53 protein-coding genes (1 of these 53 cut by a window edge) are annotated in these 57671 nt (G+C 46.8%); 27 read left to right on the top strand and 26 right to left on the bottom strand.

Annotated features, from left to right (window positions below; all coding sequences use genetic code 11):
• Positions 1–41 precede the first annotated feature (41 nt).
• Together ACJJIQ_RS11510 and ACJJIQ_RS11505 are read right to left on the bottom strand one after the other, a co-directional pair.
• Entirely contained in the window at positions 42–1148 is a 1107-nt protein-coding gene (locus ACJJIQ_RS11510) for an L-dopachrome tautomerase-related protein (RefSeq protein WP_413665258.1), read from the bottom strand.
• Between the two features lie 27 nt (positions 1149–1175).
• Positions 1176–1910, bottom strand: a complete 735-nt coding sequence (locus tag ACJJIQ_RS11505; protein WP_445364672.1) for a glycine betaine ABC transporter substrate-binding protein — start codon at positions 1908–1910, stop codon at positions 1176–1178.
• Positions 1911–2033: 123 nt separating this feature from the next.
• Between ACJJIQ_RS11505 and ACJJIQ_RS11500 the strand changes: the two genes are divergently transcribed.
• Positions 2034–2945 (top strand): LysR family transcriptional regulator, encoded by a 912-nt coding sequence (locus ACJJIQ_RS11500; RefSeq protein WP_444957318.1) that lies wholly within the window; start codon positions 2034–2036, stop codon positions 2943–2945.
• A 152-nt stretch (positions 2946–3097) separates the two neighbouring features.
• The gene (locus tag ACJJIQ_RS11495) at positions 3098–3685 is read left to right on the top strand and encodes an SRPBCC family protein (RefSeq protein ID WP_445364671.1); all 588 of its coding nucleotides are present in this window, start codon (positions 3098–3100) and stop codon (positions 3683–3685) included.
• Between the two features lie 92 nt (positions 3686–3777).
• Here the strand turns inward: ACJJIQ_RS11495 and ACJJIQ_RS11490 are convergent, their stop codons facing one another.
• Positions 3778–5949, bottom strand: coding sequence for a TonB-dependent hemoglobin/transferrin/lactoferrin family receptor (locus ACJJIQ_RS11490; protein ID WP_445364670.1), 2172 nt, complete (start codon positions 5947–5949; stop codon positions 3778–3780).
• A 229-nt stretch (positions 5950–6178) separates the two neighbouring features.
• On the opposite strand from ACJJIQ_RS11490, the gene ACJJIQ_RS11485 reads away from it, so the two are divergent.
• From ACJJIQ_RS11485 to ACJJIQ_RS11460, 6 genes are all read left to right on the top strand, one after another.
• Positions 6179–6709 carry a MotA/TolQ/ExbB proton channel family protein gene (locus ACJJIQ_RS11485; protein ID WP_445364669.1) on the top strand — a complete coding sequence of 177 codons (531 nt, stop codon included), beginning with the start codon at positions 6179–6181 and terminating at the stop codon, positions 6707–6709.
• Positions 6709–7062 carry a DUF2149 domain-containing protein gene (locus ACJJIQ_RS11480; protein ID WP_444912704.1) on the top strand — a complete coding sequence of 118 codons (354 nt, stop codon included), beginning with the start codon at positions 6709–6711 and terminating at the stop codon, positions 7060–7062. Before ACJJIQ_RS11485 ends, ACJJIQ_RS11480 begins: the two co-directional genes overlap by 1 nt.
• 2 nt (positions 7063–7064) lie before the next feature.
• Positions 7065–11006, top strand: coding sequence for a cobaltochelatase subunit CobN (gene cobN / locus ACJJIQ_RS11475; protein ID WP_445364668.1), 3942 nt, complete (start codon positions 7065–7067; stop codon positions 11004–11006).
• A 284-nt stretch (positions 11007–11290) separates the two neighbouring features.
• A complete protein-coding gene (locus tag ACJJIQ_RS11470; protein WP_444905683.1) occupies positions 11291–12238 on the top strand; it encodes a hypothetical protein in 948 nt (315 codons plus the stop codon).
• Between the two features lie 612 nt (positions 12239–12850).
• The gene (locus tag ACJJIQ_RS11465; protein WP_444905682.1) at positions 12851–13528 is read left to right on the top strand and encodes a protease inhibitor BamI-like protein; all 678 of its coding nucleotides are present in this window, start codon (positions 12851–12853) and stop codon (positions 13526–13528) included.
• Positions 13529–13760: 232 nt separating this feature from the next.
• Positions 13761–14531, top strand: a complete 771-nt coding sequence (locus tag ACJJIQ_RS11460) for a zinc-dependent metalloprotease family protein (protein ID WP_444905681.1) — start codon at positions 13761–13763, stop codon at positions 14529–14531.
• A gap of 104 nt (positions 14532–14635) precedes the next feature.
• Here ACJJIQ_RS11460 and ACJJIQ_RS11455 read toward each other — a convergent pair whose 3' ends face one another.
• From ACJJIQ_RS11455 to ACJJIQ_RS11445, 3 genes are all read right to left on the bottom strand, one after another.
• Positions 14636–14992, bottom strand: coding sequence for a DUF4870 domain-containing protein (locus tag ACJJIQ_RS11455; RefSeq protein ID WP_413665269.1), 357 nt, complete (start codon positions 14990–14992; stop codon positions 14636–14638).
• Between the two features lie 46 nt (positions 14993–15038).
• Complete coding sequence (locus ACJJIQ_RS11450) at positions 15039–15785, bottom strand: metallophosphoesterase family protein (RefSeq protein WP_444927449.1); 747 nt, start codon at positions 15783–15785, stop codon at positions 15039–15041.
• 86 nt (positions 15786–15871) lie between these two features.
• On the bottom strand, positions 15872–16504 hold the full coding sequence (locus ACJJIQ_RS11445; RefSeq protein ID WP_444927450.1) for a LysE family translocator: 633 nt from the start codon (positions 16502–16504) through the stop codon (positions 15872–15874).
• Between the two features lie 126 nt (positions 16505–16630).
• On the opposite strand from ACJJIQ_RS11445, the gene ACJJIQ_RS11440 reads away from it, so the two are divergent.
• Positions 16631–17707: an FAD-dependent oxidoreductase gene (locus ACJJIQ_RS11440; RefSeq protein WP_445364667.1), complete on the top strand. Its 1077-nt coding sequence runs from the start codon at positions 16631–16633 to the stop codon at positions 17705–17707.
• Between the two features lie 8 nt (positions 17708–17715).
• On the opposite strand, the gene ACJJIQ_RS11435 is transcribed toward ACJJIQ_RS11440, so the two are convergent.
• From ACJJIQ_RS11435 to ACJJIQ_RS11405, 7 genes are all read right to left on the bottom strand, one after another.
• Entirely contained in the window at positions 17716–18549 is an 834-nt protein-coding gene (locus ACJJIQ_RS11435; RefSeq protein WP_445364666.1) for a phytanoyl-CoA dioxygenase family protein, read from the bottom strand.
• Positions 18459–18932, bottom strand: coding sequence for a hypothetical protein (locus ACJJIQ_RS11430; protein WP_445364665.1), 474 nt, complete (start codon positions 18930–18932; stop codon positions 18459–18461). Before ACJJIQ_RS11430 ends, ACJJIQ_RS11435 begins: the two co-directional genes overlap by 91 nt.
• A gap of 270 nt (positions 18933–19202) precedes the next feature.
• The gene (locus ACJJIQ_RS11425) at positions 19203–19427 is read right to left on the bottom strand and encodes a hypothetical protein (protein ID WP_445364664.1); all 225 of its coding nucleotides are present in this window, start codon (positions 19425–19427) and stop codon (positions 19203–19205) included.
• Between the two features lie 212 nt (positions 19428–19639).
• A complete protein-coding gene (locus tag ACJJIQ_RS11420) occupies positions 19640–21073 on the bottom strand; it encodes a hypothetical protein (RefSeq protein WP_445364663.1) in 1434 nt (477 codons plus the stop codon).
• A 285-nt stretch (positions 21074–21358) separates the two neighbouring features.
• The gene (locus ACJJIQ_RS11415) at positions 21359–21703 is read right to left on the bottom strand and encodes an ArsR/SmtB family transcription factor (RefSeq protein ID WP_413665278.1); all 345 of its coding nucleotides are present in this window, start codon (positions 21701–21703) and stop codon (positions 21359–21361) included.
• A gap of 182 nt (positions 21704–21885) precedes the next feature.
• Positions 21886–22248 (bottom strand): phytanoyl-CoA dioxygenase family protein, encoded by a 363-nt coding sequence (locus ACJJIQ_RS11410; RefSeq protein WP_444957329.1) that lies wholly within the window; start codon positions 22246–22248, stop codon positions 21886–21888.
• Between the two features lie 367 nt (positions 22249–22615).
• Positions 22616–22972 (bottom strand): hypothetical protein, encoded by a 357-nt coding sequence (locus tag ACJJIQ_RS11405; protein WP_413665280.1) that lies wholly within the window; start codon positions 22970–22972, stop codon positions 22616–22618.
• Positions 22973–23358: 386 nt separating this feature from the next.
• Between ACJJIQ_RS11405 and ACJJIQ_RS11400 the strand changes: the two genes are divergently transcribed.
• The 4 genes from ACJJIQ_RS11400 (at position 23359) to ACJJIQ_RS11385 (ending at position 29220) form a co-directional block, all read left to right on the top strand.
• A complete protein-coding gene (locus ACJJIQ_RS11400) occupies positions 23359–25641 on the top strand; it encodes a TonB-dependent receptor (RefSeq protein ID WP_445364662.1) in 2283 nt (760 codons plus the stop codon).
• A 468-nt stretch (positions 25642–26109) separates the two neighbouring features.
• Positions 26110–26721 (top strand): CHAP domain-containing protein, encoded by a 612-nt coding sequence (locus tag ACJJIQ_RS11395; RefSeq protein WP_444912716.1) that lies wholly within the window; start codon positions 26110–26112, stop codon positions 26719–26721.
• Positions 26722–27227: 506 nt separating this feature from the next.
• Complete coding sequence (locus tag ACJJIQ_RS11390) at positions 27228–28151, top strand: haloalkane dehalogenase (protein ID WP_445364661.1); 924 nt, start codon at positions 27228–27230, stop codon at positions 28149–28151.
• 145 nt (positions 28152–28296) lie between these two features.
• Entirely contained in the window at positions 28297–29220 is a 924-nt protein-coding gene (locus tag ACJJIQ_RS11385) for a DMT family transporter (protein WP_445364660.1), read from the top strand.
• A gap of 130 nt (positions 29221–29350) precedes the next feature.
• Here ACJJIQ_RS11385 and ACJJIQ_RS11380 read toward each other — a convergent pair whose 3' ends face one another.
• Entirely contained in the window at positions 29351–30274 is a 924-nt protein-coding gene (locus ACJJIQ_RS11380; protein WP_445364659.1) for an alpha/beta fold hydrolase, read from the bottom strand.
• A gap of 104 nt (positions 30275–30378) precedes the next feature.
• Here ACJJIQ_RS11380 and ACJJIQ_RS11375 point away from each other — a divergent pair, with 104 nt between their 5' ends.
• From ACJJIQ_RS11375 to ACJJIQ_RS11350, 6 genes are all read left to right on the top strand, one after another.
• A complete protein-coding gene (locus ACJJIQ_RS11375) occupies positions 30379–30807 on the top strand; it encodes a winged helix-turn-helix transcriptional regulator (RefSeq protein WP_445364658.1) in 429 nt (142 codons plus the stop codon).
• Between the two features lie 271 nt (positions 30808–31078).
• Positions 31079–31852, top strand: coding sequence for a class I SAM-dependent methyltransferase (locus tag ACJJIQ_RS11370; protein WP_444917609.1), 774 nt, complete (start codon positions 31079–31081; stop codon positions 31850–31852).
• Between the two features lie 284 nt (positions 31853–32136).
• The gene (locus tag ACJJIQ_RS11365; RefSeq protein ID WP_445364657.1) at positions 32137–32973 is read left to right on the top strand and encodes a right-handed parallel beta-helix repeat-containing protein; all 837 of its coding nucleotides are present in this window, start codon (positions 32137–32139) and stop codon (positions 32971–32973) included.
• A gap of 170 nt (positions 32974–33143) precedes the next feature.
• Entirely contained in the window at positions 33144–33602 is a 459-nt protein-coding gene (locus ACJJIQ_RS11360) for a cupin domain-containing protein (RefSeq protein ID WP_445364656.1), read from the top strand.
• Between the two features lie 660 nt (positions 33603–34262).
• The gene (locus ACJJIQ_RS11355; RefSeq protein WP_445364655.1) at positions 34263–34685 is read left to right on the top strand and encodes a hypothetical protein; all 423 of its coding nucleotides are present in this window, start codon (positions 34263–34265) and stop codon (positions 34683–34685) included.
• Complete coding sequence (locus tag ACJJIQ_RS11350; protein ID WP_445359894.1) at positions 34652–35119, top strand: NosD domain-containing protein; 468 nt, start codon at positions 34652–34654, stop codon at positions 35117–35119. Before ACJJIQ_RS11355 ends, ACJJIQ_RS11350 begins: the two co-directional genes overlap by 34 nt.
• Before the next feature lie 179 nt (positions 35120–35298).
• Here ACJJIQ_RS11350 and pgmB read toward each other — a convergent pair whose 3' ends face one another.
• On the bottom strand, positions 35299–35997 hold the full coding sequence (gene pgmB, locus ACJJIQ_RS11345; RefSeq protein WP_445364654.1) for a beta-phosphoglucomutase: 699 nt from the start codon (positions 35995–35997) through the stop codon (positions 35299–35301).
• Complete coding sequence (locus ACJJIQ_RS11340; protein ID WP_445364653.1) at positions 35997–38414, bottom strand: glycoside hydrolase family 65 protein; 2418 nt, start codon at positions 38412–38414, stop codon at positions 35997–35999. Before ACJJIQ_RS11340 ends, pgmB begins: the two co-directional genes overlap by 1 nt.
• Before the next feature lie 362 nt (positions 38415–38776).
• Here ACJJIQ_RS11340 and ACJJIQ_RS11335 point away from each other — a divergent pair, with 362 nt between their 5' ends.
• The 3 genes from ACJJIQ_RS11335 to ACJJIQ_RS11325 all read left to right on the top strand — a co-directional run bounded on the left by ACJJIQ_RS11335 (position 38777) and on the right by ACJJIQ_RS11325 (position 42695).
• Positions 38777–40036: an MFS transporter gene (locus ACJJIQ_RS11335; protein WP_413665293.1), complete on the top strand. Its 1260-nt coding sequence runs from the start codon at positions 38777–38779 to the stop codon at positions 40034–40036.
• A gap of 71 nt (positions 40037–40107) precedes the next feature.
• Complete coding sequence (locus ACJJIQ_RS11330; protein ID WP_444896809.1) at positions 40108–41187, top strand: LacI family DNA-binding transcriptional regulator; 1080 nt, start codon at positions 40108–40110, stop codon at positions 41185–41187.
• 110 nt (positions 41188–41297) lie between these two features.
• Entirely contained in the window at positions 41298–42695 is a 1398-nt protein-coding gene (locus tag ACJJIQ_RS11325) for an MFS transporter (protein WP_444912731.1), read from the top strand.
• Between the two features lies 1 nt (position 42696).
• Here the strand turns inward: ACJJIQ_RS11325 and ACJJIQ_RS11320 are convergent, their stop codons facing one another.
• The 8 genes from ACJJIQ_RS11320 to ACJJIQ_RS11285 all read right to left on the bottom strand — a co-directional run bounded on the left by ACJJIQ_RS11320 (position 42697) and on the right by ACJJIQ_RS11285 (position 48953).
• Positions 42697–43353: a hypothetical protein gene (locus ACJJIQ_RS11320; protein WP_444912732.1), complete on the bottom strand. Its 657-nt coding sequence runs from the start codon at positions 43351–43353 to the stop codon at positions 42697–42699.
• Between the two features lie 194 nt (positions 43354–43547).
• The gene (locus ACJJIQ_RS11315; RefSeq protein ID WP_445364652.1) at positions 43548–44309 is read right to left on the bottom strand and encodes an amidohydrolase family protein; all 762 of its coding nucleotides are present in this window, start codon (positions 44307–44309) and stop codon (positions 43548–43550) included.
• Between the two features lie 21 nt (positions 44310–44330).
• Positions 44331–45281: an alpha/beta hydrolase gene (locus ACJJIQ_RS11310; RefSeq protein WP_445364651.1), complete on the bottom strand. Its 951-nt coding sequence runs from the start codon at positions 45279–45281 to the stop codon at positions 44331–44333.
• Positions 45282–45344: 63 nt separating this feature from the next.
• Positions 45345–45485 (bottom strand): hypothetical protein, encoded by a 141-nt coding sequence (locus ACJJIQ_RS11305; protein WP_445364292.1) that lies wholly within the window; start codon positions 45483–45485, stop codon positions 45345–45347.
• Positions 45486–45646: 161 nt separating this feature from the next.
• Positions 45647–46369: an arsenical resistance protein ArsH gene (arsH, locus tag ACJJIQ_RS11300; RefSeq protein WP_445364650.1), complete on the bottom strand. Its 723-nt coding sequence runs from the start codon at positions 46367–46369 to the stop codon at positions 45647–45649.
• 254 nt (positions 46370–46623) lie between these two features.
• Positions 46624–47124 (bottom strand): P-loop nucleotide/nucleoside kinase family protein, encoded by a 501-nt coding sequence (locus tag ACJJIQ_RS11295; RefSeq protein ID WP_444905653.1) that lies wholly within the window; start codon positions 47122–47124, stop codon positions 46624–46626.
• A 273-nt stretch (positions 47125–47397) separates the two neighbouring features.
• Positions 47398–47958, bottom strand: a complete 561-nt coding sequence (locus ACJJIQ_RS11290) for a hypothetical protein (RefSeq protein ID WP_445359891.1) — start codon at positions 47956–47958, stop codon at positions 47398–47400.
• Positions 47959–48269: 311 nt separating this feature from the next.
• On the bottom strand, positions 48270–48953 hold the full coding sequence (locus tag ACJJIQ_RS11285; RefSeq protein WP_445364649.1) for a hypothetical protein: 684 nt from the start codon (positions 48951–48953) through the stop codon (positions 48270–48272).
• A gap of 755 nt (positions 48954–49708) precedes the next feature.
• Between ACJJIQ_RS11285 and ACJJIQ_RS11280 the strand changes: the two genes are divergently transcribed.
• Positions 49709–51877: a jacalin-like lectin gene (locus tag ACJJIQ_RS11280; RefSeq protein WP_445364648.1), complete on the top strand. Its 2169-nt coding sequence runs from the start codon at positions 49709–49711 to the stop codon at positions 51875–51877.
• 146 nt (positions 51878–52023) lie between these two features.
• Positions 52024–52473, top strand: a complete 450-nt coding sequence (locus ACJJIQ_RS11275) for a phosphate-starvation-inducible PsiE family protein (RefSeq protein WP_413665304.1) — start codon at positions 52024–52026, stop codon at positions 52471–52473.
• A 125-nt stretch (positions 52474–52598) separates the two neighbouring features.
• Here the strand turns inward: ACJJIQ_RS11275 and ACJJIQ_RS11270 are convergent, their stop codons facing one another.
• Positions 52599–53684 carry an NAD(P)/FAD-dependent oxidoreductase gene (locus ACJJIQ_RS11270; RefSeq protein ID WP_445364647.1) on the bottom strand — a complete coding sequence of 362 codons (1086 nt, stop codon included), beginning with the start codon at positions 53682–53684 and terminating at the stop codon, positions 52599–52601.
• A gap of 134 nt (positions 53685–53818) precedes the next feature.
• On the opposite strand from ACJJIQ_RS11270, the gene ACJJIQ_RS11265 reads away from it, so the two are divergent.
• Complete coding sequence (locus ACJJIQ_RS11265) at positions 53819–54679, top strand: LysR family transcriptional regulator (RefSeq protein WP_445364646.1); 861 nt, start codon at positions 53819–53821, stop codon at positions 54677–54679.
• Here ACJJIQ_RS11265 and ACJJIQ_RS11260 read toward each other — a convergent pair.
• Positions 54610–55521, bottom strand: coding sequence for an EamA family transporter (locus ACJJIQ_RS11260; protein WP_445364645.1), 912 nt, complete (start codon positions 55519–55521; stop codon positions 54610–54612). The genes ACJJIQ_RS11265 and ACJJIQ_RS11260 overlap by 70 nt on opposite strands.
• A gap of 119 nt (positions 55522–55640) precedes the next feature.
• On the opposite strand from ACJJIQ_RS11260, the gene ACJJIQ_RS11255 reads away from it, so the two are divergent.
• On the top strand, positions 55641–57041 hold the full coding sequence (locus ACJJIQ_RS11255) for an aminotransferase-like domain-containing protein (RefSeq protein WP_445364644.1): 1401 nt from the start codon (positions 55641–55643) through the stop codon (positions 57039–57041).
• Between the two features lie 135 nt (positions 57042–57176).
• Positions 57177–57671: the 5' portion of a hypothetical protein gene (locus tag ACJJIQ_RS11250; RefSeq protein WP_445364643.1), read on the top strand. Its footprint extends 276 nt past the window's final position; the window shows 495 of its 771 coding nt (coding positions 1–495); the start codon lies at positions 57177–57179; its stop codon lies off the right edge, out of view.

The following is a 57671-nucleotide window of genomic DNA, read 5'->3' as shown; positions in this document are numbered from 1 at the left end:
AAAACCGCCAGGGCAACTATCTCCTGGCGGTGAGAGGGAGTTTATGGAGTGTAGCGGAAGCGCATCAGCTTGTAGGGTGGCTTGGCATTACCAAGGCCAGAACTGAAAGCAGGATGCTGGTGAAGCTGATCCTGGGTGATATATACCCAGCCATTGCTAATAGCGAGGCTGTCAGGCCAAGAGAGCTGTTTGTCCTGTAACAGGATTTGGTAATTGCCCTGGGTGGTCAGTCCAATGGCGTTATTCTGCAGGTCGGTAACCAGCACGCCACCTTCCGGTGCCATTGCAATGCCATCACTGGGGTTTTTGGGGCCAAATTCTTCAACTTGTGCGGTTAGTTTACTCTCGGAAATATCGGCGTCCGCCAACTGTGCCGCAGGAAGGCGGAAGATTTTATCGCCGCTGAGGCTGCCAAAGTAGAGCCATTCTGCCTTCTCGTCCAGGGCAATGGGATTGAGACCAAAGTGCAGGCTTTTATTCGTATCACCTGCAGTTTTAGCCGCTAGCAAAACTCCGCCGATGATGAGATCCTGCTTTGGCGGCATAAATTCATTAGCGCTTTCCAGTACGCGCCGGGAGTGACCGGTTTTCAGGTCGACGACAATAATTGCCGGTTTGGTCGCGCCGTTAAAATTACCGAAAGACATATCGGCGATGTAGATTTTTTGGCGCTTTTCATCCAGGGAAAAATCCTGCGGAAATGAATTTTCCACTAATGCGGACTTGGAGATTTCAATCTGTTGGTGCAGTTTATTATTGACGCTGTCCCAGGCGACAAGTTGGGCGGGTGTATTTTCACCGCCCATATCCAAGATCCAGACGATGCCTTTGCTATCAGAGTGAATGCCAATTACTGATCCAAAGCCCACTTCACCCTGTTCAGGCCCATCCGCCCAATCTCGATTGGGAAAGGGTTGCTTGGAGCCGTTGGCCATTACCTCGAGTACTTTTAGTTTTGGCGCATCCAGTGGGTGCATGCTGACCAGTACCCGACCATTGGGGGTGACAGTGACACCAGCAGCGCGGGATTCGCTGAATTCAGTGACTGTTTGCAGGGACTCCGCTTTAGCTGCGTGAGTGACGCTGGTGGCTAAGCTGCCAACACCTGCAAGAGCCAGTGCGGCAAATAGTATTTTCGGGGGCTTCATTGCGACTTCCTTAAATTTTACGGTGTTTTAGTTTTTGGCTTGTTTGCGCAGCGCATCTTCCAAGGCGCTGAGCTTTTTGTTGCCGATATAAAGCTGGGACAGCGCAGCCAGGGCGGCGCTGCCAATTTTCTGTTTGGCATCTTTGCGCACGATGAGCGTTGCTTTATCTTGAGTGCCGAGAAGGCCTTTGGGCTCTTTTAGTGCGCGGATGGTGTAGCGGTTGTGAAGAAATTGTGGGTGCCACAAGGGGATCACTACCCAGCGCTCCTGCGCTACGGCGTCTTCAAAACGGTTGAAGCAGTCCGCTTCTATTCCCGGTCGGAATTCGTAACCTGCCTTATCGAGGCCATAGGCCTGGATCATTTCAGCGGAAAAGCGGCTAATACCCGCACCGGGGTTGATTCCCTGGATCAGGCGATCCATACGGGTGAGGGCTGGTTCGCTGAGTAGGTCATCAACGCTGGCAATTGCTTTTTCGGGCACATAATCCGGCACACCCCAGATACAGTGGGGCTCATACAGCACGGTCACTTTTTCGACCTGGTCCAGTATGGGGTTCAGATAGACCTCCTGGCTGGAAGGCAGCCAGGCCGAAGTTAGAAGGTCGATTTCCCCGTTTTTTAGCAACTCGAAGGCCGCCTCATGGGGGGCGGACTTGAAGCTGGTTTGGTGGCCGTGAGCCTCGAGAACCTTGGCGACTTCCCGAGCGCTGGCCTCGTGGAAAGAGAGCGCAATGTGTCCGATGCGAATACTGTTATCCATACCGAAACTCCCTAGTGTAAGTTTGTGACTGTGCAGTATTTACTGCGATAGGGGTATTGTGGTTGCTTTGATTTACCGGATAAACTGCTATTAATAGAAATCAATATTCGATATTTCCGATCAATGCTGATAGATAATCTCAAGTTGTTCCTGCAAATTGTTGATAAAGGTAGTCTGGTCGCTGCAGCGCGGGACTCGGGCCTATCTTCCAGCAGGGTTTCCGAGCGCCTTGCGGCATTGGAGTCGCACTTCGGTGTGGTGTTATTGAATCGAACAACCCGGGCAATTAGCCTGACAGAGGAAGGGCGTACCCTGATTGAGGGTGCTAAACAGATTCTGGGCGAAGTAGATGACCTTGAAAGCCGTATTCGATCAGGAGCACAGACCCTATCCGGTGGCATTCGTGTAAGTGCCCCCTGCGACTTGGGGCGTGCGATTGTGGCCCCGGAAATTGACCGCTTCTTACTGGATCACCCGGCTATTTCTATTGAATTGCTGTTGTCGGATGGTTATGTGGACATTGTTGGTCAGGGTATTGATATTGCCTTGCGTTTCGGCGCAATCACCGACAGTTCACTTCGGGTCAGGACCCTGAGCCAAAAGCAGCGCATCCTCTGCGCTTCTCCCAGCTATTTACAAGAGCGCGGCACTCCACAAAAGCCTGACGACCTGAAGGGCCACAACTGTCTGGTGATGCGTTTCGGTGAAAACCTGGACAACCACTGGCGCTTTCTCGGCGGCTGCGATGGATCGGGAAGTGAGCAAACTGTGGTGGTGCGCGGTGACCGGGTGACCAATGACGGGGAACTGGCTCGCCAGTGGTGCCTGAAGGGAAGTGGCATTATTTTAAAATCGGAACTGGATGTAGGGCCGGATATCCAGGCGGGCAGGCTGGTTCGCCTGTTAGAAAAGTACACTCCACCGCCAGTACCACTTCAAATGTTGTTCCCTCCAAGCCGGGCCCAGCCGCGCCGGGTGACGGTATTTGCAGACCGATTGGCCATGAAGTTTATGTCCACTTCTGCGAGGATTTAATCGCCCCTCTCAAGTTGATTGTTATCTTTATTTATTTTGAATTCAGGCCGTAAAGCTATGGCATTTTTTTATTCTTCTATAATTAGGCTTGTGACTTTCTAGTTCATTTATATCAGTGCCGGTATTAAGTTTTTTAGTGGTGGAGGCAGTTGATGATACTAGACATCATATATGCGGTAATTATTCTGTATGTGTTGATTTGCCTGGTGCTGTATTTTAAAGACAAGTCCTACTTCTACAAAAATGCGGCCATTATACAATCTCCACCCGAAGCCTTGTTTGATTATGTGGTAGACCTGCGAAATTGGGAAAGCAAATATCCGAACACTTTATTTGCGGAATACAATCTGGGGGGCGATAAGTCCACTGTAGGTAGCGTGGCGATCGAAAAATATTGGGGGATTACTGGCTACCACGTAATGAAGCATCAATTAATAAATTATGAGCGGCCCAATAAGATTTCCTGGGAGGGGAAGACGATTTACGGTGGTGCGCTGGTTCTATTATTTTTACCAATTACTAAACACATCACGGGCCATTTCAGTTACACCATTACCGAAATGAAGGGTGGGGCAAGTCACTGGGAGAGACAGTGTTATTTCAAAATGCACTCTGCGAACCCAATATATCAGCTAGTGTACTTGCTTTATATGCCGCTATTCAGGCTTGAGCTGTTAAAAGCATTGCGACTATACCAGGCGGAAGTGAAAGAAATGATGGAGAAGATTTACACGGATTAATTGTATTTTTTTGACGCCGAAAAAAAAGGCCGCATGGGAGTACGGCCATCAAGGGACTTATTTGCGAGATAGGAGAGTGTAAAACTCGTTAATTAAAAATCGTATCTGATTGACGCAGAGAAAGTACGTCCCGGCGCCGCATTGACAGAAAGATCGCTACCTTCATCCCAGCCTGCAACATTCAGGTAGGGAACGTAGTATTTATCCATCAGGTTGTTAACCGCCAACTTCACAGACATGGAGTCCATTACCTGATAACCCAGGGTCCAGTCTACAGTGCCATAACCGGCAGTTTCAGTAGCGCCGTCGTTCACTCTTTCCATACGGTCTGCCCAGCGCACCAGTACCTGGCTGGAGAGTTTGGCTCCGCTGTAGCTTGCACCGACCACGCCAGAAAGTGGGCTGATGCTGGTAAGGTATTCACCGGTGGTGTCGTTTTCGCCGCGCTGGTAGCTGGCATTTGCAAGCAACTCGATTGTTGGAGACAGGTACCAGCTGGCGCTCGCCTCTATACCTTTGATGGTGACAGATTCGATGTTCTGGTACTGGTACTGTTCAAATACATGGGAGAAACTGCCGTCATCACCATTTACAAATTCTTGGTGAATTAAAGTTGTTTCAAGGAAATCATCGTATTCGGTATAAAACGCTGCAGTACTGAAAGCTACCGGGCCCAGGTGCCCGCGCAGGCCGAGTTCGAAGGTGTCACTGGTTTCTGGTGACAGATCGTCGGCGGGCAGAACCTCGTAGATGTAACTGGAGGTCGGCTGCAGGTAGTGTTCGATATAGGCTAAATCGTAGGCCGGCACTTTAAAGCCCTGTCCGTATTGGGCAAAGGCGGACAGTTTCGGATTGATTCGGTACAGCGCACCCAGGTTGAAGGAAACATTGCTTTCTTCAATGGTGGCAAATGGAGTGTCATCAGACTTCAATGCACCGTTGGGGTCCATCTCGTACCAGTCGTAGCGAAGCCCCGGGGTAACGGTCAGCTGGCCATTGGCGAATGACATTTCGTCATTGATAAACAGGCCGGCGCGCGCCACTTCGTTTTCTGGGAATTTCTCGGTGGTGGAGTCCAGGGTGGAGCTACCCGCAACTTCACGGTATTGGTGAACGGTACGCTCGCTCTCCGTTTGCTCCAGGTCCAGACCGTAACCCAGGGTGTGGGTCTCATTCAGGGTTTTGCTGGCGTTGGACAGCAGGCCGATAGTGTCCTGGCGGTAGAGGCCGGTTTCCCACATGTCGCGGATTTCAATCACACCGAACATGGGGGCGTTGATGTCCAGTTGCCCGTACTGCTCGTCTTCCTGTTCAGACTTGTTGTTGTACAAGCTGATATTTACCTGATCGTAAATCGCAGTTGGAGTCTCGCTGTGGTAGCGGAGCTGGTATGCAGTGGTCTCTTTGTCGGAAACAGATTGTTCAGCGACGATGTTGTAGCCGTAGTCGGCCAGTCCGCGGAAGTAATACAGCAGGCCATCGGCACTGTCACCGACAGTTTCCTGGTTCCAGTGGTCGATGCTGAAACTGATAAAGTCTTCGCCACCCAGGTTGTACTTACCTTTGTACAGGATGCTCTTCGATTCAATCTCGAAGGGGTCCTGGGTTTCGTCGTAGTTCTGTTGTTCTTCACCATCGCGGAAGGTGGTGTGCAGCAGTTGCTCAAAATTGCCGGTGCGCAGGGCAAGGGTAGGGGAAACATTGTGCTGGCTGGTGATGCCGTTGTAGCCGGTCTTGATAGATCCGCCAAACTGCTCGCCATCTTCCAGGTAGTCGGAAGCATCTTTGGTGGTGAACACTACGATACCGGCAAGGGCGTCTGAACCGTACAGGGAGGAGGCTGCGCCTTTGGCAACTTCAACCTGCTTTAGGGTGTCCACTTCAATAAAGCCGCGACCAATAATGTCGTTTTGGCCATTGGCGCCATAACCCTCGTTCACCCGCATACCGTCTTTGATAATCAGTACACGGTCACCGCCCATGCCGCGCACCAGAATATTCTGCGCGCCGCCAGCCTCACCGGTTACTTTAACACCGGGCTCGTATTGGAACAGCTGGTTCATGTCATTGAGCTGAAGCTGCTCAATTTCTTCATTGGTCACCACGGAAACGCTGCCCGCAACGTCTTTCAGGGGTTTTTCTGCGCGCCCGCTGACGACGATCAGCTCGAGTTCATTGCTGGACGGAGAGGTCGGGGTCTCTGCGCACAGGTTTGAGGCGGAGGCTAAGCCCAAAATGGCTGCTGCTAGTGGGCGACGTTTCATGGTGAATTCCTTGATGTCGTTGATTCGGTCTGCTCGTTAAGGGTCTCTGGTTGCCCTTTCGCTTGGTCTTGTCGACCAGTTCGGAGCGAGATTATATGGATACTTATCAAAATGTAAAGGTGAATGCGAATCAATATCAATTAGATTAAATTTGACCTTAAAAGTTTCTTTGGGTACTTTCCGCTCAAATTTGTGAACGGCATCAATAGTGGGGCTTGGGAGGCTTGCAGTGAATATTCAATCAATTGAGACCTTAATGGCGGATGTGGCCGACCTGTTTATGGCCCCAGTATTACTGGCGATCCTGGTACTTTTTATCTACTCGCTTTATGCCGCCGGGCGCTTTATTTCACTGTGGATGCTTCGCCGTAAAAATGCCGGAGCCTATCGGTTGGCATTGAAGCAAGGTCGGGTTGAGCGCCTGCCGGGCTACCAGGTGCACAACTTTTACGTGAATAACCCTTTGGCATGTGACGACGAATTGGAAGTTTTTGCGTTGAGAAAACTGGAACTTCTTCGCATGGCTACCCGAATCGCGCCCATGTTGGGTTTGATTGCCACCATGATTCCTATGGGGCCGGCACTTCGCGCGCTGGCCGATGGCAATATCCAGGGAATTAGTGAAAACCTGATTATTGCTTTCGCCGCTGTGATCTGGGGCTTGGTAATCTCCACAATTACCTTCTGGCCCGCCTCAGTGAAAAAACGCTGGTTTGCCTCTGAGCTGATCAATATCCGCAAGCTGAAGGAGGTCGACTGATGCGCTTCCTCGACGAAGATGAAGAACTGAATCCTATTCTGAGTGCGGTGAACCTGATCGATGTGTTTCTGGTCATTATCGCCGCGCTGCTGATTGCCATTGCGCAAAATCCCTTGAACGTTTTTTCCAATGAAAAGGTCACGGTGATTAAAAATGCCGGCGAACCCAATATGGAAGTGATCGTCAAGGACGGTAAGGAAATCAAACAATACAAATCCACCGGGGAAATTGGCTCAGGGGAGGGCACCCGTGCGGGAGTGGCTTACCAGATGGCCGATGGCAGCCTGGTTTATGTACCGGAAGGGGAAGGTAAAGATACTCCAGCCGGTGAAAAAGCTTCGGGGGGGAATTAGTGGTGCGTAATAAACTGTGGGCACGTTTTATGTGCCTGTTGATGAGCTTGGCTTTTGCAACCTTTGCCCAGGCCAGCGATAAACCCAAAGTACTCTTGATGATGTCGAGCCACACGGCCAAGGCAAAAGGTACATTGCTGACTGATCTCTCTGCAGACCAACCCTTTGAGCTGGAGATCTTTAACAGCAAAGGTAAGAGCGATGAGGAAATTGACCTGGCCTGGTCTTCCGCTGAACTGATAATGCTGGATGGCATCAACCCGGCGCTTTCTGCTTTTATGTTTGGCAAGTTCCAGCCAATGCTGGCCAAGCATCCGCAAGTTCCGGTGATTTCCCTGGGGGATGCAGATAATAAGTCCATGAACCAGGGGTTGGCAGAGTCCGAGCATCGGGCGATTGCCGCTTATTTTAATAATGCGGGCCGCAAAAACTACCGTCATATGATGCAGTTTTTGTCGGCAGAGGTATTTGAATTTTCCAGTGGCTCAGTACCGGAACCGATAATTGTACCCAAGGTGGGTTTTTATCATCCCCGCTTGGAGCAGCTTGTCACCGATAAAGAGGAATTTTTCTTTGACTGGTTAAAGCCCGCTGAGCAGCAACCAGTGATTGCCGTGGCCATCCATCGCTCCGTGGTGGATTACGAGCAGCAGCAGGTTGTCGACACCCTGTTGAATGGTCTTGAGGCTAAAGGTGCCAAGGCTTTCGCCTTCTTCTTTGAAGGCGAAGACTTGCCGCTTTCCTATCCAGAATTATTGCAAACCGAAAGCGGCAATACCCGTGTTGACTTGATGATTAATTACCGCTCCCTGCACTATGTCAGCAAGCGCCGCGCTGAATTTGAGAAGTTGGGAGTGCCGGTTATTCACGCGCTCAATTACACCGAGGGTAGTGAAGAAGAATATTTTGCTGATAATAGCGGTGTATCTCCATCCCTGACTCCATTCTTCCTGGTAATGCCTGAAGATACTGGCAGCATCGATCCGGTGATTATCGCTGCTAATAAAGACGGCAATAAAGTAGTGATGGATGTACAGATGCAGGCCTTGATAGAGCGCGCCTGGAATCACGCCTCCCTCGTTTATCAAAGCAACACCAATAAAAAGGTGGCAACGTTTATTTGGAACTACCCGCCCGGGGAAAAAAATATCGGTGCGGCTTTCCTGGATGTGCCCAGCTCAATTGAGTCGATTGCCCAGGCAATGCGCGAAAGAGGCTATGAGGTACATATCAGGGATTCAAAAACCCTTATCGATTGGGCCGGGCAGTTGTTGCGCCCTTATTATCGTCGCGAAGACAGCGTAGCCTTGATCGATAAAGGGCTGGCTGATTGGATGCCGCTGTCCACCTATCAAGCCTGGTTTGACCAACTGCCTGCAACTGTGCGGGATCCTATTGTAGAGCGTTGGGGCAAGCCAGAAGACAATGCCATGTTGGCCGAACATAACGGCGAGCCTGCATTTGTTATTCCCCGGATGACCCTCGGCAATTTGATTGTGTTGCCGCAAGGCGTTCGCGCGGACAATGCCAAGGATCACTCTTCCCTATACCACGATATGAAAACCCCGGTGAATCACGCCTACCTGGCGGTTTACCTCTATGCGCGGGAAACCTTTGGTGCCGATGCCTATATTCACCTGGGAACCCATGGCTCCCAGGAGTGGCTCAGTGGCAAAGAGCGGGGCCTGTCGGTTTACGATGCACCTAGTTTGGCCCTGGGAAATATCCCGGTGTTCTACCCCTACATTATCGATAATGTGGGAGAGGCTATGCAGGCCAAGCGCCGTGGCCGTGCCACCATGATCAGCCACTTAACCCCAGGCTTTGCGAAAGCGGGCCTATATGCGGAAGTGGCTGAGTTGTCCGAGTTAATTGGCAATTACCTGGTATTGTCTGAGGGGCAGACCCGGGCCAATACCCAAGAGCGTATTATCGGTCTGGCCGAAGAGCTCAATATGCTCAAGGATCTGGAAATCAGTGCTGAAGCCTTAAGTGCGGATTTTGATGGCCAACTGAGCCGCTTGCAGGATCATTTGGGTCAATTGGCAGAGATGAGCCAGCCGCTGGGCATCCATCGTTTTGGTCAGCTGCCCAAAACCGAACACCTCACCAGCACCATCCTGCAAATGTTGGGTGAAGGGTTTATCACCGCAGCGGATGAATATGAGGTGGAGCACGGGTTGCGTTTGCCGGAAGAGCAAACCCGGGACGAGCGCAATGTTGTGGCTTTGGAAGCGCAGGCGGGGTTCCAGTTGCTGGATACCTTCCTAGAGGGCGGTGAGCTGGAGCAGGTTCCTGAGCCGTTGCAGGCCCAGTTGGATCAGGCTCGGGAATACTCCGATAACTTTGCCAAAATTGCCGAGCTGGAAAACCTGATGTCGGCACTCGATGGTAACTACATTCCTGTAAGCCATGGGGGTGACCCGATTCGCAACCCACAGGCGGTGCCCACCGGCCGTAACCTGATTGGCTTTAACCCGGCTAAGGTGCCGTCGAAGGAAGCCTATGAAGCTGGTGTACAGCTGATGGACCAGACCATTGCTGACTACCATGCAAAGCACGGCCGCTTCCCGGACAAGTTGGCATTCTCCCTGTGGTCCCTTGAAACCATGCGCCACCAGGGTGCCCTGGAAGCCCAGATCCTGCACGCCCTGGGCCTAAAACCAAAGTGGAACCAGCAGGGCAATGTTACCGGTACAGAAGTTATTCCCTATTCGGAATTAAAGCGCCCGCGTATTGATGTCGTAATCTCTGCGACAGGCCTTTATCGGGATGCTTTCCCCAACGTGATGCTGTGGTTGGCAGAAGCCATTGATAAAGTGGCGCAGATGAAAGAAGACAATAACTTTGTCTACCGCCACAGCCAGGCATTGCAACAGCAGCTGCTGGAAGACGGCAACAGTGAAGAGGATGCTCGCTATTTGTCATCGGTGCGTATCTTCTCCAATGAAAGCGGCAACTATGGAACGGGCCTTGCCGCCGCCAGTCTGGCCTCTGACAGTTGGGAGGGGGATGACAAGCTCGCTGACCTCTATATGCGCCGTATGGGCTTTGCCTATGGTAAAGATGAATCCCGCTGGAGCGAGGATCAGCGCAGTGTTGAGCTGTACGGCAAAGTGCTGTCTGGCACTGATGGGGTGATTTTTTCCCGCTCCACCAACCTCTACGCCATGATGACCAATGACGATCCCTTCCAATACTTTGGCGGTATCGGTCTGGCGGTTCGCAATCTGGATGGCGCCACGCCGGAAATGTATGTTTCCAATTTGCGTCGCAAAGATAACGTAAAAGCGCAAACCCTTGCGGAGTTCGTCAACCAGGAAATGCGCAGCCGTTACTTCCACCCCCGCTGGATTGAGGCGATGCAGGATTCCGGCTACGCAGGCGCTACCGCTATCCTGGATCGCGTCAACAATATGTGGGGCTGGGAAGTAATGACCCCGGAAACCATTCGCGACGACCAATGGCAGGAAATGTTTGAAGTCTACGTGGATGACAAATATGAAATGGACATGCGCGAATTCTTCGAAGAGCACAATGCCGAGGCCCTGGCCCAGATGTTGGAGCGAATGCTGGAAGCGGTGCGCAAGGGATATTGGGATGCGAAGCCTGAAACCCTGGAGAAAATGGTAGAGACCTACACCGAGCTGGCAAATCAGTTTGATGTGGCTACCGACAATGACAAGTTCAAGGAATTCGTCAATCAGCAGGCACTAGGGTTCGGCCTTGCGGCCCTGGCCAATGCCCAGGTATTGGATAACCCTCAGGTTAACAGCGCCAATGCTGCGCAACAGGTCAGTGGCCAGAAGCTGGAGCAGGTTGCAGAGCCGACTCCCAGTGATAAGCCGGAAAAGCTGATATGGCTACTGTTGATGGCTATAGTGTTGGCTGGCTTTGTCAGCGGTTTCTTTGATCATAAGTGGGTGCGAACCAAGCCCGCTTAATGCCCTTCTTTAACGGCACCCGATCTGCTTAAAGCCGGGTGCCGTTAACCCCCCTCTGCTTTACCCCTTTCGTGTAAATAATCTTAAAGCTGCCTCGGCTACAGGGTTAAGAATTGTTGACCCCGGCAACTATTACTCTCTTACTGTGTTAGCTTTCTATATAGAAGGTGAAAAGTGCATTTTGATTACTTTGTAAATCATTAAGCTTGCAGCTTGTAAGATTAATAGGGCTACAGCTTGGTGAGCTTCTGACTAAAGCTGTCTCTTGAAAGGAGGTTGGAACGATGGGAAAACGGTATCAGGCGGCCTTCCTGGGCCTTATATCGATTACGGCAAATGCCTGGTCTCTGGAAAACCCTTACTCGAGCAATGGGGCGGTGGCTGAGGGTTCTGCCAAAGTAGAAACGGAGAACCTGTTTTCCTGTGCTTCTGGTCGCTCCCGGTTGTCGCCAATGGGGGTGAAGCAGGTAGAGGGCAAAGCCTTTACCGTTCCGGCTGAAGTGAATTACAGCAAGCGGTACTTTGCTGGGGATCTCTATAACCAGTGCTCTGGGGTCACTCCATCCTCATTGGATGATATTGATCTTACAAAGGTACCGGTGGTCGATATCGACAAAGAAGGTGAGGTGGTTACCGGTTATATCTTTGCCGACAATTATTTTGAGCTATATATCAATGGCAAGTTAGTTGCTGTTGATCCGGTTCCATTTACGCCGTTTAACTCCAGTGTGGTTAAGTTCAGGGTGAAGAGACCCTACGATATCGCTGTAAAAGCGGTTGACTGGGAGGAGAACTTAGGGGAAGGCACAGAGAGTAACAGAGGTGTCCGCACCCATGCCGGTGACGGTGGCTTTATTGCAAGCTTTTCAGATGGTACCAAGACGAATTCAAAGTGGCATGCACAAACTTTTTATACAGCACCTATTTATGATTTGGGGTGCTTGAAAGAGCGGGGAGAAGAGCGAACCTCCTCGGACTGTGCTGAGAGGCCCCCAAAACCAGGTGCACAAGTCTATTCTCTGCACTGGGATATTCCGAAAAATTGGAAAGTCGACGATCGCTATCTTTCTTGGCCTTATGCGACAGAGTACTCGGAGCAGCAGATAGGTGTGGACAATAAAAACGCGTATATGAATTTTCGGGAACAGTTTTATGGCAGTGGAGCTAAATTTATCTGGTCAAAAAACATAGTCCTGGATAATTTGGTGTTGTTGCGCTATCGAGTTGAGTAACAGTGTCGTCATTAGCCAATTAATTGCTGTGCGTTGAAGTCACTGCGCACAGCTTTATCTCTACCCAGCCAAGAATAAATAGATTGTCTGAATTGCCTGCCTAGTTACGATTTTCCAGTTTGTCCTTATATTCACTTTTTCTCACAGAAAATTCCATTCCAAAATGGAATAGAAATTTGAGCTTCAACTTTTTTCTTCTATTGCCTTTCGTACACTGAAATTATTAATTCTGCTTAAAAATCTACCAAATTTGTTTCTTGTGAAACTTATTTTTTGGTTTTTTGTAGGTGACTCCTGATCGTATTTGGGGGAATCTCGCCACTGGTATTTGGCTTGAACTAATTTGGTGTAAAAAGGGTTTTCGTGAAATATGTCTGCTTTAATTCCGACGTTCCCCACAGTTTTGAAAAATAATTTAGATTCTGTTCAATTTTTATGAAAATTATGTGAAAAATTTCCCAAAAAAAAGCTGCGTGATAATTAGGATCGATCGTCTCAACTAAATATCGAATGTTAAGAATCGTAAAGATGCCAACATGAGGTAGGGCTGGTTAAGCTGTCGATAGGACGTGCTTTGCCGTTGCACGTAGCATTATTTTGAGAGAAAAGCTTGTGAGAAAAATAATTCCTCTCGTCGCCATTGCAGTGGCAGCAGGGTATTTCGTTTGGGCCAAAAGCCAATCTGAAGGTCAAAAACCAGTCGCTGAGCTAGAAAAGCCCAAGCCAGCTATCAGTAAATCTGCTCAAAAAGCAGAGCCGCTTAAACCTGAGGAGGTTCAGGTGGGTGAAGAGGAGCTCCTCGAAAGTGATGAAGAAAAAGCACTTTGGGTTGAGTCAGAGCTGGCCAGGGAAGCTCTTCATGAAAATGGTCGCCTACCCGTAGATCTCAATGGTGAAACCTATCTCGAGCTGGATATTGATATGCTCCGGAATCTCACTGTTGGTGATTACGTCGACATTGACTTGCCAGGTATTGAAGGTGATTACGATGCTCAGGTTGGCAGTATCGAAGAGCATGCCAGCGGCAACAAAAGCCTACAATTAAATTTTCCGGGGATGACTCGCCTGCATGGCGCAACTTTTACGCTCGGAGCAAATTCTGTTTATGCACAACTAAACTTACCTTCCGGATCATATACTATGGAAGCTCAGGGTAGTTATGCGTGGATAGCGCCTAATGGTGCATTAATTAAAAACCACGTAGAGAAACACGATAAGGATATGTCCTCGGAAGCACCTCGTGAAAAGACCTGGTCGGATGACGATGTTCCGCTAAACGACTTCAAATAAGAAGAAATTGATTCAATGTAATTATGCTTTGAGTTAATAGTCAGGCAAAGGAAGGCCCAAGAAAATCCTGCAGATACCGGGGGCTCGTCTCCTCAGGCGGTTAAAAGGCTAGGGATAGCTTTTTGATCGAGTCAGGGTATTAAAAGCGTATTGTTACTCCTTTGGGCAGCAATTTTATTTAATTGCTGGGGGAGGAGTGTGCACTACTTATTATAATAAAAGGAGTCTTATAATGAACCTGAAGAAAAGCCTGGCTGCTGCTATTGCAGCACTGACCGTTTCTGGCGCTGCGAGTGCCGATACTGTCGATATCGCTATTATGTACACTGCACCAGCTGCGGAGTATACCGGTGATATCTCAGCCAAAATCGATAACTATATCAGCTATGCCAACAATTCCTTTTCAAGGAATGGTGTTGATATCCAGTTGAACCTGGTAGACACCTGGCAAGCTTCCAGTTCAGATTTTCGTGTAAACGAAGAGACCCTGGACCTGATTACCTTCCACAACACTGTGAATAACTGGCGATCCTCTGAAAAGGCGGATATGGTGGTTTTCCTGGGTAAAGCTGAAGAAACCGTAATCGACGGCAATACTTACATTACCTGTGGTATTGCCTGGGTTGGACAGGGTAGCAATGGCACCATGTACTCCAGCGCAAAAGAGCGTGCTTACAGCGTAACTGGCGTTGACTGTGGTTATAACACCTTCGTTCACGAGCTGGGCCACAATATGGGTCTGGTTCACTCAACCAAGCAGGGTGATACCTCTGGTGGCGTTTACTCTTACGGTATGGGTCACGGTGTAGACAACAAGTTCTCTACCATCATGGCTTACCCTTGGAGATACGGCGAAAACGTTACCCAGTACGATTGGTTCTCTGATCCTGACTGGTATGAGTGTGGTGGCTTGGCCTGTGGTGAGCGCTCAAACGGCGTAGACGTTTCTAACGCTTACCGCGCTCTCGGTCCTATCACCGATGATCTCTCTGGTTACTACTAATCGGCGCTAATCTGCTGAAAGTAATATAGAGATTACTGGCTTATAGCCAAAGGAAATCGGGAGGTGCTCTCCCGATTTTCTATCTGGAAGGTACGGTTTAGTATTTAACCAAAAAATCGAATACTGAGTGGGTAGCGCCAGAATTGGCCTTCATTAGCCCGGATTGCACCAATCACAATAAATATAACATTGATTATTGCTAATGCAATCAGCCCAAAAATACCGATAATAAAAAATATCAGTATGGCGGAAATAATAGAATAGATAAGTAAGCTTAACATCCAGTTGAATATCATCTTGCCGTGTTTGTCAATTTCTTGAGAGCGGTCCCTTGTTGTCGCCCACATAATAATGGGTAAAACAAAACCAGCACCAGGAATCACGACCCAAGCCAATTGACTTAGATGAAGCAACATTAGGAAGGTATTTAGTTCCATATCCCAAGGGCGATAATCTTCCATTTGGCGACTTTCCTTTTGATTCAATGTCCTGTGTAAGCTGACTTACCTAGCTAGCTCGTCCGGTTGACAGATAGAAACCCCAGTCATCTCTCCCTTGCGCAATAGCAGCTTTAACAGCTTTATCTGTATCATAACTTACCTTAAAAAATTCTGCGCTCCAGGCTCCATTTTTGCTTCTCTCTATCAGGGCGTAACTCGCATGGGGGCTAAAGGTTTCCATTATATGGGGTTGCGGTTCACTGTCAGTGTAAGCCGGTAGCCCAACGCTGCCTGGATTTACGACCAGCTGGCCACTACCGACAGAGACACAGCGGGGTTGATGTGTATGCCCACATAGAATGACTTTTGAGGAAATCTTTCCAAGGAGGTTGAGGATTTCATGGTTGGAACGTATCTGGGGGCGGCCGCTGCTGGTATCTTCCAGCAGATATATGAGGTCACTACTGGGTGTTCCATGGCAAAGAAAGACTTCATCGGTGATTTGTAAGCTGGGTGGTAACTGCTTCATCCATAATAGTGGTTTAACACCAAGGTCTTTCAGAATAAATTGCAGGGTTGGGTTGCTTTCTATTTCGGTAGATGTGGCTTCATATATTTGCCGGTCCTGATTACCGCGAATTGTCGTGTAACCTTGCTCCATTAAGCGTTCATAGGTGAGTCGTGGCGCAATAGGACCATATAAAATATCACCCAGGTTCACCGTTAGATCGGCGCCTCTCTTTTTTAGATCAGTAACAATGGCATCGAGGGCATAAACATTGCTATGGATGTCAGACAGGACCGCTATTCGCATTGAGCTCTCCGCTGGACTGCTGAAAGTACTTTGACTGCCGCTATATTTTCACAGAAAGCTTCCTGTCGTCCATAAAACTATAAAAATCAGCGGTCAAAAGCCAGGCGAGAGGCCAAGCCGAGGAAAATAACTCCAAGAAAGCCATCCAGGTGCCGCTGAATATTGGCCTGTCTAGCAAGAGATTTTCCCAGCTTGCTAAACGATAGGGATACCAGGGTGTTAAAAGCCAGCGCTGTAATGCTTAAGAGTACGCCCAATACAAGGATTTGGGTCGTGATTGCCTGGGATGACACGGTAAATTGAGGCAGGAAAAGGCTAAAGAAAAGTAGGGCTTTGGGGTTCATTAGGTTGTTGAGCAAGCCTCGGGCCATCAGCTGTGCTGCCGACAGTGCCACGGTATCTGGTTGGTTATTTTGTGCCACTTTATTTGAACGCCAATTGCGAAGGAGTGACAATCCAAGCCAAGCTAAATATACGGCTCCCACCAGTTTTACTACCATTGCCACCAGAGGCATCGTCTGCATGATATGTCCGAGTCCGAGAGCAACTAGCGCCGTTTGCACTATCCCAGCAGTAAAAATGCCCAGCGAGATCATTACTCCAGCAGTAAATCCGCGAGCCGAAGAGTAAGCAGATATTAACAGTAAGTCAGGACCAGGGGAGGCCGCTAGAACAATCGCTGCGATCAAGAAGGCGGGTAAAATACTGAGGTCGATCATATGAGGGGTGCCTTGAAATTGCGATTTTATCACAGCAGGTGTGTTTACTTCTATGATGGCCGTGCCTTGCTTTTTCCCGGGCTTCTACAATAGACGTGAGTTCAACGACAGAGTGCAACACTACCAGTGAGCCATATAGACCGGGTGTTAGTGGTTGGTGCGGGCCCAACAGGGTTGGCGGCAGCTTGTGCTTTGTCTTTCTATGGAATCAAATGCCGAATAGTTGAACGCCGTAGCAAGCCCAGTGAACTCTCTCGGGCAGTCGGTATTTTTCCCTGCACCATCAGGCGCCTTCTTAAGGTTGGTGTTTCAGATAATTTGGTCTCTGAGGCGATGCGACTCTGCAAAGTTCAATATCTTCAAGCGGGTAGGCCGCTGTTATTTTTGGACAACCGGGGCGATGCATATAAAGAGTATGTGGGCTTTGGGTTACCGCAAAATCGCACTGAGGAGATCTTGAAGGACGCTCTGCTCACGCAGGGTGTTGTAGTTGAATACGGTATTGCCGCTACTGAGGTGGACTCTAGTGAGCACAGAGTGGAAGCTACCCTGTCTGACGGTAGTGTCGAATGCTTTGACTGGTTAATTGCTGCTGACGGAGTTCATTCAACAATTCGTGAAAAGCTGGGCATTCCCTTTCCGGGTATAGATTTGCCGCAACCCTGGGGGGTTGCTGATGTGGACACAGAGGAGAAGTGTGACCCTGACTTGATTAGTGTAGATATTCAGAAGCCCGGCAATCAATTTACGATTGTTTTGCCCATGGGGAAGCAGCGATTAAGAGTAGTTGCTACCCAGCCAGATGCATTAGCAGCCTTACATCAACCGTTAAACATCAGTAATATCCGCCGCTCCGGTAGTTTTCAAATTTCCATTCGCCAGGCGAAAAGTTATCGCTCCCAACGCGTACTTTTAGTGGGAGATGCCGCTCACTGCCATTCTCCGGTAGGTGGTAAAGGTATGAACCTAGGTATTGCCGATGCGATAGCTGCGGTTGATGCCATTATAAACGGCACAGTAGATAGTTATTCTGATGAGAGGCATAAAATAGGCGCGGCGACTATCCGGAAGACGGAAATTATTAGACGAATTATTAGTTCAAATACCTGGGTGAATATAGAGTTGGTTCGTATTCTGGCAAAGCTTATTGTAACGTTCCCTGTAGTGCGACATGCCTATATCCAAAACCTGACAAAGCTCTAAGAGGTTGGTTACTCCTTAAGGATTTTGTTGTAGCCATAGGTATCATTGCCGTAGACCTGGAAAGTGCTGACGTCGGGAATATCATATTCAATAAGCCCTTCATAGGTAGAGTACAAATCTTTTCCGTAGGGCGCTACTTTCACGTGGTTGGCGGTACATCTTCCTACAAAGGAAAATCTTCCGCTATCATCGCTGGTATTGGAATAGGAGGCATGTAAGTTCAATGATGAAAAAATTGAGCATTCTCCGGCCTTCATCTCTAGGTCTACTACCTTAAATTGATCAAGAAAATCCTCTCCAATTAATTTTAGAGAGCTAAGTAAGACAAGAGCGCTTTTATTAAAGAGCCTGCCGTAAAATGCAATTTTTACAGCATTATATAAATAGCTTGGAGATGCTGGTAAAAGAGCTAAGTAAAAAATTTTATTGTTGGGGGTAAAATTGTATAGGTGGTCGATCCTGGCATCTATAAAAGAGCCTGGCAATATTCGTAAGCATCCATTTTCTGGAGTCGAATCTGAAAGGGCAACCCAGGCATTGAGCTGGATAACTGCTGGATCGGTTGCTTTTGTGGGATGCAGTTTTGCAAACTTTCCGGCCTCCCTGAAAGTTGTATTTTGGTGCCGGGGGGTATTGTCTTCCCCTGGGACCTTATGAAAAAACTGACTCCGCCAGCATAGAACTTCATTTCCTAGTAGACTTGCTAGGCGATGAGATATTTTTGGTGTCCGCATAAGGTCTCGAAAAGGCTTTAATCGTAATGCTTGGTATAACCCTGCTTGCCCAACAGCCCAGCGCCCATGTTTTTTTCTACTCGGCGAATTTTTTCGCCTAAATAGCAAACACCCTGAAAATCATTTTCATACTCATCTTGTGCAAGGTTCTTCAATTGTTCTGCTTCGATTTTGTTAATTGCCTGAAATGGGGGAAGATAGCCATTTTTCTCAAAAAACGAGAAATCTTCTTCGTTGAGAAAAAAGTTGTCTTTCCTCTCGGTATTGGACCATTTTCTTGGTAGGTTTAGTTTTAGGTCTTTTAGCTGATCAAGTGTTTCTAGTAGCTTTTGCCTTTTAGCTTTCTGCCAGGGTAGGATGAATACTCGATAAAGTAGAATTGTTGTGACGCCAGCTAATATTTTGAGATGCTGAATCTTTGAGATCGGAAAGTTGGCCATGTCCGCCAGATTGCTCATTCCTCTGAACATTTTTCTCAGTGTATCACTCACCGATTTATTCCCGTTGTTAAGAGGTTGTCAGCAAACATATTGGGACAGTATTGAAACTGTCGCGAACCTTTTTGGGATGGAGTTCTTCATTATGTAATACTAGGCAATTACTGAACCGCCTGTTGGCGCAATAGTTTGAAGTGTATCCTAGGTCGAGGAATACGACATGATCTATGGGAGAAAGGGGGGTATTGTTGGCCCAGGTCTTGGCAATCAATTGCTAGGATTATTGATTGCCAAATTTAGGACCTGTTGGGGCATTCTGTGTTACTAGCAGCAGTTTGATGCTGCTGATTCTTTAGCACAAACACGGTTTTCATTTTTCTGGCAGATACTGGTGTCATCCCCAAGAAAATTCAACTCCAGCCTGCGAGCAGCTTGATAATTTCCTGCCAGCTCATCTGCAATAGAGCGAACCTGCTCATATCCCGTCAGCATTAGGAAAGTAGGTGCCCGACCATAGGATTTAATACCAGCAATATAATCCCTTATCATGATGGGATAGTTCCTCAGCGCCATGTGCTTTCATCGAGCTACATGAGTGGTGGTTTGGTTCTATCATTGGAGCAAGGACCTTAGGCGCCTCTACAATATGATCTATATCATGTAACGAATAGCCATAATAGGTTTTGTTAATGTATTTTCATCCGCTTTGAAGTGTGATTTATGGTACCAAGAGATCCTTTTACGGAATGCTTGTGATGTTGTCAGGCGACATTGGATATCAGTGAATCTAAAACGCCCTTGCCACTGTGCACGCCACCCTCCATTTCCTGAGAGGATTTACTTCGAACTAAGTAGCCGGCAAAACCTTGTTCTGAAGTAGCTGGTTGACCATTGAAATGAACCGTAAACATACCTATTTCACTGATTAAATCGCCTACTAAATATAATTCAGAGTCTCTGACTACCAGGGCGGGATTGCTTCTAGGGGGCGGGCTCAAGCGTGGCATTAGTGCCCAGGCAGGGTATTCGTCTACTGAGAGCTGTTTGAGTTTCAGCTTGATATCCTGGCCAAAGACACAGTGCCCGCCGCCTTCTCCCTGATTTTTGAGCACCCACTTAGAGGCGTTCTGCTGACTGAACCATTCTATCGTCTCTGATGAAATTGGTTGCATCTCGCCAAGTAATGACTTGATTAAAACCGCTTCATCCTGGGATACATTGAATCCGGTTAGCATTTCTACTGACATGGACGAAAGGATCATTTGTACACGCTTGCTGGTAGCCAGTTGTTGGCTTACGGTTGCATTAATTGCGATCCGGTGGCTCTCAAGCAAAATTCGCGATTGCATCAGTGTTTCACAGCAGCGCTCGCTATCCAGGTCTTTGGCGACATAATCACAGTAGTTGTAGCCGGCTCGTAAATACACGCAATCTACAGGGCCGATTCCTTGCAGCAGGAGCCTATTGTTGGGGCCTGTTACCAGGCCCGCTTTGAGTTCGCGAAAGGTCTGTCGTACCGTACGTATGCCTTTTTCAGCTAAGGCATATTCAAGAAGGTGTTGGTCGAAAACATTGTCTTCATATTCCTGTATCACCATTAGAAATGTTGGGTTGCCACCATCTCCAAATTCGCTTTTGATGGCTCTTGTCGCATCGGCAAGGCCTTGGGAGAGTCGCTCAATTGCTGGGTTCTCTATAGGTTGGCCGTTCGAAGTATTGGACCAATCGGAATAGGTCTCAGGACTTTGCGAGCGGATGAATTGGTGCAACTCGTAAATACGCTGCCCGAAGGGCCCCATTCCTGCTGCGATTCCATTGAACTCAATGAGCTTTGGTCCTTGGCTCACATCGTCCATAAAGTCACTTCTCATAATCAGGAGGGGGAGGCGGGGCGCATTTTTTATTTGGCCATGCATGGCGAGTAAGGCACCGAAAAACGGGTCTCCATGTGCAACAGGCCTGATAGCTTCGTGAAGAAATTGGTGATCTTCTGAGATTTGATGGATCAGCTTTCCCAATAGGGGTACTGCTTTCTTTAACGTCTCAAACCGTTCCAGGGCGATAGTACTTGGGGTAAGGCTAAAAGGCACATGGCTCGCTGAGCCACGACTAGATTTGAAAGCCAAGCCATGGGCAAGCCCCCACTCTACCGCTTCATTGGCTGCCTGAATGGCGTTTGGATGGCTCTTATTCATGGGTTTCCTCTGGCCTTTGCATACTGGGGCACACAATTTAGAATGCGCCGTATTTCTAGAATAATGGAAATGTTGAGGTTAAGTAAAGGTGTGTGTTCGAGTTATTTCCGAGGTCTCTAAGAAAGGTATCAAGGGAAGGGAGCCAACTAAAGCTGGCTATTGCTGTGAATGGTCATTCTAGCGGTACTTAATGCAGAATTTAGGGCCTACATGTACCTATCGGGGTGAAGAGAGGAAAGTTCGGACGTCATCGATAGAGGTCGCCCAAAGCAGGAGCGACATTGTTCAGTGCTGATCCGGTACCGCACACTTGATATCAGGACACTTTATCGGTGTATTGAAATCATCATGACAGCATTCATCTTGTAAAAACTGAATAACCTCAGTTAAGTGCTGATATTCGGCTACGCAGAACAGGGTTCGGCTCTCACGCCGCTGGAAGATCAATCCCGCCGAAATCAGACTGGAAATATGGTGGGAAAGGGTTGATCCGGGGATATCCAACTGCTCCTGGATGTTGCCTACAGGAATACCCGGTAGGCCAGCTTTGACTACTTTTTTGTAGATCAACAAGCGGGTTGGGTGTCCCAGCTCTTTAAGCGATTTGGCTACTTCTTCGATTTCCATCATGATTTGGTCATAAGTTCTATATTCGTCGAAATATATACAGTTTAGTGCTAAAGATAAAGTGGCGTGTGGGGGTCTGCTCAAGCTAGTGCTGCCACTAGTTTCTTAGGATATTGAGAGGAAGCTACATTACTTATATTTCTTTAAACTATATTACCAAACTTACCGAAATAACGCTTTTACTGCTAATTGCCCCATAGTAGAAGGGGTAACACCGATTCTGAAGTAGACTCATTATCATCCAGAATTTCATTGTAGCCGTAAGAATCTTTGCCAAACACCTGAAAATTACCTACTTTGGGCAATGTGAATTCCAGCAAGCCCACCATGGTTGAAATGTTGTCTTTGCCATAAGGAACAACTTTTATGTAATTAGCTGTATACCTCCTGGCAAACGAAAATCGAGATTTATCTTTTGATGTGTTTGCATAGGATGTGTGCATATTTAGGGGTGAGAAAATAAGGCATTTACCGGCTTTCACTTCCAGATCTTTTACCTCCAGATCAGCAAAGAGATCTTCTTTAATAATTCCCCTTGCGTTGAACAAAAGGATGGCCCCTTTTTGAAAGATCTCGCCAAAAAGGAATTGCTTGGCAACTCCTTTTCGTCTTCAGCGCTAGAAAACAGGTTGGCCAATGTACTTTGCTTTCTCTTCGGTGGGGCTTTCATTTAGGTTGCCCAGAGATTTTTATTTCAGGAGTTTTTAATGCAAAAGTCTTTAGTGTTAATGAGTTGATCTGAGTCTCAAATTCGAAGCAGTTGGATTAACGGCATAGGCATAGAGAGCAGCTAAAACGCGATCTGAACATGAAAGGGCGCCGTTAGTAGAAATAAAATCTCAGCTTATGTGATCGGCGCCCAGGTAACTTTGGATTGCTATAAATCTTGGCCTCGCCAAGTTTTGGCTAGCAGGCTTACTGATGTTTAGCCAATTCGACCGGTCCATGGTCATCACAGTGATCACCATGAACATGGTGAAGTCGCCCGTTAACCAGGTAGTCAACATGATCTCCGTGGGGAACCTGCTCATGGCCACAGTTTTTGCCGTGGACATGGGAGCTGTCGTAGCCCCCTGTAACAGGGTGGCAACCCTCCGGGTTTTGGATGCTTACTTCCAAGACGTGCTCGTCGTAGTGGTCTTTGTGGGGATGGTGTAGGTGGCCGTCATGGAGGTAGCAGATATGGTCCCCGTGGCGAATGGCTGTGTGGCCACAGTGGCTATTATGTGTATGTGAATGATGCTCCGCCTGTTGGCACTTGCCTTTTTCCACGATAACTCTCCCGGCCGCTTGGCACTTGCATGGAACCACTCGTCGCCGAATGCTTCTAGAATCAATAATTTGGCGCCACATTTGGACAGCCCTGCATACTAAATCTAAGAACATCCGGGTGTAGTTTCCAAATATGATCTTCTATCAATGGCAGAAAACCTGCCCCTACCCCTCAAATCTTGATCTGCGATGGCCTTACGGATGACTAGTCACTCAAATCTAGCCATCAATTCAATTTGCAATCGATTGCATTTGCGCATTATAGTTAAAGCACGGTGCATCAAGTAGCGTTTAGCAACTCTTTATGCAATCGATTGCATAAAGCTTTATAAAAATAGCACCGAAGTATCAGAACAGATAAGAATGACGACGAGAGGGAAGAGTTGATGAGCAAGAAACCATTGGCGCAGGCCGTATCCATGGCCGCGCTCTCCGTTGGTCTTTGCGGCTATGCCGCAGCCCAAGAAATTAGCCCTGAAAACGATATGGTGATGGAGGAAGTCATCACAACAGGCACCCCTGGCGGTGCAGGCATGCGTAAGCTGGATGCCAGCTTTTCTATCACAACTTTAAGTGATGATGAGATTAGCAAAGCCTCTCCTTCAAGTACTGCAGACCTGTTGAAGTCCGTTCCAGGCCTGTGGGTTGAGAGCTCTGGCGGTGTTTCTGGGGCAAATATCGATGTTCGCGGTTTCCCTGGCGGTAGTGATGCACCCTTTGTCACGGTATCCATGAACGGATTGCCTCTGTATCCAGCGCCAACACTCTCATTTTTAGAAAACTCTTCTCTATTTCGTGTCGATGAAACTATTCAGCGAGTGGAAGCTCTGCGCGGTGGACCCAATCCGGTTTTCTCCAATGGCCAGCCAGGTCTGACTACCAACTTTATCTTAAAAGAAGGTACTGAAGAGACTGAGGGGCGATTTAAGTACACTTTATCTGACTATGATCTGCAGCGGACCGATGCCGTGATGACCGGTAAGGTTTCGGATGATGTGTACTACATGGTTGGAGGCTACGTATCTTCCTCCCCTGGCATTCGTGATGCGGGTTTTGATGCGGAAGAAGGGCATCAATTTACCCTGCACATCACCAAAGAGATGGATAACGGCAAAGCGGGTTTTTACATCCGGGATACAAAAGATACTGGTACCTGGTATTTGCCCAATGCTGCATTTCTGGAAACAGATTACACCCAGGTAGGCCCCAGTAATCGCAAGGTTTCTGTACCTATTACTCAGGCTGACGGTAATGGCGGCTCAGAAACCACCTGGGAAACTTTCGATATGGGCGAAGGGCGCGGCTGGAATGGCAATGTAGCCGGTGCTTATCTGGAGCTAGACCTGGGGGATGGTTGGAGTCTCACCGAACGCTTTGGACTTACAGCAGGTAACGCTGATACTTTGGGTTTTGTTCCTAATGGTGCGCCTGTATCGCTGAATTCTCTTACTGATCAAGCAGTAGTAACCGCCTCTGGAAACGAACTTAGTGGCGATACTGTGGTACAGCAGTTTGGTGCCTGGGTAGTACGCAAAGATATCGAGGCTACGACAAATGACATTAGCCTGGCAAAAGAGTGGGATAACTTTAAAGTAACAGCCGGTTATTACACCTCAAGCTGGGAAGTTGATGAATGGTGGTCCCTGGGTAACCAGAAATACTACGTACTGGGTCAAGATGGGGAGCTGATCACAGGAACTGCTGATGGCTCTGAGCTAACTGGTGATCTCGCTTGTAATACATCCGCAGATATTTCCACTTGTGATTGGAAATATGATGTGGATGCCGTGGGTGATGCCCGTGAAAACGCGCTTTATCTCGCCGGAGAGTTCTACTTAGGGGACTTTACCTTCGATCTGGGCGTGCGTTCCGCAAACCGCAAAACCAATTACTCCGTGGATCATGGTGAGCGAGACGGCAATTTTACCACTTATAAAGCGGACGAAGATGGCACTGCTTATACTGCCGCAGTGGACTGGGCCTTTGCCGAAAATATGGGCACTTTCTTCCGTATAAACTCCGGCTTTAAGTTCGCAGACTTTGACAACTATCGTGAGTTCGGTGATAGCTTCATTGCTGGGTCTGACCTTGTAATCGACATTGACCAATACGAACTGGGTTATAAATTGCAGGAGCAAGATTATTCCCTCTTTGCGACTCTGTTCTACAACGAAACCCAGGGCATGCCTGACTGTATCATTGGCAGCAGTACCTGTACTCGTTTAGAGACTGAGGCGCTTGGTCTCGAATTGGACGGTAAAGTTCACTGGGGAGATTTCACCTTTGGGTTAAATACTACCCTGCAAAAGCCAGAAATCACGAGTGGTGAATATGAAGGCAACCAGGTTATGCGTCAGCCTGAATACCAGGTGCGCCTGAGCCAGAATTATGATTTCACACTGAATGACATTGATATGGCTGTGTATACCGATATCAGTCGGGTAGGTGATCGCTTTAATGGAAGCAACAATGAAGTAACTTTGCCAGCCTATACAAAAGTTGATCTGGGTGCAGTGGCCTATATCAATGATATTACTGTTCAGTTGGCTGTGGACAACTTAACTGATGAAGATGGTATCACCGAAGGTGATCCCCGCGATCCGCTAGCGTCTAATGTCCGCTACATCTTACCGCGCAATATCAAGCTTAGCTTCGCGTACGATTTTTAACCTCATGCCTCTCCCATAGGCTTCCAAGCTTTGCCGCATACTTCTCCAGTGTGCGGCTTTTTTATTGCCTGAAAAATTTAACTACAATCTATTTTCAAATCCATACAAATAATGGAGCTTCGATCTTTGTGGTCTAACCCAAATCCTTCCGGAGGCTCCCCAATAAAGTATGTGGTTAAACTGCTTTCATGAAGCGAAATTAGAGTCGAGGTTGAGAGCCCTAAGGTCATTGCAGGTGTGAAACCTTAACGTTCATATACAAATTTAATTTGGCAGTGGGAGATAGTTCTATTAAGTTATGAGCAGTTACCCAAATTCCTATTGCTAGCTGTATGTTGACGTTCGGACTAAAAAGTGGCATTAAGGTGGCGTAAGGGTTTGTTAGCTGTACTCTTTTCCCCCACCTATTATTAGTTTAGTAATGTTTCATATGTATTAGTGATTTTGGGTTGGTACATTTTTGGTAATATGAAAAAATTTATTGGCTTTCTTGTTGTTGTTTTGGCAATACCACTGCTCGTCTATTTTTCTACCTATAAGGGGGAAAGAAGTTTTACCAATCATCATGGCCTTCCAAATGTTAATCTGGTTGTCGATAATGCATATTCTCTTTGGTTTACGCCTTATGATCCACTGATGGGGATGTATAATAATATAGGAGGGAAACTTGGATTTATTGTCTGTAGTGATGTACCTAATATCGCTTACGGAATGGCTGGATATTCATTTCAGGTCTTATTGAGAGATAGTTTTGTAGAAAATCCAAATTTTTATGATGCTCGAAATGGTAATAATCCAGAGAATCCATTTTTCCATCGCCGAGCAAGAAATCTATATTCCTATTTCCAGTCAATTCAATCTTTGAAACCAGCATCTTATAAGCCGCAGTTGGGGGATTTGGTTTTTTATAGAAAGACTGAAAAAGGATATATTGCCCATGTTGCTTTAGTTACTTATGTTGATAATAGGGGGTATAAAATCATGGAGTCAGCACCCAAAACCCTGTTCGCCAGGGAGGTAGAAATGGATTCTCCAGTGAAAAGGGGCTGGATCTTGGCGGGCTTTGGTAAAGTGTATTGAGGTTTTGTCCATGGTTCATAGTCATGAGAGATATTGTTCTTACAGTGATATATGCATCCCAGTGATTTTTGTAGCCTAATTTCTCCTAGGCTCCAACTCCTGTTCACTGATAATTGAGACGTATTGCTGGTAGACAGCATACATCCAGATGGGTATTTCAATACATCTAACATGTTTTTAATGGTAAGAAGTTTGATTAATCGGCTTTGACAGGGTCGGTTGTACTTAGCCCAATGGTTTCAGACTTGCCAGATTGGCATTATGGGGTAATTTAAGTGATCTGGCGCCTAATAAGGTTTCTAAATGTAAAAATTAGAGATCATGCCATGTTTTAGGAGCATATTTATCCTTATTATCTAGTAGGATAATAGGTATTTTTCTACAGTTACCTTTTCAGATATGAAGCACCGATAAAAGCACCACAATGGATGATCTTTGGATTCCCACTGATCTAGCTTTTCAGGGGTAAGGCGCTTACTTAACTTTCAACTAAAAGAGGGTTGCCGATGTCTATTGAACGATTGAGAACTCCTGAGGAGCGCTTTTCCCTACTACCGGGTTTTCCGTATACTCCTAACTATATTGATAGCCTGGAAGGCTATGATTCTATGCGTATGGCATATATCGATGAGGGGGAGCAGGATTCGGATACCACCTTTCTTTGCCTCCATGGGGAGCCCAGTTGGGGTTACTTATATCGGAAAATGATCCCAGTTTTTGCTGAGGCAGGACACCGGGTAATTGCTCCAGATTTGTTTGGATTTGGTCGCTCAGATAAGCCCGTCAATGAAGATGTGTACACTTTTAACTTCCATCGTAACAGCCTGATGCGTTTGATTGAGCATTTGGATCTTAAGAATATTACGCTGGTTTGTCAGGATTGGGGTGGACTTCTGGGATTGACACTTCCAATGGATATGCCGGATAGATTTACCCGATTACTGGTAATGAATACGGCTATCGCAGCAGGGGATGGTGCATCAGAGGGGTTCTACCACTGGCGGAATTTCTCTGTCAATGTACCTGAAATCCCTGTGGGAGGGCTCATTGCCAATGATGCTCAATCTGAGGTCAATTTATTCGATATAGTAGCCTATGATGCGCCTTTTCCAGACAACCGCTATAAGGCTGGCGTTCGTCGATTCCCGTCAATTGTACCGGTTGATCCAGGTATGGAGGGAGCAGAGCTAGGGGTAAGGGCTCGAGAATTCTGGTCTAGGAGCTGGGGTGGTGAGAGCTTTATGGCGATTGGAATGAGGGACTTTGTACTTGGTGAGAAAGTGATGGAGTTGCTGAGGGGAACCATCAAAAACTGCCCCGAGCCTCTCAAAATAGCAGAGGCGGGCCACTTTGTGCAGGAATATGGTAAAGAGATTGCTGAAAAGGCTCTCAGCCACTTCAAGCTTTCCTCTACAGTAACTGAAAATTAAGAGCGTACTAGTGCCGGGATAAGTTATATTCCGGCATTCTCTTCTCAGGTAGTCTAAGGCATTCAGACTGCTCTTACATTTCATAACTAATTTATAATCGGTGGCTCTGTTTATAGAATCTGTAGTCTTTATTAGAGAGTTTAAAGTGAAGTTTAAAGGCAGTCGTGGAATTATTCTGACTATTTTGGCAATGCTCTGTTTGGCTGGTATGGATGCGACAGGTAAGCTACTCATCCAGAACTATTCTATCGTTCAAATAATGGCGATTCGTTTCGCAATATTTTTCTTCATCGTTATAAGCTTGGCGAGACTCAAAGGGAGCTTGGAGTTAGTGCGAAGTAAAATATTTGGCACTCAATTAGCCCGCTCTATTGTTCTCGCCCTTGAGGTGTCAGTATTTGTTTTTGCTTTTAGTATGATGTCTTTGGCTGATGTGCATGCTATAGCTGCGACAGCCCCATTATTCGCAATATTAATGGCTGGATGGTTTTTAGGGGAGGGGATAGATACAAGGAGCTGGGTAAGTGTTGCGGCTGGATTTATAGGTGCCCTTATTATCATTAGGCCTGGAATGGGAATGATGGGTTGGCAAACCTTGATCCCCATCTTGGGAGCTATCCTATGGGCCGCATATCAAGTGCTTTCACGCCGTGTTTCACACTTTGATAGTGCCGATACAACCGTTTTCTATACCGCGACCATGGGTCTTATTATTTTTGGAAGCTTAGCACCATTTTATTGGGTAGAGCCGACAGTATCAGGGTGGCAATTGTTGATTTTAAATGGGCTCTTAGGTGCAATGGGCCACTATTTACTGATTAAGGCACTGGCACTTACTCCAGCTTCTATTTTGCAGCCCTTTAGTTACGCTTTACTATTTTGGGCTATTGTTATTGGCTTTGTAATCTTCGGAGATCTGCCTGATGGAATTACATTGTTTGGCGCCTTCGTAATATTGGCTGCGGGATTTTATGCTTCAGACCTAGGCCGCGCATTGATTGGTGTTTCACAGATTAAGGCCAAAAAGGGGAAGGATGATGCTGAATCAGAGTCAAAGTTAATGAGTTAAAAAACCAATTTGATAAAGGGCGCTCTAATGATGGTAGTTGAGCCCCATTAATATATCGGTGGCGAAATTGTTTAACGCCACCTTGAATTCAGTTAGTGATTAGGTATCTGTTCTTAGAATATTTAAAAACTCATGCGTCACGATGCTCAAGGAAGCCGCCATCTACCCAATTGATTATCAAGTCAACATACTCTTGTCCTGCATCTTCCGATGAGAAGTGAGATGCGTTGTCAAATATAACTAGCTTGCTATTGGGGATATGCTTGGATAAGGCAGTTGCATTATCCACTAAAACAAATGGATCTCTCTTTCCCCAGGTGATCAATGTCGGAACCTTAATGTCATTCAGATTTTTCTCAATCCATGGAAGCTCTTTCGAATAGCTTCCAAAGAAACTGATGGCGCACTTGTGACTATCACTATTAAAGGCTATGTCATAGTACTCTTGGATAGCTCGTTTGCTGGGTTTGTAGTTGTGATAGCCGTCTTTGACGGCAGTCAGGAAGTTGGTTTTCATTACTGACTTCTTGTTTAAGCCTTTTGCTATCCAGCGAACCATTCGAGATCTGACAACGGCCATAAGAATAGGAGAGAGTTTTGGAGGGAAGGTGCCTGGGCCGTCAAAGATATTGAGACTCAAGAATCGTTGAGGGTGGTTAATAACGGCCGCTAAAGCAATAGGCACCCCCACATCCGGCCCTACCAGGTGGGCCTGCTTGATGCCAAAATGGTTCATTATTTGAACAAGGGCTTCGCTCAGGCTGCTTGGAGACATATCTCCTTCCTCTGCTTTTGATAAGCCAAATCCTGGGATATCAAAGGCTAGCACATCAAACTTTTCACTAAATGCTTCAATGGATGACTCCCACATGCGAATACTTTGGGGTAGACCATTCAGCAGTAGTAGGCTGGGAGCCTGAGGTTTTTCCTTGCGTAGAAAGCGAATGTTAAATTTCCCTACAGAGACAAACTGCGGTGTAAATATATCGTCAGCGGTTGAGGGTCTATTGGAGGCGTATTGGGTGAGGGCCTTGTTTAAGAGAGCTTGGGTCATAACAGGGTATATATCTATATGGGTCTATAGGTGATTTCGGGTTAAGTTACTTATTTATACTAGGTTACTCACTTGAGAGTTGGTTGCCAATAAGGCACTATTAAGTGGTTAAGTTACTTTTTGATAACCTATGGAGTGGAAGGGTGGGGAAGCAGAATAAAAATAGTGAGAGACGCGTGTTTGTGAATGATGATGAATGTCCCGTTCGCAATGTGGTAGCTCAAATTGGTGACAAGTGGTCCATCCTGATATTGTTTGCCCTTGTTGATGGTCCAGATCGATTCAACTCCCTGAAGTCGCGCATTGAAGGGATTTCACAGCGAATGTTGACGCAAACCCTGCGCGACTTAGAGCGCGATGGTTTTGTACTCCGTACTGTCTTTGCGCAGGTTCCAGTTAAAGTGGAGTATGAATTAACTGACCTGGGAAGGGGGTTATCTGCAGCTGTGTGGAAGTTAGTCTCTTGGGCAGATGAACATCATCCCGAGATTCGTAAAGCGCGCCTAAGATATGATGAGGATAATCAATCGTAGATTGAGGATTCTATCTTCTATTGTCCCCATTTAGGGCTTTTCTCAAAGATTCTTGGCCTGCTTTATAGTAAATCATGATTTGTACTTGCAATTTAGTTCAATAGAGCCTTTTGTAGCTGAAGCATTACTGTAAATATATAGTTAGAATGATTGGCAATCTTAGTTTTCTTGAACTTGAGGAATAACGGAATAGGACTTACAAGTAAATTTAAATTTCTTACCCTTGATAATTGAATAGAATCGATAAATATAAGTAATTAGAAGGTGAGTCATGGATTTTTTTGAAATTAACCGACACTCCTGGGATAGCCGTACCCGTATTCATGTTAAGTCTGAATTTTATAATATTGATGGATTTCTAAGCGGAAAATCTACTTTAAATGAAGTCGAGCTTTCAGATATAGGTAGTGTGTCTGGAAAAAGTTTACTTCACTTACAGTGTCACTTTGGCTTGGATACCTTATCTTGGGCTCGATTGGGGGCGAAGGTGACGGGAGTTGATATTTCTTCTGTAGCTATTACTGAAGCACAGGCTCTTTCTGACCGCTCAGGTTTACATGGAGAGTTTATCTGCAATGATATCTACAGTTTTGGAGAGTCAAACAATAAAGAATTTGATGTCGTCTTTACTTCCTACGGCGCACTCTGTTGGTTGCCGGATATTGAACGATGGGCATCAGTTGTTGCTCAATGCTTAAAGCCGGGGGGGACTTTCTACATCGCAGAATTTCATCCATTTTATGATATTTTCTCTGGTTACACATACTTTCATCGAGCCGATCCAGATATTGAAGAGCAGGGTACCTATACAGAGAATGATCGGGGTGACAAGTCTACCCTAGCCACCTGGTCACATCCGATTAGCGATGTTGTGAGTGCATTATTAAAATATGGTATTCAAATCGCTCAACTAAAAGAATACCCGTATAGTCCTTACAACTGTTTTGATGGCATGGAGGAGCGTGAGAAGGGGAAATACTACCTGTCTTTTAAAGGACATGAGATTCCGCTAATTTATACTATTAAAGGTGTCAAAGTTACTTGAGACAAAGAGCAATAATAGTAATCAGGCTGGCAGTAGATTTGCGCAGATTTTTTTTAGGGGAGGGAAAAGGAGGGTAATGAGTGCCGCCCCCTTAAACTTCCCATGTAAAGGCCCTCTGGCTTCATATCCAACACTGCTTTCTTGCGTTTTGTCTAATTGGCGTAGATAGCCACTAATTACCATTCACAGATGTTTAGATTCCGTACTTAGTTGCCATTTCTTTAAGAGAAATTTCTTATAGCCCTTTTAGCAAGCTGGATCACACTCTGTTCAGGAGTAGGTCATTGTTAACTGATTTTGTAGAGGGTAGTAAGATGGCTATATGGCAATTACAAGGTATGAAGTGTACTTTATCTATCTTTGCAGGTGCTTTTTGCTTGCTAATATCCGGGCTTGCATCGGCGGTTGATTGTGGTGATACCATTAACACCCGAGAAGTTTTGGATGATGATTTGGTATGTACAGATAATATCGCGATAACCATTGTTGGTCCAACTGGTGGCCTGGATATGAATGGTCATACCATTACTTGTGACAATAATTCTGCAATAGGCATAGATGTTGTCGGTCTTGTGGGGTACTTGGAGGGCGCAGGTACTATATCATTCTGCCAGACAGGGGTTAGATTGGCTGGTGATGGATTTCATAATGTAACCAATATTTCTGCTAACAATAATGACTTTGTAGGGTTGGCGGTATCGAGCGACTTTAATCTAATTACTAATTCAAGTGCTAATGGTAATGGTAATACTGGTATATTAGTTACGGGGCTAAGAAATACCTTGATCTCAAATATTATCGAAAGTAACTTACTAGATGGGATTCAGTTGGATGGTGATGCCCCAAGTTTAGCCCAAAATTATATATATGATAATAATCGATATGGGATCTATATTGCTGATTCCAGCTTTGGGAATTATAGCCAGAACACCTCTGAGATGAATGGTTCAGTGGGTATCTATATGGAAGCAGCTAATCAGTTTTTTAACTTTATTCTCAACAACACATCCAAGGGAAATACTGATTTTGACTTGGAGGATCTAAATGCAAATGCATGTAGTAATATTAATGTCTGGCGTGGAAACACTTTTACTACTGCTAACCCCAGCTGCTTAAATTAGAGCTGCCTGCAAGGCTCATCCTAAAGTAATCTGGGTGAGCCTGTGTTCAATTCGTATCCGCTCAACCATTTTGCTTGTTGTTCTATAAGGATTAAATTTCACTGATGCATTATGTGGTAATGTAATATTAGACATATTTCTAACTCTGATTACAAGGTGCTGATTAATCCATGAAGCCTGATAACTTAATTAATCACCCTGAAGGCGGGAAGTTTCTTCAGGTGTTTAAGTCGAACTCAATAGTAACAAGAGGGGATGGGCAGAGGCGAAGCGCATTGACGCATATTTACTTCTCCCTACAGAAAGGTGAAGTGTCGAAATTTCACCGGGTCGAATCTGATGAAATTTGGAACTTATATCAGGGGGACGGCTTGTTTCTCTATATTTGGACTGAGGAGGATAGCTGTTTGCAAAAGATTGAAATTTCTGCAGAGAATAATACATTTTGCTGTGTTGTTCCTGCTGGCGCTTGGCAGGCTGCAGAGCCAATTTCAGGCCCTGTGCTTGTGGGTTGTTCGGTGGGTCCTGGGTTCGAGTTTTGTGACTTTAAATTGATTGATGTTGAAGATCCAATAACAGGTTATATCTGCAAGATAGATCCCTCCCTGGTAAGATTTATTGAACAATAGGATTTTATCGATCTGCCACTAGATTATCTAATAGTATCGAGTGGCAATGTTATTTTAGCTTGGAGTTGTTTCCTGCTGATGCCCAGGGCATGAAAACAACCTTCTTGTCTAAATGCTGGTTTCAAAATATAACTGGCACTTATGATGAAAGTTGTGCTGTTTCACTGAGCCAAGTATTGCCGTGATAGCAATGTATTTAAGGAGCCTCTGAATAACTCCGTGATACCTCTGGCATGCAGAGCGGTTCACAATCAAGGCGCGGCTTCGCAGGAATGTCTAGACCTTTCAAGAAGTCGCAACGCGGAGTGTGAATCGCTCTGCAAGCCCCGAAGGGCGGGCCTTGAAGGCCACAGCTGCTGCGTTGCAGCTCTTGCCAAGGGCTACGGCCATTCGCGGCGAGCTGCGCCTAACATCTGCAGCCTTCAAGACCCGCAGAGGCATTACGGAGTTATTCAGAGGCTCCTTAATAGTTGCTGGTATTGCTGATTCCCTGGTAACTAAAGAATACCCCCCCCCCGTTTTATCAGGCGAAGTAAGGCCCCTTAAGCTGATAACTTTTTCGTTGAGAATAATTTCTCATGGTTGATTCTCAAATTTAGACCAATATGGGTTAGGTCTACTTTATAGGTGGGCATTTATAATTTCGTTTGAGGAGATTTTATGAAAGGTAGATACATCAAACGGCCTTCAGGTTTGATTCGTATGTTGTTTACAGGATGTGTATTGATTACATCCTACGGTGCAAAGGCTGATGTCTCCTGTGGTGATGTCATTACTACAGCTGAAGTTCTCACGGAGGATTTGTCTTGTTCATCAGCGTTTGACCTTGCACTGACGGTCGTCGGACCTGGTGGTTATCTTGATTTAAATGGATTTACTATTGAGTGTGATTTTGATGTTGATGGGGTATTTCTAGATGGCACTGGAGCTGTTGTCACTGGCGGAGCTTTATCAAATGGCAAGGTGCAAGGTTGTGGGTTCGGTGTAGGGGCAATCGGAAACGGGGCGCATACGGTGACAGGTATAGCCTTTGAGGGCAATGCCGTTTTGTGTCAGACAATAATACATTGTCTAACTCGGTAATTTCTGAAACTACGGAAATTGGAGTAGCTATAAACGGCAGTAATTCTACACTTATTGCAAATGAAGTATCTACATCTACCAGTGCTAGTGGAGCCTGGGGGGTAATTCTTCAAGTGGGTGCGGACAGCTCTTATATTTTGTCGAATATGGTATCTGGTTTTGAACAGTATGGAGTGATTGTTTGTAGTGATAGTAATGTTATCTCGCAAACTGTTGTAGAAGGCAATGGAGTGGAAATTACTAATACTGCAACTGGTGTTTATTTACCGGGAGATACTTTTGTTTGTGATGACGGTCAAGAAGGCAATACCATTGTTAGTAATAAAGCGACTAACAATAATAATGCGGACCTTGGCGATAACAACTTTCCATGTGTGAACTCTTGGGTTGGGAATACGGCTGATGCTGTTGAGGGCGCTTGCTTTGAAAATTAGAGGTTGAATGTCTCTAATCAGTATGGCTGCTACTTTTTACATCTCCAAAGCAATATGTAAGTTGTAGAGGAGTAGCAGCCTTTAGCTATTAATAATGGAATAGCAATTTGGTAGAAAGACTCTATCGGAGCTAAATACTTGCTCTATAAATAGGCTTTCACTCTTGTGCTTATCTCAGTTTATTCGTTAACAGCCAAGCCTTTACTTTGGCGCATACCTGATTCTGCTAGTACTGATAGAAAGAAATCATTTGGCACAAATTGTTCCAGACTGTCCAGCGTATAGTCTGCGTCCTTTAATGAATCTGGATTACCTATGCCTACAGCCGTCATGCCATTTGCGGACTTAATTGCACTGACTCCAGCGGGCGCATCTTCAAAAGCAATGCAAAACTCTGGATCAATTCCGAGCCCTTTGGCGGCGGCTAGGAATATATCTGGTGCAGGTTTAGGTGCAGATTTTTCTGGGTCTGCAATAACAGAAAAGCAACGGGATATTCCCAGGGCTTCCAGTACCGCCGGCGCGTTTTTACTCGCTGAGGCGAGGCCAACCGGAATATGCTGAGAATTTAACCATGCGAGCAGTTCACCGGCGCCCGGTAACAAGTCTGCGGGAGAGAGGCTGCGAATTAATTCCTGGTAGCGGCTGTTTTTTCTAGCAGCCAGTGCGATTTTTGCTTCTTCAGTGTAATTGCTGCTTTTTTCCCCGAGAATCAGCTCAAGGGAAGCCATTCTTTCCAGGCCCTTTAAGCGCTCTTCAGTATCCGCTGTCCAGGGAAGGTTGAGCCCTTCAGCCAGCTGTTTCCATGCGATCAGGTGGAGACGTGCGGTGTCTGCAATAACGCCGTCGAGATCAAAAATTGCTGCACGATAGATCATCAGGATACCTCCTCCATCGGTGCTATTTGAATGGTTTCTGTTTGCCCTGGCGTCTCCAGGAATAGAATTTGCTTGCCGTGATGAAGACTGAGCGCTTCACCTTTCACCAAGGTGTACCTGGCGCTGTAAGGATCGACATCGACTGCGATCGTGCGGCCACGGAATTGCAACCGGAAACGATAGCCGTCCATTCCATTGGGCAGATATGGATTGAAGTTGAGTTCATTGCCGTGCAGGCGCATGCCAGCAAATCCCTGGACCATACACATCCAGGTGCCCCCCATACAGGCAGTGTGTATACCGTGCTGGGTATTGTTGTGGTGGTTATCCAGATCCATTCGCGCAACTTGCTGGAAGTAGTTCAGCGCTTTATCCGGATACCCAACTTCACTGGCAATAATGCTGTGAATACAAGCGGACAAAGTGGAGTCGTGTGTGGTGAGCGGTTCGTAGAAGTCGAAATCCCGACGCTTCTGCTCAATTGAAAATTCTGAACTCTCCAGTAACAGGCCAAGAACGACATCCGCCTGCTTACAAACTTGGTGTCGATAGATCACCAGGGGGTGATAGTGAAGTAACAGCGGGAATTGATCGGCAGGCGTTTCGGCAATATTCCAGCGGGGTTTGTTTAGAAAACTATCGTCTTGAGAATGTATACCCTGCTTTTCATCGTAGGGCAGATACATGCTTTCTGCGGCTTTGGCCCAGTTATCAATTTCCTGTTTGTCGAGTTGAATACGCTGGGTTAACTCATCGCATGCTGCAGGATCGAATGATTTTAACCACTGTAATACTTCAACAGCATATTCAAGATGGGCCTTGGCCATCAGGTTTGTGTAGAAATTATTGTCAACCAGGGCAGTGTACTCGTCTGGTCCGGTAACCTCATTGATACAGAACTGGTTGTCGCGAAGTGCGTTGAAGTGGCCAATCTCCAACCACATACGCGCGCCCTCTATCACGACTTCTGCGCCCTTGTTGCGCAGAAAATCGACATCACCGGTAACCCGGCAGTAATGTCGCACGGCGTAGGCAATATCCGCATTGATATGGTATTGCGCAGTGCCTGCCGGGTAATAGGCTGAGCACTCCTCACCGCCGATGGTGCGCCAGGGAAACAGTGCTCCCTTTTGAATCGACATTTCCCTCGCCCTTTTTCGTGCGGCATCGAGGATTGAGTAGCGGTATTCCAGTAGACCGCGCGCTAATTCGGGTTGGGTGTAGAGGAAAAACGGTAGTACATAGATTTCTGTATCCCAGAAATAGTGACCGTCATAGCCGTCACCGGAAAGTCCTTTGGCTGCAATATTGGTATTGCCATCCCGACCTAGGGATTGGAACAAGTGGTACTGGTTGAAACGTATTCCCTGCTGCAGGGCATCATTTCCACTGACCTGAATATCGGACTCAAGCCAGAAGTTGTCCATTTGGGCACGCTGGGTTTCGATATGGTCCGCAAAACTTTTAGCCGCACAGCGCTCCAGGTAATGTTGCAATTCGCCTGCTGATATCGGCTCAGCATTTTGCTGTGCAAAGTAAGCGACGTACTTGGTTAGGCGAATAGGGGTGTTGCGGCGGGCAGCAAAGCGATAGTCAACCGAGACGCAGTCTTCACTGCGGAGGTTGTTGGACGTGTAATCGCTGTCACTCTCACAAAGATGCAGGGCTGCGCATCGTATAGAGAAGCCACTGCTCTTAACGGATAGAGGCAGGGCTAAATAACCATCTTCAGCTGTATTTTCCAGCCATTCGATATCTCCCCGATCAATAGGGGAGGCTAGGCGTGGGTCCTCACTGCGTTCTGCTTGGGCAAGGTCACCATCTAGGCAGGATTGCAGGTGTACCTCTCCGTCAAAATCGATGGGAGTGAGTTCCAGTTGCAGAGCTAATAGGTTTTTCTTACTGAGGGAAGCCAGGCGCTGTACTTTGAGTTCAATGGTTTTTCCTTTTGGGGAGCGCCAAGTGAGTTTTCTCTCGCTGATCCCTGCGGCCATGTCCAGCCGGCGCTCGTAATTGAGTAGCTCGCCTTGGGCGAGACTAAAACGTTCTCCATCCAAGCTGATATAAATGGTCTTGCCGTCGGGAACCGTCAACATCCTCTGGTTGTTGCGCGCGTAGCCATAAGCAGACTCACCATAGGTGATAGGTTCGCTGGCGTAGACTCCATTCAGGTAACAACCATCCGTGAAGGGTTCTGGATCGAAACCCTCCTCAAAGGTACCGCGCAAGCCGATATAGCCATTACCGAGGGAGAATAGGGTGGCATTGAGGCTGTAATCTTCGGGCTGGAAGGTATCCTCCACCAGGTCCCAGGGGTGGATCTTGTGTTTGATTTGTTGTTTTTGCTTCATACCACTTTCACTGGATTGGAGATTGGGTTCTAGGGCCGGGTCTGCTGGGCCTCCGGCTACGGGCATTCAGTCTATCCGTAGTTGATGTCTTTTTGCAATCGATTGCAAATTTAGGGTTAAGCCTGGCTGTTACCAGAATATAGACCTGATTTTCATTTCTGAAAAGTCTGTAAGTTACTGAAAAATATAGGTTATTTTCTTTTACTGGGTCAACTGCCAGTTGATTTGTGACTGATCGGCATAAGACATTCCCAAATTTTCATTGGTTTTTATGCAAACGATTGCAATGCTTTGCCTGACTGATACATACTGGGTATCTTCAGGCATTGGGGCGGAGTCGCCTTTCTCCACAAAGTCTGGGTAAAAAATGTACAATAACAGGTTGGTACGGCTGACTGCCTAAACCACAGAGCCAGATAGAATCCACTATGAAGAATCAGCGCATACTCCTATCTCTATTCGCTATCTACTTTGTCTTTGCCATTTTGTTGAACAGCGTGGGTACTGTGATCCTGCAGGTAATCAATACCTATGGGGTGAGTAAGTCTGCTGCGAGTGTGCTGGAGGGGTTCAAGGATATCCCCATCGGGATAGTGTCTTTCCTGATTGCTTCCCAGCTTCCCCGGCTGGGGTTTAAGCGGGCGATGCTGACGGGATTGGCAATCGTCACCCTGGCTTGTACAGCTATGCCCCTGTTACCCGGGTTTTGGACGGCGAAGTTACTGTTCTTGTCCGTGGGTGTTGCGTTCGCATTGGTAAAGGTTGCCGCATACTCCACCGTGGGATTGTTAGCGCAGGGCCGCAGCGCACATGCGAGCCTTCTAAACACCCTGGAGGGGGTGTTTATGGTGGGAGTTCTCAGTGGCTACTGGCTGTTTAGCGCTTTTATTGATTCATCGAACCAAGGGTCGACTGCCTGGCTCAATGTGTATTGGGTGCTGGCGGTGGTCTGTGTGATTGCATTTGTATTGCTTTGGTGCACAGAGCTGGATGAATCCGGGGCGCGAATCGAAGAGGCTAGCCCGAAACAGGACTTTATCGCGATGATAAAGTTGATGGCCAAACCTCTGGTATACATCTACGTGATCTCCGTATTTTTCTATGTATTGATTGAGCAGGGGATAGGAAGTTGGTTGCCGACTTTTAATAATGAAATTCTTAAGCTGCCCGCTGCGATGAGTGTTCAGGCTGCAAGTATCTTTGCCGCAGGGCTGGCGTTGGGGCGACTTGGTGCCGGTGTGATGATGCGCAAAGTACACTGGTACCCGATGCTGAATGTCTGCTTAGTTGCGATGGGATTACTGGTGGTCGTTAGCTTGCCCCTGGCGAGTAATATTGTGGCGAATCCCGATGTAAACTGGCTTAGTGCCCCAGTGGCAGCTTTTGTTTTACCGCTGATTGGCTTGTTTATGGCACCTGTGTATCCAGCTATCAATTCTGTGATGCTCAGTTCATTGCCCACCCACCAGCACTCTGCAATGACAGGTTTACTGGTGATTTTTTCTGCGCTGGGCGGTACAACTGGCTCACTGATTACCGGGTCGGTTTTCGAGGCCTTTGATGGCCAGGTGGCTTTCTACTTATCCTTGGTACCCATCACAGTGATTCTGATTACCCTGTTCTTTTTCCGTCGCGCCGTAGAGCGGGGGGATGAGACGCTTGAGGCCTCAGCCCCCCTGGCTGGGTAGCAGGGTGGTTTTACAAACTTGGGCGACGGGCCTAAGATGGCATTTTTCCCGCGAACAAGGTGAAGTACGCCATGCCCAAGGGGTCCTCCTCTCCCGTTTCCATGTCCGATATTGCTCGGTTGGCGGGAGTTTCTGAATCTACTGTTTCGCGAGCGCTGAACGATAATCCATTGATTAACGAAAAGACTCGCGAGCGTATTCAAAAAATCGCGAGCTCCATGAATTACAAAATCAATGAGAGCGCGCGAAACTTACGCCTGCAACGCAGCCATACAATTTCGGTTGTGATTAATACGGGGCGCAGTGGCGGCCAGACATTTTCTGATCCATTTATGATCGATATGATTGGTTCAATTGCCGATCGCCTCGCGGTGCATAAATACGATTTACTGTTTTCCAGCAGTATCGCCAGCCGCTCGGATTGGCATTCTTATCTGATGAGTTCCAGGCGGGCTGATGGCGTTATTGTGATTGGCCAAGGGGTGGACGATACCCCACTTCGTGATCTGCAGCAGCAGGGGGACCCTCTTGTTGTCTGGGGAGGGACCTCAAGGCAGGGGGCCGAATATTGCATCGTCAGTAGTGACAATCAAATGGGTGGGCGTCAGGCCACAGAGCACTTAATGAGCTTGGGGCGGCGGCGAATTCTCTTTCTCGGCGACACAGCTCACCCGGAGGTCAATGGGCGATTTGAAGGTTACTGTGCCGCGCTCAATGAAGCTGATCTGTCTGGCACGACCAGGCAGTTGACCGCCGGCTTCTCCAGTGAAAGTGGTTATCAATCCATTATCGACCTGGTTGCGCAGGAAGGGCTTAGTTTTGATGGCATTTTCGCCGCCAGTGACAGTATCGCTATGGGGGCGATAAAAGCGCTACAGGCCCGTGGCTATAAGGTGCCGGAAGATGTCGGCATAGTGGGTTTTGACGATATCCCAATCGCCCCGTTTTTTACCCCTCCTCTGACAACCGTGCGCCAGAACATCCACCGAGGTGGTGAATTGATGGTGGAGAAAATGATGGAGCTCCTCTCTGGAAAATCGGCTATGCCAGATGTACTACCTACCGAGCTGGTAGTGCGAGGCTCTTGCGGTGCCAATCCGGATTACCAGCCTGTAGAGGAGTTCTTTCAAGACACTTCAGGTGAGCGTTAGTCACAGGCTCTCACCATTTTGTTTGCCAGCAGGGGCGTAGTTAGTGTCCCTGCCGTTTCCCGAGTTTGAGCCACACTTGTAAAACCGAACTCTGTGGCTGGACTCGAAACATGGCAGATGAGAAAACTAAACTGACCAGAATTCAGGTACTGGGACTGTTTGCCCTAAGCTTGGCAATTTTTCTGATCGGAAATGACCTCACTGCGTTTTCCGTAGCAATTCCAGCCATCGAAAAAGACTTCAACTCCAATATCACCACCACCCAATGGATTATCAACGGCTATACACTGGCTTTTGGGGTGCTGCTGATCTCGGGCGGGCGTTTGGCGGATATGTTTGGCCGGCGCAAAATCTTTTTCCTCGGCATGGCCGCCTTTGCATTTTTCTCCCTCCTCGGCGGCATAGCTACCAATATTCCAATGCTGTTGGCGGCGCGGGGATTGATGGGGATCGGTAGTGCCCTTATGTGGCCGGCAATCCTGGGGCTGATCTACGGGATGTTACCGGAGGATCGCTCGGGCTTTGCTGGGGGCTTGGTGATGGGCATGTGTGCCGCTGCGAATGCAATTGGTCCGGTATTGGGGGGCATTCTTACAGACTTATTGAGCTGGCGCTGGATTTTCTTTATCAACTTGCCGGTGGCTGCATTGGCATTTTGGGTCTGCTGGAAGGTTATCCCGGATGACACACCGGAAAATGTCACTGAGCGTATTGATTACGGTGGTGTAATCACCCTGACCACATCGCTATTTTGCCTTCTGCTGGCGCTGGATTTAGTCGTGGATATCGGCTTTAAGAGCCCGGTGATTATTGTCTTGGCACTAGCCACCTTACTGTTTATGGGGGCGTTTATCCTGGTTGAGCGCCATGTGGGCAGAGATGCGTTAATTCCCGTAGATGTAGCAACGAATCACGGTTTCTTTGCCGCAGGTATAGCTACCTTATTGCTGTCTGTGGTGTTCTTTGCCGCCCTTGTATACGTTCCCCAATACTTGAGTAAGGTCCATAATCACTCGGCGATGTATTCGGGAATGGGGCTACTTCCTATGATGGTCTCATTTGGTTTGGTGTCTTTTATTGCCGGTGGGCTCTACGAAACGCTCGGTGCAAAAACGATTGTCTCAGCGGGCACCATTGCCATGTGTATTGGTATGTTTATGCTTTCTCATTTGCATAAAGAAACAACTTTTTTGCAAATGGTACCGGGACTGGTGGTTCTCGGGGCGGGTATTGGCCTGTTTTACTCTGCTATTACTACTGCCGCAATTACGGTTGTAGCGCCGGAGCGAGCGAGCTTGGCGGGAGCAATTCTCTATATGTTCCAGATTGGTGGGGGAGCAATAGGCTTGGGTATGAATACCACAATTGTGGCAATGGCTCCCGATATCTCTACGGGGATTGATCGCGCTTTTACGGTTAATGCCTATCTGGCGATGGTGGGGCTGGTAGTGTGCCTTTTGTTTGTTTCAGGGAAGCCAGTAGATAAGGCTCCCCTGTCTGAGAAATGATTTATTGCTCGCTTAAATTTCTATTGCCTAATTCTGCAAAATTTACGTTCGTGATGATGCCATCAGAATTGTAACTGAGAATCAATACTTTTTGATAAGAGGCCGGTTGGAAAATAGCCTTATTGGTTTGGCTATACATATATACTTTGGCTTTCTCGGATTTATTGCTAATCAGTGGGTACTGATATTCGCCGGAGGGTTTGCCCAATAAATCCAGAGCTTCGAGAATACTGGTTTGGCCTTCGCTGATAAGTGGTACTTTTGACTCATCAAAATCGGTGGAATCTTCAGCGAGAGAGCTGACAAAATCCTGCCCAACCAATTTATCGTTATAAAAGTAGAAACCCTGGTTACGGGTACCGCTAATATTTTCGCTAACCGCCTTTTTGCCAGTAGTGGGGTAAGCATAAGCGAGTGTTAAAATTTGTTGGTTGTTTTTTACAAACATGCCTTTTTCATAAGGCTTACCGAGCTTCTCTTTAATGGATTGCTCAGTATCTACGCCTAACGCTATCTCTTTTTCTCCCAGGGGTTTTGTGCCAATGCCGGTACATCCGGATAGCACAAATAGGGAAAAAATAACCGTTACCAGTCCTTTCACTACAACCTCCTGCACTGTATCTTCCAGGTTCCCTGTGGCCTGAAATATTCGGCGCATCCTACAATTCGCATGTTTTAATTGCCAGTGATTTATAAAGATGATCGATGACCCGAGATTACACTGCTGTAGCATGAATTGAGTGGGTATAGAGAAGTGCACGAATTTAGGCATATCGTGCGCTTTTAGAAAATACAGCGTAGTGAATGACAGCAGAAGAAGAACTCAGTTCCTGATACTGCCCCATCATTCCATTATTTTTTTAAATAAAATTGATAGGCATTTTTTACCAGGACATTTTCTGCTTGTGTTTCATCGAGGGTGTCGCGAATTAACAAAATATCTTCAGGTTTGAAGGGGCGCGGTGCCCTGGTAGAGGGAAGATCGGAGCCAAACATTAGGCAATTAGGGTTGGCCTGGTAGAGGTCGACAATTGCCGCTGCGGGGTCGAAATCCAGGCGGCCAAAGCCGCTCGCTTTTACCTTTACCCCTTTTTCTGCCAGTTTGAGCAAGATGGGAAAACCCTGCTTGGTGATTCCCATGTGATCAATGGAGGCGGCTGGTAACGCGATCAATTTATTATAGAGAGGGGTCAATGCAGAGGCTTCAACGTATAGTTCGACATGCCAGCCTGCCAAGTCAAAAACTCGCCGGGCAAGGGTATCGATAAAACCGATCTGTTCCGAGCCGCCCCGTACCAAATTAAAGCGCAGGGCTCTGACTCCATGTTTGTGGAGTGACAAAATGGTGTTGTCGGGAGTGTCGGCGGATAGTTGTGTGACCCCAACATAGTTTTTGCCCAGCTTTTCCAGGGCATCAATAAGGTAGGTTTGATTCAGCTTCTGGAATGAGCCGGAAACTACAGCGCCCCCCACTAGCTGGTAGTTTTGTAACTTGAGTTGATAGTCGTCCACGGTAAATTTTGGCGGCAAGTAGCCGTGATTTGGGAATAGGGGGAACTTGGGATTTATGATGTGGAAGTGACTATCAAATAGTCTCTGTTTTTGCTGTTCCATAGTCAGGTGCACCGTGCTCGCTTAGATTTCCTGGATGACTCTCACTCGATCTGCAAGAGCGCGCTGTGAAACGGGAATGTCCGGGGCGAATAGCTCCCAAGAGTGAATCACGCCAGGTCGAACGTGGAGCTCCGTGCTAACACCGGCATCGGTGAGTAATTGGGCGTATTGCATATCCTCATCGCGAAAAATATCTAGTTCGCCAACATCGATAAATGCTGGCGGTAGACCCTTGGCATTTTGCAGGCGGGCAGGGGCAGCATGAGGACTGACCGCAGGGCTGCCCACTTGATTACCCAGGTAAGCGGTCCAGCCGGTGAGATTATCTTCATAGGTCCAGATAATAAATGGCAATAACTCGGGATCGGGAGTAACCGTCCTGTCGTCCAGCATTGGGTATAACAATATCTGCCGTGCCAGGGACGGGCCTTTTTTGTCACGGGCGACAATTGTCAGGGCTGCAGCCAGCCCCCCTCCGGCACTATCTCCCATGATGCCAATTCGCGAGGGATCAATGGAGAGTTCCTGTGAGTGCTGCACCAGCCAAATGAATGCCTGATAGCAATCATCAATCGGTATAGGGTAGGGGAACTCCGGAGCCTTTCGGTAATTTACTGATAAAAATGGCACGCCGCTGGCAGCTACATATTTGGCGATGACCAAGTCGTACCGTGAGATATCGTGGCAGATGAGCCCACCGCCATGAATGTAGAGAATAGCGGAGCCTGGCTTGCTATTCTCCTTTTGGTACCAGCGTAACTGGATCTCCTCTTGGTCTGAACTCTTTAGGGTAAAGTCCCGAAAAGAAACATCTGATGGAAAACTGCGACCCTGAAATAGTGCTTGGGTGACCACGGCTCCATTCTTACGGCGAGTATCCACATCCCCAATAGGCGCTTCTGCCAAGGTATCCAGCAAGTCGCCAAACTTGCCAAGGGCGCTTGAAAAGTCCGGGTCCAGGGAAAAGCTCATTGACGAGATCCTTATCGGAGTTCCTATCATCTAGTGGTCCATAGCTAGGGAGCCTCTGAGTAACTACGTAATACCTCTGCGGGTCTTGAAGGCTGCAGATGTTAGGCGCAGCTCGCCGCGAATGGCCGTAGCCCTTTGCAAGAGCTGCAACGCAGCAGATGCGGCCTTCAAGGCCCGCCCTTCGGGGCTTGCAGAGCGATTCACACTCCGCGTTGCGACTTCTTGAAAGGCCTAGACATTCCTGCGAAGCCGCGCCTTGATTGTGAACCGCTCTGCATGCCAGAGGCATTACGTAGTTACTCAGAGGCTCCCTAGATATGGACCTTTGCTAAATGTGGACCTTCGGCAGCGAAATGCCAGTACTTTTAGCTGGGTTCTGCGACACCGCTTTCAGCCACCAAGGTCTGAATAGATGTTGTCGAAGCTGACTGCACCTCTGATTTGTTCTCGCTGTACCGCTCGGTCAGATAGTTACCCTGGCCACGGAACAAAATGGTGGTTTTTACCAGCTCTTCCAGAACGTCAATCACCCGGTCCCGGAATGGGGAATCTTTGAGGTGTCCTTGGTCATCGAATTCCTGCCAGGCCTTGGCAATAGAGGATTGGTTGGGAATCGTAAACATGCGCATCCAGCGGCCGAGAACCCTCAAATTGTTGACGGTATTGAATGACTGTGAGCCACCGGAAATCTGCATGACCGCCAGGGTTTTTCCCTGGGTTGCCCGGCTTGCAGATTGGTCTAGTGGTAGCCAGTCGATCTGATTCTTGAAAACAGCCGAGACATTTCCGTGTATTTCCGGGCTAATCCACACTTGACCCTGGCTCCAGGCAGACCACTCGCGCAGTTGCTGCACCTTGGGGTGATCCTGGCTGGTGCCGTCGTAAAGAGGGAGGTCGACAGGGTCAAACAAGCGAACCTCAGCACCAAAATGCTGCAATATTTCAACAACCTGGTTGGCCAATAGACGCGAAAAGGAGTTGGGTCTCAGGGATCCGTACAACACCAGAATCCTGGTAGGGTCACCATTGGGAGGGGAGTCCACCAGGCGATTAAGAATATTGATGGGGGTGTGGTTCGGTAGCATCATGAGTTACCTTCAAATTTCTATATTTCTATAATAATCGAAATATTAGGTAAAGCAAAGGTACATCAGTCTCAGTCGGGCCTTTCTGAATCTGCTTGGAACCGGCTAGTCGAATAACGGGTTCACAGGGAGTCAAAATACTGAGCCAGCATCGAGACTTAGGCTTCCTTTAGTTTCTCCAACACTGGAGGAGATAGGGCAAACGGAAAGAGAGTCCAGTAGAGGTTACTCCCAATTATTAGAGGGAGTGGGTACGTTTAAATGCCTCCCAGATGGACTACTTCAATATTGAATCCCTCTGATTGGCAAGGTTCTTCAAAGTACTTATTAACTTGTTTGAAGGTCTCAGGGGTATCAAAGGCGGCTCGTTCCGGATGTGATTTTTGCCTTTGGGCAATTTGTTGTAAACATAATTTATCATCGGCTTTAAGATAGATTAATTGATGGGGAAAGAGGTTATCCAGAAATATCTCTTTGAACCAAGATCTTTGTTTTCTTGTATTGCCGGGAAAATCCAGTACTACCGAGATGCCACTCCTTAAGATATCCTGAGTATGTGACTTGATCATTGGTTTTAATCTTGCAGAATACTCTATGTAAGTGGAGAGTGAGGAGATCTCATGGGGATATAAATTAGACAGCCACTCATCTTCGGAAATAAGAATAGCTCCTGTAGTTTGTGCTATCTCCGCAGCTTTTGTACTTTTTCCTGCGCCCATCTTTCCACAAAATAAAAAGAGCATTCCGTTTTCTTTCACAGTTCTTCCCATTAATCTGATTAGAGAAAATTTCGACCATGGGAAAATAATGCCTGAAACTTTATGCTTGGTAAATAGTGGTAAAGAGAGCTCATGAAGTGGCGATTTAGCTAAGCATCAGGGAAATACCAGAATTGCGGTGGCCGAATATGCTTGAGGGCATCTAGATGGCTAGTATTTAAGGCGTGGGAATCTTTACTGCCTTAGATACTTATATTCAGCCCAAAGGTGAGCCTGATATAGGTATTTCGTCTCTATGCAACAAGATACCGATTAACTGCGGCATTTGACAAACACCATTGAGTTTAACCAACTTTGATCGGCATCAAAATCTTTTATCAGGGGGGCTTCAGTAACGCCTGTAAATTTTCTTAACCCATGAGAAATCATATAGCTTGGTATATAGGATGGCGGCTTTGCGGCTGTCAAATAGTTACAAACTTCCAGCTTCCTTGCGCCGCCCTGATCAAGAGAGTTAATGCTGGCGAATAGTTTTTTTCGATCTCCCTCTGGCATCGAATTAAATTTTTTATTGAAAATCACTCTTAATACATTGTGCCCGGTTTTATCGCTAACCCTCTGTGTGTCGAAATAAGCAAAGGCACTGGCAACCATTAACAGCTCAGCTGCCTCATCAAATTTGGATTGTTCGGTACATGTTTTGGCGGCAGCAGTAATATCTGTCGGTGTATGGGTAGATAGTACTGATGTGGCACTGATACATCCGAGAGGCGAAGTGGCTTGACTATTCTTACTGACATAGTTGTCGGCTTGCGCGCCTAAAACAAATGCGGCGAGCAAAAGAGCAAGAATTGGAGGCAGGATTTTGCTCATGATTCGAATTTCCTTTCCTTAGTGCCTCCTTAATCATAGACGCCGAAGTGCCAGTATTATCTCAACCACCTGAGAAATTTATTAGCCAGTTAGTGTAGATTTTAGTGGGATTTGTTTAAAAATCTGAATTGGAGATGTCTAGGGCTAATTTCCTGCCAATGGGGAAAGGAGTGTGCTTTCATGCCGTTGAAGTACAGGAAATTTCAGTTAAAGCGTGCCGCTCGCAATTCTCTGGTGCTAAGCGGCACCTAGTAGCTATCAGCTCTGACAGAGTTGGATTTGTCGCAATTGCTATTAAGTTAGTTGAGAAATTATTCTGTGTTGGGTTGTGGTTCTTGAGAAGCTTGGAATAGTGATTTTATCAGATTCTTGGTGATTTCTTTTTGGTGTTCAGCTCTCAGGTTCTTCATGTACGTAGACTCGTCGGGAACAACTATCTCAGGCAGTATTTCTTTCACTGCTGAGTCGCCATTCCATTCTACAGTCGCTCTGCTGTCGAAGCTGGTTCTGAACTTTATATATTTATCCTTATCGACAAATACATAGCTATTTGAGAAGTATTCAGCATCGTTTCTGTTGGTAAGTGTGAAAGATGACTTTTTTCCAGAATATAGCTTTTCACCGATTTTAAAACTGAAGTTTTCAATAGTCTCTGGTGATCTTGACTTGTAATGCCCTTGCTCTATAGCAAAGTCAACTTCATCTATAATATCGCCCATTTCAATGGAGATAATTTCATCTGTATTTTCCCATGTGATGCTATCGATAGGGTATACATAGACATTGATAATATCGGTAGGATACTGCTTATTATCGTACTTTAGGGCAATTCCCAGCATGGGTTCATCGAAGGTGCTGCTTTCGGTGAGTACAAAGTTATCTGTTTCTTCTGGGGTGATCAGGTCTTGCTGATAATTGCTTGCATTTTGCGGCCGCATAGATCCACATGAGGCGATAAGAATACTACTCAGTATGATAAGTGCCTTGCTTTTCATTCTCTCTCCTTGATAAGGCTGCTTTCCTGGGGCGGAAATTATAAGTTTCTATTTGTTCTATGAATGTAATATTTCAATAAGCCTATCACTCCTTGGGTGCTCAATTCACTGTTTGGTAAGTATAAATATCTAAGTTGTACTCTTCTTATATCCTGAATCCGGCTTAGCTTTAAATTAATTCTACGCCTTTTGGAAAAGATTTTTGCCGTCTATTTTTTTATCAGCTGTTAGCTGAAGCGTGTGATGCCGACTCTTTTAAGGTTTGTCCCAATTATATTTTGAAACTATCAATGATCTACAAAGATGAATTAGATGCCCAAACTTCGCCCCTGAACCAGCTGATTTAACGTGCGTAATATCACTTCCAAGGTTGTGATTGAATCCTAAATACTGGAGGGATATTTGGTCTGTCATTTATGTTGGCCTTGTTACAAATGGGCAGATATTTACATAACTGCCTTAAGCTCGTAACTGATTGGTCATGCTCTGTAGCTACTATTTTGCGCCCCCGCTAGCGGGTAGTTTTATGAATGTTTAATTCGGAGATGGATGTTTGTCAGTACTGAAAAGTGCGTAAATTATGAAAATGTAAAGTAGGGTAAATGACTAAAATTGACCAGTCAGTACTGTTGTAATTTAGCGGTTCGCGACAGGCGTGTACGCTTGTTCCAATTGGTCAATTCAACTGAGGGGAAATACTTACTGGGATTTTTATTTTAGCGGTAACTATCAGGATACTTATCAGGAAAAGAATAATGCATAAAACAATTGGTTTGGTATCAAGTTTGCTTTTGAGTTTTTCGATGTCTGTTGTCGGCGAAATTGATGCTAGCGATGATAAAGTGAAGCGCCTGGATTTACAGGGGCAGATTGATACAAAGGCTCCCTTATCAAAGACCTTATGGGCGGGAGCGCATAATGCCTATGCATCCTATCAGTGGGATCAGGGTGTATATACCGATGTAAACCAGTGGTACGCGCCGGAGAAATTATTCAGTCGGGGAATACGTCTGGTCGAATATGATACTTACCCTGCTTCCAATTTCAGCTCAACACCGCACCTGTGTCATATGGGCCTGGAAGAGGCCACTATGTGTATTTATATGTTTGGCACAGCTGCAACGCTGGGGGATGGGCTGGATGAGATTAAGGATTTTCTTGAAGATAATAACGATGAAGTCATATTCCTAAAGTTTGAGGCTTACGATTCTGATTACCACCAGAACTTCCGCAATAAGATTGGTGAGAAAATTGAAAGCAGGTTGGGGGATCTGGTATTTAAGCCTACCGACTGGGGCTATACAGAAGATGATTGCGCCTCCCTGCCGGCGCAAACACTGACTAAACAGGATGTGTTGGATGCGGGACGCAACGTTATCCTATTTATTCAGGTGCCCAGAGAGTATCCGCACACTGGTGATAACAATCTGTGTGATTACCATGACGAGTCAAACACATCGAAATTCAGACGTAATGTCTGGATCGGTGTGGATGAAATGGATGCATCTGGAAACCTCACTTCTAATGAGCCACTTGCACAAAATTCCAGCCAGCTAACAGCAGATATCGACGGTAATGCCAGCGCAATCAGCCACTACAACAATGGGAATTTAAGTGTCGCCCTGGATGCAACAACGGAATATAGCAAGGATGACATCAAGTATTCCGGCAGTGAGATCCTGGAGAAAGCAGTATCTGGGTATAACATGCTTGAGTTGGCGCTGGTGGAGGCCAATGCGACCACTATAGGTGCCTCTAAAGCACCCCAGATTGAAGATTTTACGTGGTCTTGGCGGAATGACTCTCCCAGTGGCAGCAATAGTTGCGCCTGGTTAAGTAATGACGGTGAAATTCGTGACTATAGCTGTAGCACGGAGCGAGTGTTTGCCTGTGTGGACGATGAGCGAAACTGGCACATCAGCAGTGCATCGGGGACTTGGAGTGAAGGTTACTCCGCCTGTGAAGCTGATGGCTACCGCTATGGAATGCCTTATAACGCTTTGGAAAATGCCACGCTCTATGCCAAGAGGAATTCAGAAGGTGTAACTACCTCGGTTTGGGTGAATTACTACGAACCATTTGATGGGTTCTGGATCGCCAACCAAGATAGTTACTCGGATTTTGGCTACATCAAAAAAGATGCCGTGGGTGGTACTGGAGGTGATGCGTTTGATTCAATCGACCTGGTAAAACGTAAGCTACTCGGTAGCGGTACTATGAATCTGAAATCTGTCCAGATTCGTTCTGGTGGACGAATTGATGGTTTTAAAGCTTGCTATGAATTTAAGCAATCCCTAAGCCATGCCGCAGCTAGTGATCATGAATACTGTATTGAATATGGTGATGGAGATGGGGGCTCGATGGGGAGTGTACTGAGTTTCAACTCCGCCAGCAGCGAGTATTTGGATGACGTTAAAATTTGTGTCGACGATGAAAAGCATGAAACGGGTAGTGTTTACTACCTTAAATTGACGTCGAGCAATGGCTCATCTATTTCCGGGGGCACTCAGCAGGGGACTTGTACAACTTATTCTTCCACTTCATCCCAGCAAATTTTTGCTTTCCACGGGCGCCACGGTGATGAAATCGATGCTTTGGGCGTGCACAAGTTATCCAACAGCTTGGTAAACCCAGGGTACTACGCAACCGAGTGGCTGGACCTGGATGATCCCTCCTCAGGTGGCATTGATTATGAGAGCTTTAACGAACACAAGTCAGCGGGAAATATCAGCAATAGCTGTGCTGTCAGTGATGTTGCTGGTATTGAGGCAAGGGTTGTTGATACGAAGTTGGATTATTCCTTAACCGGCGAAAGCATGCATATAGGCGATATCGGCACTAATTACCGCTTCTTCTGTGCAACAGAGGATTGTAGTGACTACGAAGTAAAGTATTTCTTCTCTAACGCAGCCTGCCTACCTTAACGACTCACAATATCCCGACGGTGAATATGCTGCCGGGATTCCTCTTACTACTCGCTCACTAAAGGAAGCTCTCTCGGCTGAATACGGGGATTTCGCCTATAGTCGAACTCAAGCAATGTGCGGTATCAATCGGCAGAGCGAAGCCCATGAAATATGACGAGATACATGAGGATCATGCTGATCCCCTGATCAACCAATTACATCGAGCAATAAAATATGCCGTTAAATTTCTCGCCATTCTTATGGTGTTGGTCATATTCTGGACCATTGCGGATGTCGTCTATGTACTTTATGAAAGGCTAATGGAGACGCCATTCCTATTGCTTGATATGGAAGATATCCTCGAGACTTTTGGGGCCTTTCTCGCCGTTCTTATTGCCATTGAAATTTTCACTAATATCCGACTCTACCTGGGTACAAATGTGATACCGGTGCAATTGGTATTGGCTACAGCCTTAATGGCTGTAGCTCGGAAGGTTATTGTGCTCGACTTAAAATTTGTTAATGCGGAGCAAATAGTCGGTATTGCCCTGGTGACTATCGCCCTGGGAGTTTCCTACTGGCTGGTGAGGGAAAAAAGTAATAAACCTGGTTAGTACTTGTGATTTTTTGTCCTTGATAATGCTCACTTTATGATTTTATTTTTTGTATTTATACAGTTGACCAAAATAGAATCATATCGTTAACTGCATTAATAGCTACTTACAATAGTTAGCCCGAACTAAGAGAGCCGGGCATTTGGCTGAGTGCCAAATCCACGATAAACCTTATTAATGAATAGGTCTTTCTGCTTCAACCGAACGAGGTGGTTGCAGGTTGTTACTGCGAAAGGTAACTGTACTAATCCTTGCTTCTGGCCAATGGGAACTAGTGCCATTAGTGGGTTTCGTTTATAGCTTTTGGTGCTTTTTCCTGTTCTATTTCTGGCGATGGCCTTTGCCAGGTATTCACCTTGCTGAGAGGCGAGGTAGCCCAGTTTGGCCTCACCAATATCTGCAATGTCTCCGAGTGCATACAAGCTCGGTTCGTCAATAACTTGAAGTCTGTTATCGACTTTCACAAATCCCCGCTCATTAAGGACATGCGCTAAGTGCGGTTTAAGGTAATCATTGTTGGGTAGCACGCCAGTCGCTTCAAAAACCAGGTCTGCATCGCTGGCTTGGCCGCTGTTGAGATCGATATAGCAGCCATTCTGATATTGGTAGCGGCTGTTAAACTGAATTTCTACACCTAAATTCTCTAATTGTCTCTGGGCTTTGATCTGTGCTTTAGGCTTGAAGTTGTCCAATAAGACCTCTTTATTGTGTGCCAGAATTACTTGAGTTCTCGGCATAGCGTGTGCGATCTCTCCTGCCAATTCGACACCAACGACTCCTCCTCCTATCACCATGACTTTCCTTGCTTGTTTCAGTCGCCGGTGCTCGTTCAACAGTTCTTGGTTCCGAGATTGAATATCCATTGCTGAAAGGGATTTGGCTAGCGGCATGCTCGGATATCGGGTGCCGGAGGCGAGTATTGCACTGTTGAAATGTAACTCTGTTCCATCTGCCAAACGCGCTGATTTCGCAGACATTTCCATTACATCTCCCTGAATGAAGCGGCCATAGAAAAAGTCTCTATAGTACTTGCGCGCTTGATTCCCGGTACTGGATGGATCGGTTACATTGCGCAAGGTGGCAAAAGTGACTTCAAAATAATCTTTTTTGTCTACCAGAATGGTATGGAGCCCATGTCTTTCCAGTGCTTGCGCGACTGACACACCGGCGAAACCACCGCCTACTATCAATACTTCCGCTTTAATTACCATATTTTTCAACCATTAGAGGGTGTACAGGTCATTTGAATCCATTTTATGGTGTAGCGAATATGCTGTGAATGTGTGATTATGAGACTCTGATGTGCATATTTGCACATCAGAGTATGGGGGACTTTAGGTAAATAATGGATAAATGGACTGAGTTAAGGACCGCTTACAAGCTGGCCAAGCTTGGCACTCTGAGTGCAACGGCCCAGGAGATTGGTATCCACAGGTCCACCGTGATGCGCCATATTAATGTATTGGAGGAGAGCCTTGGGGTTGTACTATTTCAGCGCAATGACAAAGGCTATATTCCAACGGAGGCGGGGCTGGATGTTATGCGGCTGGGAGAGGTGACGGACAGCCATTTTTCTCAGTTGTCATCGCGGTTACAAAGCAAAGAGCAGGATTTGCAAGGCAACCTCACCATTACCTCTGTTGGCGAAATGGTCGACCTGTTGATGCCGCTCATTAAGCAGTACCAGACCCAGCACCCAGGGATGCTTATCAATTTAATCGGGGACCTGCGCAATTTTAACTTAGAGTACGGTGAAGCTGATATTGCGATTCGTGTCGGTGAGAAACCAACGACACCCGATAATATCGTGCTGCCATTTTTCACAACAGAATTCGTTTTTTATGCACACAAATCCTATATTGAAGAGTATGGGCTTCCCGATAAAAGTAATCTCCAAGAGCACAGGTTTCTGGCTCTAGGTGATCGCCCGTTACACTTTGGCTGGAATGAATGGATTTATAATCATATTCCCGATCAAAAGATTGTGCTGACTGCTTCCAGTCAGCAAATTCTTAACCAGGCAGTGCTTTCAGGCTGCGGTATTGGCGCCATGCCGAGAATCCTGGCTAAAAAATTTGAAGACATTATTGAGATTCCTACGCCTGAAAATTGGCAAATCTCAACTTGGATACTTGTTCATCGCGATATGTTTAACATGCCAAAAATCCGTGAATTTCTCAGCATCTTAAAGCTCTGGCGAAAATGAACAATACCAAGTGCCAGCCCAGAGAAAATCATAATAGCGGCCATCAACTTTTCTGAACCAATCGATTCGCCAGTTAATAACCAACTGAAAAAGAGTCCAAAAACGGGGCAGAGTAAACCTAAAGGCGCAACAGTAGACAACGGGTACTTAACGATTAACCGGTTCCAGAACCAGTATCCCAGCAGAGTGGTTGGGTAGGCCTGAAACAATATGGAGAAAATCAACTTTCCACTAAGGTTGTTTTGAATTTCATAAAATATATCCGCACCATCTTGAATATAGGTAGCAGCGAACAATGGTAACGGTGCAAAAAATAGCCCCCAGACAATAAAGCTAAATACTTGCTGTGTGCCACTGGCCTTTACAATGAGCCCACTGATGCTCCAGCTGGTAGCCGCTATTAGGATAAGTGCAATACTGATCAGGGGTACAGTGCCATCTTCAACCAGCAAACTTAATAACAGCCCTCCCAAGGCAAGTAGAGCTCCAAGAGCTTTTTGCGGGATAATCTTTTCTTTCAGGAATACCCAGCCAAATAGTAAGCTAATCGCAACATTTACTTGCAAAAGAAGTGAGGCCATACCCGCAGAGAGCCCGCTAGAAATTGCCCAGGTGGCCATCCCCCAAACCCCACAGCCAAAAGTCAGGCTGTAGGCCAGAACGTACTTCCAGCTGGCTGTCGGTCTGGAAACAAAAAGCACTGCCGGAAAGGCTGCCAAAGAAAAGCGTAAAGCCACCAGAAGGAGTGGGTCCAGATCTTCCGTTCCCATCTGAATAACAATGAAGTTGAAGCCCCACATTGCCATTAGTAGCACGCCAAGTAATAAATCTGAGTACCGCATCAGCTCCTCCAATTTGTCTCGGGGCTAACTATCCAAGAAATGAAAAAAGGTATACAGATGCAATTTTTGTATAAAATAGGTATACAGTTTGGGCGGAGACGGAATCGGAGAGGGGATAGGTGCGGTATAAAGAGCTTGCCGAACGCTGTATAGAGGATATTCAGTCAGGGAGAATACCAAGCGGTCATAAACTACCGTCCCTCAGGCGGTTCGCTGCACAAAACGAAGTGAGCCTGACAACAGCCCAAAGCACCTACTACTTGCTGGAGGAGCTCGGCTGGGCGAAGGTTCGACCGCAATCTGGATTCTTTGCCTCAGTTCCTCCCAGCAGTAACCCGCCTCCCATAATGCCCGCATTCACCTGCCGAACAACAGATCCAGTAAATCACGATTGCTATTTCCGTGGGTTGGGAACAGGGCCATTGGGTGTTGCGTCTTTATCTCCAGAGCTATTGCCGTTAGATTCCCTGGAGCGCAGTATGCGGCGGGCAACCCGAGAGGCTGGCGCCAGGATGCATGGCTATCCGGTTTCCTCTGGGGAGCCGCTTTTGCGCAGTGCGCTTAGTGCACACTTTGCCAGCTATGATTTGCATTTCTCTGCCAATGAATTAGTAGTGACGAATGGTTGTATGGATGCCGTCCGCACGGCGATTGCCATTACGACTAGGCCCGGTGAAGCGGTTGCGATCAGTTCTCCTTGTTACAACGGTCTTCTTAATCTGTTGGCTTTGATGGGGCGAAAAGTTGTTGAGATACCGACTGTTGAAAACGGCTTAGACCTCGCACAGCTAGAGCGCTATATGCAGCAGGGACTGGTCCAAGCGGGTCTTTTTAGCAGCAGTCATATGAATCCTACGGGCGTGTCCCTGAGCTCGGAGCAGAAAGAGAACCTGGCCGCACTGGCTGGTAAATATCGGATTCCAATTGTCGAGGATGATGTGTATTTGGAGCTCGGATTTCAAAGAAGTCTGCCCATGCCCGTGCGCTACTGGGACCGGAGCGGGTATGTGCTTTGGTGTGGCTCTATCTCCAAGACATTGAGCGCAGGCTATCGACTGGGGTGGTGCTTACCAGGAAGGTATCGAAAACAATATGAACGCTATCGATTTACCGAAAGTTTCGGTGTGAATTTGCCCGTCCAATTAGCGGTAGCCGATTTCATCGGTACCACTCAATACTCCCGTCATGTGCAGGGGCTCAGGCAAAAGCTTGCCTTGCAGGTCGCATCCTATCGCAACTACTTAAGTTCATCCTTGCCCGATGAATCGCGCATCAGTGATCCCCATGGAGGAATGGTGATTTGGTTGCAGATCCCAGGGTTGGATAGTCGGAGTCTTTGCCGTATGGCTTCCGAAGAAAATATAGTCTTGCTGGGCGGTGCAGATTTCAGCACGCTTGATCTCTACGGTGATTGTGTGCGGGTGAATTGTGGTTGGCCGCTTGAAAGTAAAGATGGAGGGAAGACTGAGGCCGGATTTCAGTTGGAACGTTTTATCGAGTTAACTCACTCATGCCGATAATTAATATTATTCAGATATTCACAACTTTGGAAGAAGGTACCTGAACTTTCATATCGTTACACTGCTTTTGATAGTTTTTTTTCCTCTGCTAGAATCCGCGTCCCTTTTAGGATGATTGTTCACGGAGGACATCTAATGAAAACTCTTGCCACTTTTACAGCAGCGATTGCTATTGCCGGTGCGGTTCCCGCTCAAGCAGAACAGACTTTTGAACTGCCTATGTTTAGTCAGTGTTCTGTAGCAGCTTCTGCAAGTAATACTAATGATCGCGAGGTTTATCGCATCTTTTCAGACTTCTATTATGAAATAGAAGACTCTCGAGAGTATGCAGTTAAGGCTGTGCAATACTGGGCTGAAAGCTTTGCAGAAGACTGTGCCGGGGAGACAACTCAAGTCAGCCTGGATATGGTTCAGTGTGATAATTTTATTGGCGGTGCACCGGTTTGCAGAATAGAAAGTGATGAAGGTGATTACGTCGTTGTGAAAGACTATGTTGATTCAACCAACGTAGTACTCTCTCAACATGATCAACAGAATTGGCCAGGAATACATTCTTCGAATGATCAGGAAACCCTGTGGATGGCCAGACCTGAACTCTGCTATAGCGAGCTTCTGGAAGGGGGTATTGAT

Source organism: Microbulbifer maximicatervae (SeqCode), from assembly GCF_052468295.1.
This window is presented reverse-complemented; position numbering and strand designations above follow the sequence as displayed.

Bases quoted from the DNA above. Each gene is read 5' to 3' on its own strand.
- ACJJIQ_RS11510 (WP_413665258.1), bottom strand. From the start codon at position 1,148: ATGAAGCCCCCGAAAATACTATTTGCCGCACTGGCTCTTGCAGGTGTT.
- ACJJIQ_RS11505 (WP_445364672.1), bottom strand. From the start codon at position 1,910: ATGGATAACAGTATTCGCATCGGACACATTGCGCTCTCTTTCCACGAG.
- ACJJIQ_RS11500 (WP_444957318.1), top strand. From the start codon at position 2,034: ATGCTGATAGATAATCTCAAGTTGTTCCTGCAAATTGTTGATAAAGGT.
- ACJJIQ_RS11495 (WP_445364671.1), top strand. From the start codon at position 3,098: ATGATACTAGACATCATATATGCGGTAATTATTCTGTATGTGTTGATT.
- ACJJIQ_RS11490 (WP_445364670.1), bottom strand. From the start codon at position 5,949: ATGAAACGTCGCCCACTAGCAGCAGCCATTTTGGGCTTAGCCTCCGCC.
- ACJJIQ_RS11480 (WP_444912704.1), top strand. From the start codon at position 6,709: ATGCGCTTCCTCGACGAAGATGAAGAACTGAATCCTATTCTGAGTGCG.
- ACJJIQ_RS11470 (WP_444905683.1), top strand. From the start codon at position 11,291: ATGGGAAAACGGTATCAGGCGGCCTTCCTGGGCCTTATATCGATTACG.
- ACJJIQ_RS11460 (WP_444905681.1), top strand. From the start codon at position 13,761: ATGAACCTGAAGAAAAGCCTGGCTGCTGCTATTGCAGCACTGACCGTT.
- ACJJIQ_RS11455 (WP_413665269.1), bottom strand. From the start codon at position 14,992: ATGGAAGATTATCGCCCTTGGGATATGGAACTAAATACCTTCCTAATG.
- ACJJIQ_RS11450 (WP_444927449.1), bottom strand. From the start codon at position 15,785: ATGCGAATAGCGGTCCTGTCTGACATCCATAGCAATGTTTATGCCCTC.
- ACJJIQ_RS11445 (WP_444927450.1), bottom strand. From the start codon at position 16,504: ATGATCGACCTCAGTATTTTACCCGCCTTCTTGATCGCAGCGATTGTT.
- ACJJIQ_RS11425 (WP_445364664.1), bottom strand. From the start codon at position 19,427: ATGATAAGGGATTATATTGCTGGTATTAAATCCTATGGTCGGGCACCT.
- ACJJIQ_RS11420 (WP_445364663.1), bottom strand. From the start codon at position 21,073: ATGAATAAGAGCCATCCAAACGCCATTCAGGCAGCCAATGAAGCGGTA.
- ACJJIQ_RS11415 (WP_413665278.1), bottom strand. From the start codon at position 21,703: ATGATGGAAATCGAAGAAGTAGCCAAATCGCTTAAAGAGCTGGGACAC.
- ACJJIQ_RS11400 (WP_445364662.1), top strand. From the start codon at position 23,359: ATGAGCAAGAAACCATTGGCGCAGGCCGTATCCATGGCCGCGCTCTCC.
- ACJJIQ_RS11395 (WP_444912716.1), top strand. From the start codon at position 26,110: ATGAAAAAATTTATTGGCTTTCTTGTTGTTGTTTTGGCAATACCACTG.
- ACJJIQ_RS11390 (WP_445364661.1), top strand. From the start codon at position 27,228: ATGTCTATTGAACGATTGAGAACTCCTGAGGAGCGCTTTTCCCTACTA.
- ACJJIQ_RS11380 (WP_445364659.1), bottom strand. From the start codon at position 30,274: ATGACCCAAGCTCTCTTAAACAAGGCCCTCACCCAATACGCCTCCAAT.
- ACJJIQ_RS11370 (WP_444917609.1), top strand. From the start codon at position 31,079: ATGGATTTTTTTGAAATTAACCGACACTCCTGGGATAGCCGTACCCGT.
- ACJJIQ_RS11360 (WP_445364656.1), top strand. From the start codon at position 33,144: ATGAAGCCTGATAACTTAATTAATCACCCTGAAGGCGGGAAGTTTCTT.
- ACJJIQ_RS11355 (WP_445364655.1), top strand. From the start codon at position 34,263: ATGAAAGGTAGATACATCAAACGGCCTTCAGGTTTGATTCGTATGTTG.
- pgmB (WP_445364654.1), bottom strand. From the start codon at position 35,997: ATGATCTATCGTGCAGCAATTTTTGATCTCGACGGCGTTATTGCAGAC.
- ACJJIQ_RS11340 (WP_445364653.1), bottom strand. From the start codon at position 38,414: ATGCCCGTAGCCGGAGGCCCAGCAGACCCGGCCCTAGAACCCAATCTC.
- ACJJIQ_RS11335 (WP_413665293.1), top strand. From the start codon at position 38,777: ATGAAGAATCAGCGCATACTCCTATCTCTATTCGCTATCTACTTTGTC.
- ACJJIQ_RS11330 (WP_444896809.1), top strand. From the start codon at position 40,108: ATGCCCAAGGGGTCCTCCTCTCCCGTTTCCATGTCCGATATTGCTCGG.
- ACJJIQ_RS11325 (WP_444912731.1), top strand. From the start codon at position 41,298: ATGGCAGATGAGAAAACTAAACTGACCAGAATTCAGGTACTGGGACTG.
- ACJJIQ_RS11320 (WP_444912732.1), bottom strand. From the start codon at position 43,353: ATGCGCCGAATATTTCAGGCCACAGGGAACCTGGAAGATACAGTGCAG.
- ACJJIQ_RS11315 (WP_445364652.1), bottom strand. From the start codon at position 44,309: ATGGAACAGCAAAAACAGAGACTATTTGATAGTCACTTCCACATCATA.
- ACJJIQ_RS11310 (WP_445364651.1), bottom strand. From the start codon at position 45,281: ATGAGCTTTTCCCTGGACCCGGACTTTTCAAGCGCCCTTGGCAAGTTT.
- arsH (WP_445364650.1), bottom strand. From the start codon at position 46,369: ATGATGCTACCGAACCACACCCCCATCAATATTCTTAATCGCCTGGTG.
- ACJJIQ_RS11290 (WP_445359891.1), bottom strand. From the start codon at position 47,958: ATGAGCAAAATCCTGCCTCCAATTCTTGCTCTTTTGCTCGCCGCATTT.
- ACJJIQ_RS11285 (WP_445364649.1), bottom strand. From the start codon at position 48,953: ATGAAAAGCAAGGCACTTATCATACTGAGTAGTATTCTTATCGCCTCA.
- ACJJIQ_RS11280 (WP_445364648.1), top strand. From the start codon at position 49,709: ATGCATAAAACAATTGGTTTGGTATCAAGTTTGCTTTTGAGTTTTTCG.
- ACJJIQ_RS11275 (WP_413665304.1), top strand. From the start codon at position 52,024: ATGAAATATGACGAGATACATGAGGATCATGCTGATCCCCTGATCAAC.
- ACJJIQ_RS11270 (WP_445364647.1), bottom strand. From the start codon at position 53,684: ATGGTAATTAAAGCGGAAGTATTGATAGTAGGCGGTGGTTTCGCCGGT.
- ACJJIQ_RS11265 (WP_445364646.1), top strand. From the start codon at position 53,819: ATGGATAAATGGACTGAGTTAAGGACCGCTTACAAGCTGGCCAAGCTT.
- ACJJIQ_RS11260 (WP_445364645.1), bottom strand. From the start codon at position 55,521: ATGCGGTACTCAGATTTATTACTTGGCGTGCTACTAATGGCAATGTGG.